The 44772-nt window shown below is 71.4% G+C and carries 39 protein-coding genes, 1 tRNA gene and 3 pseudogenes; 10 read left to right on the top strand and 33 right to left on the bottom strand.

Annotated features, from left to right (window positions below):
• Nucleotides 1–118: 118 nt before the first annotated feature.
• The 7 genes from ACFV2J_RS11130 to rsmI all read right to left on the bottom strand — a co-directional run bounded on the left by ACFV2J_RS11130 (nucleotide 119) and on the right by rsmI (nucleotide 8236).
• Nucleotides 119–1474: an acyltransferase family protein gene (locus ACFV2J_RS11130; protein WP_385438224.1), complete on the bottom strand. Its 1356-nt coding sequence runs from the start codon at nucleotides 1472–1474 to the stop codon at nucleotides 119–121.
• A 107-nt stretch (nucleotides 1475–1581) separates the two neighbouring features.
• Nucleotides 1582–2481, bottom strand: a complete 900-nt coding sequence (locus tag ACFV2J_RS11125; RefSeq protein WP_385082736.1) for a 4-(cytidine 5'-diphospho)-2-C-methyl-D-erythritol kinase — start codon at nucleotides 2479–2481, stop codon at nucleotides 1582–1584.
• The gene (gene rsmA / locus ACFV2J_RS11120) at nucleotides 2478–3377 is read right to left on the bottom strand and encodes a 16S rRNA (adenine(1518)-N(6)/adenine(1519)-N(6))-dimethyltransferase RsmA (RefSeq protein ID WP_385082734.1); all 900 of its coding nucleotides are present in this window, start codon (nucleotides 3375–3377) and stop codon (nucleotides 2478–2480) included. The genes ACFV2J_RS11125 and rsmA overlap by 4 nt, the downstream gene beginning before the upstream one ends.
• Nucleotides 3378–3975: 598 nt before the next feature.
• Nucleotides 3976–5514: a ubiquitin-like domain-containing protein gene (locus ACFV2J_RS11115; protein ID WP_385082742.1), complete on the bottom strand. Its 1539-nt coding sequence runs from the start codon at nucleotides 5512–5514 to the stop codon at nucleotides 3976–3978.
• A gap of 167 nt (nucleotides 5515–5681) precedes the next feature.
• Nucleotides 5682–6554, bottom strand: a complete 873-nt coding sequence (locus ACFV2J_RS11110) for a TatD family hydrolase (RefSeq protein WP_385082733.1) — start codon at nucleotides 6552–6554, stop codon at nucleotides 5682–5684.
• Between the two features lie 121 nt (nucleotides 6555–6675).
• A complete protein-coding gene (locus tag ACFV2J_RS11105; protein ID WP_385082730.1) occupies nucleotides 6676–7149 on the bottom strand; it encodes a hypothetical protein in 474 nt (157 codons plus the stop codon).
• A 229-nt stretch (nucleotides 7150–7378) separates the two neighbouring features.
• Nucleotides 7379–8236, bottom strand: a complete 858-nt coding sequence (rsmI, locus tag ACFV2J_RS11100; protein WP_385082729.1) for a 16S rRNA (cytidine(1402)-2'-O)-methyltransferase — start codon at nucleotides 8234–8236, stop codon at nucleotides 7379–7381.
• A gap of 95 nt (nucleotides 8237–8331) precedes the next feature.
• On the opposite strand from rsmI, the gene ACFV2J_RS11095 reads away from it, so the two are divergent.
• A complete protein-coding gene (locus ACFV2J_RS11095) occupies nucleotides 8332–10071 on the top strand; it encodes a dolichyl-phosphate-mannose--protein mannosyltransferase (RefSeq protein ID WP_385082727.1) in 1740 nt (579 codons plus the stop codon).
• A 200-nt stretch (nucleotides 10072–10271) separates the two neighbouring features.
• On the opposite strand, the pseudogene ACFV2J_RS11090 reads toward ACFV2J_RS11095, so the two are convergent.
• Both ACFV2J_RS11090 and ACFV2J_RS11085 read right to left on the bottom strand, forming a co-directional pair.
• A pseudogene (locus tag ACFV2J_RS11090) lies at nucleotides 10272–10523 on the bottom strand (HNH endonuclease); the annotation flags it as partial.
• A pseudogene (locus ACFV2J_RS11085) lies at nucleotides 10513–10623 on the bottom strand (YdcF family protein); the annotation flags it as partial. The pseudogenes ACFV2J_RS11090 and ACFV2J_RS11085, both read right to left, overlap by 11 nt.
• A 4-nt stretch (nucleotides 10624–10627) precedes the next feature.
• On the opposite strand from ACFV2J_RS11085, the pseudogene ACFV2J_RS11080 reads away from it, so the two are divergent.
• Nucleotides 10628–10777: pseudogene (locus ACFV2J_RS11080) on the top strand (site-specific integrase); the annotation flags it as partial.
• A 4-nt stretch (nucleotides 10778–10781) separates the two neighbouring features.
• On the opposite strand, the gene ACFV2J_RS11075 reads toward ACFV2J_RS11080, so the two are convergent.
• The 5 genes from ACFV2J_RS11075 to ACFV2J_RS11055 form a co-directional block, all read right to left on the bottom strand.
• Complete coding sequence (locus tag ACFV2J_RS11075; RefSeq protein WP_385082725.1) at nucleotides 10782–11504, bottom strand: hypothetical protein; 723 nt, start codon at nucleotides 11502–11504, stop codon at nucleotides 10782–10784.
• A gap of 973 nt (nucleotides 11505–12477) precedes the next feature.
• The gene (locus ACFV2J_RS11070; protein WP_385082741.1) at nucleotides 12478–12999 is read right to left on the bottom strand and encodes a hypothetical protein; all 522 of its coding nucleotides are present in this window, start codon (nucleotides 12997–12999) and stop codon (nucleotides 12478–12480) included.
• A gap of 202 nt (nucleotides 13000–13201) precedes the next feature.
• Nucleotides 13202–13621, bottom strand: coding sequence for an SRPBCC family protein (locus tag ACFV2J_RS11065; RefSeq protein ID WP_385082720.1), 420 nt, complete (start codon nucleotides 13619–13621; stop codon nucleotides 13202–13204).
• Between the two features lie 48 nt (nucleotides 13622–13669).
• Complete coding sequence (locus ACFV2J_RS11060; RefSeq protein ID WP_385082717.1) at nucleotides 13670–14683, bottom strand: aldo/keto reductase; 1014 nt, start codon at nucleotides 14681–14683, stop codon at nucleotides 13670–13672.
• A gap of 661 nt (nucleotides 14684–15344) precedes the next feature.
• Nucleotides 15345–15578, bottom strand: a complete 234-nt coding sequence (locus ACFV2J_RS11055; protein WP_385082716.1) for a hypothetical protein — start codon at nucleotides 15576–15578, stop codon at nucleotides 15345–15347.
• Nucleotides 15579–15954: 376 nt separating this feature from the next.
• Between ACFV2J_RS11055 and ACFV2J_RS11050 the strand changes: the two genes are divergently transcribed.
• From ACFV2J_RS11050 to ACFV2J_RS11040, 3 genes are all read left to right on the top strand, one after another.
• A complete protein-coding gene (locus ACFV2J_RS11050) occupies nucleotides 15955–17577 on the top strand; it encodes a penicillin-binding transpeptidase domain-containing protein (RefSeq protein WP_385082714.1) in 1623 nt (540 codons plus the stop codon).
• Between the two features lie 96 nt (nucleotides 17578–17673).
• Complete coding sequence (locus tag ACFV2J_RS11045; protein WP_385082712.1) at nucleotides 17674–19344, top strand: penicillin-binding transpeptidase domain-containing protein; 1671 nt, start codon at nucleotides 17674–17676, stop codon at nucleotides 19342–19344.
• A gap of 41 nt (nucleotides 19345–19385) precedes the next feature.
• On the top strand, nucleotides 19386–20231 hold the full coding sequence (locus ACFV2J_RS11040) for an EamA family transporter (RefSeq protein WP_385082710.1): 846 nt from the start codon (nucleotides 19386–19388) through the stop codon (nucleotides 20229–20231).
• 90 nt (nucleotides 20232–20321) lie between these two features.
• Here ACFV2J_RS11040 and ACFV2J_RS11035 read toward each other — a convergent pair whose 3' ends face one another.
• The 5 genes from ACFV2J_RS11035 to ACFV2J_RS11015 all read right to left on the bottom strand — a co-directional run bounded on the left by ACFV2J_RS11035 (nucleotide 20322) and on the right by ACFV2J_RS11015 (nucleotide 24756).
• The gene (locus ACFV2J_RS11035; RefSeq protein WP_385082709.1) at nucleotides 20322–21536 is read right to left on the bottom strand and encodes a serine hydrolase domain-containing protein; all 1215 of its coding nucleotides are present in this window, start codon (nucleotides 21534–21536) and stop codon (nucleotides 20322–20324) included.
• A gap of 62 nt (nucleotides 21537–21598) precedes the next feature.
• Entirely contained in the window at nucleotides 21599–22045 is a 447-nt protein-coding gene (locus ACFV2J_RS11030) for an organic hydroperoxide resistance protein (RefSeq protein WP_385082707.1), read from the bottom strand.
• 134 nt (nucleotides 22046–22179) lie between these two features.
• Nucleotides 22180–22956 (bottom strand): energy-coupling factor ABC transporter ATP-binding protein, encoded by a 777-nt coding sequence (locus tag ACFV2J_RS11025; protein WP_385082705.1) that lies wholly within the window; start codon nucleotides 22954–22956, stop codon nucleotides 22180–22182.
• Nucleotides 22944–23705: a cobalt ECF transporter T component CbiQ gene (gene cbiQ / locus ACFV2J_RS11020; protein WP_385082703.1), complete on the bottom strand. Its 762-nt coding sequence runs from the start codon at nucleotides 23703–23705 to the stop codon at nucleotides 22944–22946. The genes ACFV2J_RS11025 and cbiQ overlap by 13 nt, the downstream gene beginning before the upstream one ends.
• A 1-nt stretch (nucleotide 23706) precedes the next feature.
• Entirely contained in the window at nucleotides 23707–24756 is a 1050-nt protein-coding gene (locus ACFV2J_RS11015) for an energy-coupling factor ABC transporter permease (protein WP_385082702.1), read from the bottom strand.
• 294 nt (nucleotides 24757–25050) lie between these two features.
• Between ACFV2J_RS11015 and ACFV2J_RS11010 the strand changes: the two genes are divergently transcribed.
• The gene (locus ACFV2J_RS11010; protein WP_385082699.1) at nucleotides 25051–25407 is read left to right on the top strand and encodes an SsgA family sporulation/cell division regulator; all 357 of its coding nucleotides are present in this window, start codon (nucleotides 25051–25053) and stop codon (nucleotides 25405–25407) included.
• 10 nt (nucleotides 25408–25417) lie between these two features.
• Here ACFV2J_RS11010 and ACFV2J_RS11005 read toward each other — a convergent pair whose 3' ends face one another.
• Together ACFV2J_RS11005 and ACFV2J_RS11000 are read right to left on the bottom strand one after the other, a co-directional pair.
• Nucleotides 25418–27640 carry an MMPL family transporter gene (locus ACFV2J_RS11005; RefSeq protein ID WP_385082698.1) on the bottom strand — a complete coding sequence of 741 codons (2223 nt, stop codon included), beginning with the start codon at nucleotides 27638–27640 and terminating at the stop codon, nucleotides 25418–25420.
• A gap of 137 nt (nucleotides 27641–27777) precedes the next feature.
• Nucleotides 27778–28365, bottom strand: a complete 588-nt coding sequence (locus tag ACFV2J_RS11000; protein ID WP_385082695.1) for a TetR/AcrR family transcriptional regulator — start codon at nucleotides 28363–28365, stop codon at nucleotides 27778–27780.
• Between the two features lie 206 nt (nucleotides 28366–28571).
• Between ACFV2J_RS11000 and ACFV2J_RS10995 the strand changes: the two genes are divergently transcribed.
• Nucleotides 28572–32057 (top strand): S41 family peptidase, encoded by a 3486-nt coding sequence (locus ACFV2J_RS10995; RefSeq protein ID WP_385082694.1) that lies wholly within the window; start codon nucleotides 28572–28574, stop codon nucleotides 32055–32057.
• A 119-nt stretch (nucleotides 32058–32176) separates the two neighbouring features.
• On the opposite strand, the gene ACFV2J_RS10990 is transcribed toward ACFV2J_RS10995, so the two are convergent.
• The 4 genes from ACFV2J_RS10990 to ACFV2J_RS10975 all read right to left on the bottom strand — a co-directional run bounded on the left by ACFV2J_RS10990 (nucleotide 32177) and on the right by ACFV2J_RS10975 (nucleotide 35958).
• Nucleotides 32177–32521, bottom strand: a complete 345-nt coding sequence (locus ACFV2J_RS10990) for a hypothetical protein (protein WP_385082691.1) — start codon at nucleotides 32519–32521, stop codon at nucleotides 32177–32179.
• Between the two features lie 115 nt (nucleotides 32522–32636).
• Nucleotides 32637–33515, bottom strand: a complete 879-nt coding sequence (locus ACFV2J_RS10985) for an SDR family oxidoreductase (RefSeq protein ID WP_385082689.1) — start codon at nucleotides 33513–33515, stop codon at nucleotides 32637–32639.
• Nucleotides 33512–34435: an alpha/beta fold hydrolase gene (locus tag ACFV2J_RS10980; RefSeq protein ID WP_385082687.1), complete on the bottom strand. Its 924-nt coding sequence runs from the start codon at nucleotides 34433–34435 to the stop codon at nucleotides 33512–33514. Before ACFV2J_RS10980 ends, ACFV2J_RS10985 begins: the two co-directional genes overlap by 4 nt.
• Nucleotides 34432–35958 (bottom strand): flavin-containing monooxygenase, encoded by a 1527-nt coding sequence (locus tag ACFV2J_RS10975; protein WP_385082684.1) that lies wholly within the window; start codon nucleotides 35956–35958, stop codon nucleotides 34432–34434. Before ACFV2J_RS10975 ends, ACFV2J_RS10980 begins: the two co-directional genes overlap by 4 nt.
• Nucleotides 35959–36112: 154 nt before the next feature.
• Between ACFV2J_RS10975 and ACFV2J_RS10970 the strand changes: the two genes are divergently transcribed.
• Complete coding sequence (locus ACFV2J_RS10970) at nucleotides 36113–36742, top strand: MerR family transcriptional regulator (RefSeq protein WP_385082740.1); 630 nt, start codon at nucleotides 36113–36115, stop codon at nucleotides 36740–36742.
• A gap of 120 nt (nucleotides 36743–36862) precedes the next feature.
• On the opposite strand, the gene ACFV2J_RS10965 is transcribed toward ACFV2J_RS10970, so the two are convergent.
• A complete protein-coding gene (locus tag ACFV2J_RS10965; protein ID WP_385082683.1) occupies nucleotides 36863–37666 on the bottom strand; it encodes an exodeoxyribonuclease III in 804 nt (267 codons plus the stop codon).
• Nucleotides 37667–37724: 58 nt separating this feature from the next.
• Here ACFV2J_RS10965 and ACFV2J_RS10960 point away from each other — a divergent pair, with 58 nt between their 5' ends.
• Nucleotides 37725–38210 (top strand): GNAT family N-acetyltransferase, encoded by a 486-nt coding sequence (locus ACFV2J_RS10960; RefSeq protein WP_385082681.1) that lies wholly within the window; start codon nucleotides 37725–37727, stop codon nucleotides 38208–38210.
• A gap of 84 nt (nucleotides 38211–38294) precedes the next feature.
• Here ACFV2J_RS10960 and ACFV2J_RS10955 read toward each other — a convergent pair.
• The 7 genes from ACFV2J_RS10955 to galU all read right to left on the bottom strand — a co-directional run bounded on the left by ACFV2J_RS10955 (nucleotide 38295) and on the right by galU (nucleotide 43908).
• Nucleotides 38295–38368 (bottom strand) — tRNA-Ala (locus ACFV2J_RS10955).
• A gap of 129 nt (nucleotides 38369–38497) precedes the next feature.
• Nucleotides 38498–39748 (bottom strand): gephyrin-like molybdotransferase receptor GlpR, encoded by a 1251-nt coding sequence (gene glpR, locus ACFV2J_RS10950; protein WP_385438205.1) that lies wholly within the window; start codon nucleotides 39746–39748, stop codon nucleotides 38498–38500.
• 210 nt (nucleotides 39749–39958) lie between these two features.
• Nucleotides 39959–40567 carry a GNAT family protein gene (locus ACFV2J_RS10945; RefSeq protein WP_356274261.1) on the bottom strand — a complete coding sequence of 203 codons (609 nt, stop codon included), beginning with the start codon at nucleotides 40565–40567 and terminating at the stop codon, nucleotides 39959–39961.
• A 26-nt stretch (nucleotides 40568–40593) separates the two neighbouring features.
• Nucleotides 40594–41106 (bottom strand): molybdenum cofactor biosynthesis protein B, encoded by a 513-nt coding sequence (locus ACFV2J_RS10940; RefSeq protein ID WP_385095247.1) that lies wholly within the window; start codon nucleotides 41104–41106, stop codon nucleotides 40594–40596.
• On the bottom strand, nucleotides 41103–41582 hold the full coding sequence (gene moaC / locus ACFV2J_RS10935; protein WP_356805440.1) for a cyclic pyranopterin monophosphate synthase MoaC: 480 nt from the start codon (nucleotides 41580–41582) through the stop codon (nucleotides 41103–41105). The genes ACFV2J_RS10940 and moaC overlap by 4 nt, the downstream gene beginning before the upstream one ends.
• 95 nt (nucleotides 41583–41677) lie before the next feature.
• A complete protein-coding gene (glp, locus tag ACFV2J_RS10930; RefSeq protein ID WP_385095243.1) occupies nucleotides 41678–43000 on the bottom strand; it encodes a gephyrin-like molybdotransferase Glp in 1323 nt (440 codons plus the stop codon).
• Nucleotides 42997–43908 carry a UTP--glucose-1-phosphate uridylyltransferase GalU gene (gene galU, locus ACFV2J_RS10925; RefSeq protein ID WP_168528581.1) on the bottom strand — a complete coding sequence of 304 codons (912 nt, stop codon included), beginning with the start codon at nucleotides 43906–43908 and terminating at the stop codon, nucleotides 42997–42999. The genes glp and galU overlap by 4 nt, the downstream gene beginning before the upstream one ends.
• Before the next feature lie 132 nt (nucleotides 43909–44040).
• Between galU and ACFV2J_RS10920 the strand changes: the two genes are divergently transcribed.
• The gene (locus tag ACFV2J_RS10920; protein ID WP_385095239.1) at nucleotides 44041–44616 is read left to right on the top strand and encodes a 5-formyltetrahydrofolate cyclo-ligase; all 576 of its coding nucleotides are present in this window, start codon (nucleotides 44041–44043) and stop codon (nucleotides 44614–44616) included.
• Nucleotides 44617–44772: the final 156 nt, after the last annotated feature.

The following is a 44772-nucleotide window of genomic DNA, read 5'->3' as shown; positions in this document are numbered from 1 at the left end:
CATCCAGCCCGTCCGGCGTTTGAGGACGAGCCCTTCGGGCGATGGCGGGGGTCTGGGGGCGGAGCCCCCAGGAACGGGATGGGACGGGTAGGGGCGGCGGGGGCGAGGAAACCCCCGGTCAGGTACGGCCCGTGCGGCCCGTACGGCCCGTACGTTCCACCATCAGCCACCCCACCGACGTCATCGCGACAGCGACCGGCGCCGTCACCCGCACCGCCACCAACACCGCCGTACGCCCGTCCAGAAGCCCCCCGAACCCGACCAGCGACAACCCGAGGACGCCGAAGAGACACAGGGCCACCCCCGCGGCGGCCGCCCCCCGCGCACCCCCGGACACCCCCCGCACCCCCCGCACGGCAGTGCCCCGCTCGAATCCCCGGAACACGGCGACGAGCCCCGCGGTCACCACCCCGGCCACCGCCACCCGCACGGGCACCTGCGCCCACCACTCCCCCGTGGCCGGTTCCGGCAGCCGTACCCCCAGCCCCAGCAGCACCCCGTACACCCCGAGCATCGCGGTGAGGTGCCACAGGAAGGCGGTCATGGAGACACCGTTGGCCGCGACCACCACCCGCCACACCCGCGGCCGGCGCAGCCACCGCCCCGCGGCCCCGCGCAGCAGCTCCACCCCGCCGACCAGCCACAGCCCGTGGCACAGCAGCGCGAAGGTCGGCGGTGCCATGTTCGAGATCCGCTCGCCGGGCATGCCGACCATGGAGAGCGGATACGGCCCGCACGCCACCAGGAGCACCGCCCCGGCGAGCCCGGCGCCCGCGAGGAGGTACGGCCGCCGCAGTCTTCCGTCCGCGCGCAGGAATCCGAGCTGGTGGACCGCGAGCCAGACGAAGGCGAAGTTGAGGAACCCGACGTAGGGGACACCGAAGCCGAACCGCAGGACGTCCACGCAGCCGGCCGCCGCGACGAGCCCGCCGAACGCGCCCCACCCCCGTCGCTCGTGGAGCCGGAGCAGCGGCGGGGTGAAGGCCACCATCGCCAGATAGATCCCTATGAACCACAGCGGCTGGGCGACCAGGCGCAGGGACACGTCGAGGAGGCCGCCCCGCGCTCCGGCGAGCTGGAGCAGGAGCGCCGCCAGGCCCCACACCCCGATGAACACCATGGTCGGACGCAGCAGCCGCTGGAGCCGTGCCCGCAGGAAGACGGCGTAGAGCGCCCCCTCCGTGCCCTCCCGCTCCGCCGTGCGCCGCAGCGAGCGGTACGACAGGGCGTGCGAGAACCCGCCGACGAAGAAGAAGACGGGCATGACCTGGAGCACCCAGGTGAGCAGTTGCAGCCGGGGCTGCACGGCGAGCAGGTTCCCGACCTCGGCCCGCCCGTCGCCGCCCACGGAGACGGCGGCCATCAGCCAGTGCCCCAGCACCACCGTGCCGAGCGAGGCGACCCTCAGCAGGTCGATGTACTTGTCGCGGGTGGCCGGGGTGGCCGCGGCGACGTCACGAGCGCTTGATCCCATACGGGTACGGTCGCGCCGCGGGGCCGCCCGGCGTCAGCGCGCCCGTACTCAACTCGACTCTGAGTACGGGCGCCGGTCGTGCGCAGAGGCCGGGCGGGGCGGAGGGGTCACACGACGGTGGCGCCCGGTGCGGGGCCGTCGGTGACCCGTACCGTCCGGCAGGTCCCGGAAGCGCGCAGCGCCCCGGCCACCGTCCGCGCGGACTCGGCGTCGGCCGCGAGGAAGGCGGTGGTCGGGCCCGAGCCGGAGACGAGCGCGGCGAGGGCGCCTGCGGCGCGGCCCGCGGCGAGGGTGTCGGAGAGGGCCGGGAACAGGGAGAGCGCGGCGGGCTGGAGGTCGTTGGAGACCGTGGCCGCGAGGGCGGCGGCGTCGCCCTTCGCCAGAGCGTCGAACAGCTCCTGCGAGGCGACCGGTGCGGGGATCCGCACCCCTTCGTTCAGCCGGTCGAACTCCCGGAAGACCGCCGGGGTCGACAGCCCGCGCTCGGCGATCGCGAAGACCCAGTGGAAGGTCCCGCCGACCTCCAGCGTCCGCAGCCGTTCGCCGCGTCCGGTCCCGAGGGCCGCCCCGCCGACCAGGCTGAACGGCACGTCGCTGCCCAACTCGGCGCAGATGTCGAGGAGTTCCCGGCGCGAGGCGCCGGTTCCCCACAGGGTGTCGCAGGCGAGCAGCGCACCGGCGCCGTCGGCGCTGCCGCCCGCCATGCCGCCCGCGACGGGGATGTCCTTGGCGATGTGGAGGTGGACGGCGGGTTCGACGCCGTGGCGGCGGGCGAGTTCGAGGGCGGCGCGGGCCGCGAGGTTCGTACGGTCCAGGGGGACCTGGTCGGCGTCGGGACCCGAGCAGGTGACGCGGAGCTCGTCCGCGGGCGTCACCGTGACCTCGTCGTACAGGCCGACCGCGAGGAACACGTTGGCGAGGTCGTGGAAGCCGTCGGGGCGGGCGCCGCCGACGGCGAGCTGGACGTTGACCTTGGCAGGGACGCGTACCGTCACCGTCTGCGTCACGGCTGGACCGACTCCTTGTTCTCGGCGGTGTTCCCGGCGACGCGGTTCTCCGCGATGCGGGCGAACTCCTCGACGGTGAGGGACTCGCCGCGGGCCTGCGGGGAGACCCCGGCGGCGACGAGCGCGGCCTCGGCCGCGACGGGCGATCCCGCCCAGCCGGCCAGGGCGGCGCGCAGGGTCTTGCGGCGCTGGGCGAAGGCGGCGTCCACGACGGCGAAGACCTCGCGCTTGGAGGCGGTGGTCTCGACGGGTTCGGCGCGCCGGGTGAGGGAGACGAGGCCGCTGTCGACGTTCGGGGCGGGCCAGAAGACGTTGCGGCCGATCGAACCGGCCCGCTTCACGTCGGCGTACCAGTTGGCCTTGACGCTCGGTACGCCGTACACCTTCGAGCCGGGGTCGGCGGCGAGCCGGTCGGCGACCTCCGCCTGCACCATGACGAGCGTGCGCTCGATGGTGGGGAAGGTGTCGAGCATGTGCAGCAGCACGGGTACGGCGACGTTGTACGGGAGGTTGGCGACGAGCGCGGTGGGCGCGGGGCCCGGGAGCTCGGTCACCTGCATGGCGTCGGAGTGCACGAGCGCGAACCGCTCGGCGCGGGCGGGCATGCGGGCCGTGACGGTCGCCGGGAGCGCACCCGCGAGGACGTCGTCGATCTCGACGGCGACCACCCGGTCGGCAGCCTCCAGCAGCGCGAGGGTCAGCGAGCCGAGGCCGGGGCCGACCTCGACGACCACGTCGTCCTCCCGGACGCCGGCGGTGCGCACGATGCGGCGCACGGTGTTGGCGTCGATCACAAAGTTCTGGCCGCGCTGCTTGGTGGGCCGCACGCCGAGCGCGCCCGCGAGTTCGCGGACCTCGGCGGGGCCCAGGAGGGCGTCGGGGGTGGGGCTGTTCACGCAGCCAGGGTACGGGGCGTGGCAGGCTCCACCTGCCCTCTATCACGGGGTTCGGGTTCGGGTGCGGGCGTGTGGGGGCCGATCGCGCAGTTCCCCGCGCCCCTGAACGGCGCCTGCGGCACCCGGCATCCCCCGGCCCCGCGACGGGTTCGCGTTCGGGTGCGGGCGTGTGGGGGCCGATCGCGCAGTTCCCCGCGCCCCTGAAGGGCACCTGCGGCACCCGGCATCCCCCGGCCCCGCGACGGCTTCGCGTTCGGGTGCAGGTGCGTGGGGGCCGATCGCGCCGTTCCCCGCGCCCCTGAAGGGCACCTGCGGCACCCGGCATCCCCCAGCCCCGCGACGGGCCGCAGCCCCGCGACGGCTTCGCGTTCGGGTGCGGGTGCGTGGGGGCCGATCGCGCCGTTCCCCGCGCCCCTCAAGGGCGCCCGCGGCGCCCGGCATCCCCCAGGCCCCGCCTCCTGCAAGAACGCAGACCGCGCCCGGTTCGTTCTTTCAGCCCGTCCGGCGCTTGAGGACGAGGCCGTTCAGGCCGATCAGCCCGTCCGGCGCCTGAGGACGAGGCCGCTCAGGCCGAGGGGGGCCGGGCAACCACCGGAGGTCACCCGTGGAGGCGGCCGCCGCAGTGGGGCCACGGGGTCGCCCCCCGCCGCACGTACAGCTTCTTCGCCCGCATGGTCTGCTCCGTGGCGGGCGCGTCCTGGGGGCGGCCCGACCCCCCGAGGCTGTGCCAGGTGTGGGTGTCGAACTGGTAGAGACCCCCGTAGGTCCCGGAGGCGTCCACCGCGCCGGGCCGCCCCCCGGACTCGCACGCCGCGAGCCCGGACCAGTTCAGGTGGTCGGCCCCCTTCACGGAGTCCGGCCGCGGCTTGGTACCGACCCGCACCACCTGTGTCCGCGGTTCCCGTACCACCTCGGCCCCCATCCGCCGGGGCCGCTCCTTGACCCCGTTGACGGTGCGCAGCAGGTACAGGACCCGCCGGACCCCCGGCTCACCGGCCCGGTCGACGACCTCCGTGCCGCGGAGGAGTGAAGGATCGTTCGTCCGCGTCACCTCGAAGGGGATCGGCTCCTCACGGAGCTCCCGGGACCCGGTGATCCGCATCACGCTGACCGTCTGCCCGTCCCGGGGGAAGCTCCCGGACGGCACGGACGTCGTGTCCTGGTGGCGCAGCGTGATCCCGGCCTCCTCGACGGCCTCGGCCACGGTCGCCGCGTTCGTCCGGATCGTCCGCGCCCGCCCGTCCGCCATGATCGTCACCGTGCGCTCGGTGCGGACGTCGAACGCGAGGCCCTCCCGCCCGATGGGCCGCGAGCGCGAGGTCGACACGTACGCCCCCTCCGCCCGCACCCCGAGCTGCTCCAGCGCCCCGTCCACCGTGCCCGCCGTCGTCCACACCCTGCGGCGCTGCCCGTCGAGGGTGAGGTGCACGGGCCGCCCGAAGTGGACCGCGACCTCGTCACCGCTGGTCAACGGGGTGCCGGGGGCGGGCGCGACAACATCGTGGGGGCCCACCCGCACGCCCTCGTGGGCGAGCAGTTCGCTCACGTCGTCCGCGAACGTGTGCAGCGTGCGCGGCTTCCCGTCGACGGTCAGCTCGACGGCCTTGTCACTGGCCACGAAGGCGGAGGTGCCGCCGGCCAGGAAGGCGACGACCAGCGCCTGCGGGAGCAGCCGGCGCAGCGGTTCCGCGCGTTCGGCGGCCCCCCGGCGCCGTGGCGCGCGCCGGGCGGCTCGCCGTGCCTCCGCCCGTCCACCGGTCCGCGGCTCCGCCGCCGTCCCCTCGTCGCCCACGGCGTCCGCCGGCGCCTCCACCGGCCCCTGCACGTGCTCCTGGCGGGGCAGTCGGGGCTCCGTGGGGGCCTGGGACCGCAGGGTGGCCTGGGACACCTGGGTCGTCCGGTCGGCCGAGCTCTCGTACGCGGGCCGGTACGTGTCCCCGGAGTCGGGGCCGGAGCCGGGGCCAGGGCCGTCCGGCGGGCCGACGGGACCGCCCGGACGATCCTCCGGGTAGCCGTCGCCGTACGGCTCGGGTCTCTCGTACGGCTCGTAGGACTCGTACGGCTCATGGGACTCGTACGGCTCGTACGGTCCGTAGGTTTTGTACGGCTCGTACGGCTCGTACGGCGTTGCGGTCAGGCCAAACGTCTCGTACTGCGAGTTGCTCACGACGACACGCTCCAGGGTCCGGATCGGGCGACCAGAACCTAGCGGAGCGGTCGTCACTCTCCCAAGCAACGCGGCTACGCTGTGTCGCGACACTGCCCCCGGCCGAGCCCCCGGAAAACGCCTGCAAGCGTTATCGCTCAGTAATCGAAAGCGCGAGCGGTGTTCGCCGACAGCGCCGTGGCCAGCACGTCCTCGTCGATGCCGCGTACGGCCGCCATGGCACGGACCGTGACCGGAACGAGATACGGCGCGTTGGGCCGTCCGCGGTACGGCACGGGTGTCAGGAAGGGCGCGTCGGTCTCGACGAGGAGCAGTTCCAGGGGCGCCACGGCGATCGCGTCGCGCAGCGGCTGGGCGTTCTTGAAGGTCATGTTGCCGGCGAAGGACATGAAGTAGCCCGCGCGGGCGCAGATCCCGGCCATCTCGGCGTCGCCGGAGTAGCAGTGGAAGACGGTCCGCTCGGGAGCGCCCTCCTCCTTGAGGATGCGCAGCACGTCGGCGTGGGCGTCGCGGTCGTGGATGACCAGCGCCTTTCCGTGCCGCTTGGCGATCTCTATGTGGGCGCGGAAGGACCGTTCCTGGGCGGCTTCGCCCCCGGGGCCCGTACGGAAGTAGTCGAGTCCGGTCTCACCGACGCCCTTGACCTGCGGGAGCGCGGCGAGGCGGTCGATCTCGGCGAGGGCCTCGTCGAGGGCGTCCTCGCCCCCGGGGCGCCGCGCGCCCTGGCGGGACCAGCCGTCGGGGTCGCCGTGCACGATACGGGGCGCCTCGTTGGGGTGCAGCGCGACGGTCGCGTGGACGGCCTCGTACGCGGCGGCGGTCTCGGCCGCCCAGCGCGAGCCGTTCAGGTCGCAGCCGACCTGGACGACCGTCGTCACGCCGACCGACGCGGCCTTGGCGAGGCCTTCCTCGACCGTGCCGGACTGCATGTCGAGGTGGGTGTGCGAGTCGGCGACGGGCACCCGCAGCGGCTCGGGGAGCGGGGGCGCTTCGGTCTTGTCGGAGGGCATGCCCCGATCCTACGAAAGGGGCATGCCCGGTCTCACCCGGCAGGGGCCTGGCGTCGGCCCGCCCCGCGGTGAGCCCCGGCTCGCTCGTGTGCGATGTGCCCGGGCTCGGGTGCGGTGAGTGTCAGCTCGCCCTGCGGTGGTGGAAGGGGTGCAGCAGGTCGGAGAGGTGCCAGTGGTGCGGCTCCTGGGGCGCCGCCGTCCGGTCGAGGTCCTCGTCCGGGGCCTCTCCGCGCGCCTTCGCGGGCTGCTGGGACAGCGGACGCTCCGGGTGGTACGGACGGTGCATGGAGTTCTGGACGGAGGACACCTGACCGGCGCGCATGATGCGCACCACGTGGCCGTCGCAGTTCTGGCAGGAGGGGCGGCTCAGCGGCGACGGCACGACATGGCCGTCCGCCACGTACATCACGAACTCGCTGCCCTCGGCGTCGTGGTGGTGCTCTATCTCGTACGACTGCTCCCAGCCGTGCCCGCAGCGCATGCAGGCGAAGGAGTACGACTCGTTGACGACGGCGGTCGCCGCGCTGCGATGGCCCGTCTGCTGCCTGGTGACCGGGCCGTCGACACGGCCGGTCCGTCCTGCGATCTCACTCATGCCAGTGCTCCTCTTGTCCGCTGGACAAGCGCCTTCGCCGACAGGATTCCCCCTGAATCCCTCCGGCTTCCGAAGACTGGGGACCGGTGCGTCCCTTCACCCAGTGGACGCTTCTCCGGGCGCGAACGCATCCGGCCTGTCGAGTGTTGGAGCCGTTTTGGCCTTTCCTTGTCGGAAGGGTCTCGGAACACGGTCCGAGCTTTGCTTTTGGCGACCGCCCTTTGCCCTTCTATGGGGCGGTGTGTGCCGCGTTCTTTGCCGCGACGACCGCATCGAAGACATCGCGCTTGGGAATTCCTGCCTCCGCCGCGACCGCCGCGATGGCCTCCTTGCGGCGCTCGCCCGCCTCCTCGCGCACCCGCACCCTGCGCACGAGTTCTCCGGCGTCCAGCTCCTCCGCGCCCTTGGCGGGCGCGCCCTCGACGACGACGGTGATCTCCCCGCGCACGCCCTCGGCGGCCCAGGCGGCCAGTTCGCCCAGCTGCCCGCGCTTGATCTCCTCGTACGTCTTGGTCAGTTCGCGGCAGACGGCGGCGCGCCGGGTGTCCCCGAAGACCTCGGCCATCGCGGCGAGGGTGTCGTCCAGCCGGTGCGGCGCCTCGAAGTAGACCATCGTGCGGCGCTCGTCGGCGACCTCCCGCAGCCGCGACAGCCGCTCCCCCGCCTTGCGCGGCAGGAACCCCTCGAAGCAGAAGCGGTCGACCGGCAGCCCCGACAGCGCGAGCGCGGTGAGCACGGCGGACGGGCCGGGTACGGCGGTGACCCTGATGTCCTTCTCGACGGCCGCCGCGACCAGCCGGTAGCCGGGGTCGGAGACCGACGGCATGCCCGCGTCGGTCACCAGCAGCACCCGCGCCCCGCCCGTCAGCGCCTCGACGAGTTCCGGGGTCCGGGCCGCCTCGTTGCCCTCGAAGTACGACACGACCCGCCCGGTGGGCTGCACCCCGAGCGCCTGGGTGAGCCGGCGCAGCCTGCGGGTGTCCTCCGCGGCGACGACGTCCGCGCTCTCCAGCTCCTGGGCGAGCCGGGGCGGGGCGTCGGACGTGTCGCCGATCGGGGTGCCTGCCAAAACAAGGGTTCCTGTCACGGATCCATCCTCGCAGGGGCGATCCGCGGCAGCCTCATCCACCCATTAAGGCCCGTGCACGGGACTCGCACAGACCTGTTCCCTACGATGGCGCGGTGACCAGTACCGCGTCCTCCACGGACACCCGGCAGAGCCAGGCCGCCGAAGCGCAGCAGCCGTCGTGGCAGCAGCGGCTGCGCCGCTTCGGATACACGGCGCCGCCGAGAACCGATGTGCGCGACCGGCTCGTGCCGCCGTACGCCGGACCGAGCCCACGGATCTGGGCCGTGTTCGGCCTGCGCCACGAGGCCGCCGAACGCCTCACCCGCTGGTCGGGCTGGGGAGGACCGCTCCTGGTGACGCTGCTCGCCGGGCTGATGCGGTTCTGGCACCTGGGCAGCCCGAAGGCGGTGATATTCGACGAGACGTACTACGCCAAGGACGCGTGGGCGCTGATCCACCGCGGCTACGAGGTCAACTGGGACAAGAACGCCAACGACCTGGTCCTCCAGCACAACGGGCACGTCTCGATCCCCACCGACCCCGCCTATGTCGTCCATCCCCCGGTCGGCAAGTACGTCATCGGGATCGGCGAATGGATGTTCGGGTTCAACCCGTTCGGCTGGCGGTTCATGACGGCGGTGCTGGGCACGCTGTCGGTGCTGCTGCTGTGCCGGATCGGGCGCCGGATGTTCCGCTCGACCTTCCTGGGCTGTCTGGCGGGCACGCTGATGGCGGTGGACGGGCTGCACTTCGTGATGAGCCGCACCTCGCTCCTCGACGGCGTACTGATGTTCTTCGTCCTGGCGGCCTTCGGCTGTCTGGTCGTGGACCGGGACCGGGCGCGGGCCCGGCTGGCGGCCGCGCTGCCGGCCGGCGCGGACGGGGTCGTCCGCCCGGACGCGTACACCGCCGAGACGACCCGCCTCGGCCTGCGGCCCTGGCGCTGGACGGCGGGCCTGATGCTGGGGCTGGCGCTCGGCACCAAGTGGAGCGGCCTCTACGTCCTCGCCGCGTTCTGCCTGATGTCCGTGCTGTGGGACGTCGGCGCGCGCCGCACCGCGGGTGCCCAGCACCCGTACACCGCCACCCTGAAGCACGACACGGGCCTCGCGTTCCTCGCGACGGTCCCGGTGGCGATCGTGACGTACCTCGTCTCCTGGACCGGCTGGATCCTCTCCCCGGACAACGGCAAGGGCGGCTACTTCCGCAACTGGGCCGTGACCGACGGCAAGGGCGGCAACTGGACCTTCCTGCCCGACTGGCTGCGCAGCCTGTGGCACTACGAGCACGAGGTGTACAACTTCCACGTCCACCTCTCGTCGCCGCACACCTACCAGTCGAACCCGTGGAGCTGGCTCGTCCTGGGCCGCCCGGTCTCCTACTTCTACGAGTCCCCGCTGCCCGGCAAGGACGGCTGCCCGGCCGACGCGAGCGGCAAGTGCGCCCGCGAGGTACTGGCGCTGGGCACCCCGATCCTGTGGTGGGCCGCCTGCTTCGCGGTCGTCTACCTGCTGTGGCGCTGGGCGTTCCGCCGCGACTGGCGAGCGGGCGCGATCGCCTGCGGCATCGCGGCCGGCTACCTGCCCTGGTTCCAGTACCAGGAGCGCACGATCTTCTTCTTCTACGCGGTGATCTTCCTGCCGTTCCTGTGCCTGGCCCTCGCCATGATGATCGGCGCGATCCTCGGCCCCCCGGGCGCCACGGAACGCCGCCGCGTCGTCGGCGCGGCGAGCGCGGGCGTCCTGGTCCTGCTGATCGCCTGGAACTTCATCTACTTCTGGCCGCTCTACACGGGCACGTCGATCCCGATAGAGCAGTGGCGGTCACGGATGTGGCTGGACACGTGGGTCTAGCTGCACAGCCGTAGCAAAGGGGCGCGGCAGCCTGCCGCGCCCCGTTGGTCGTTCCTGGCTGTTGTCGGCCGTCGCTGGCTGCCCTCGGACGGCCCGAGGACGGCCCAGCTCTGGGCCCGGCAGATTTACAGCGGGCTGGCTCCGCTTTCTCTGACCAGCCACTCTGTCCGCCAAGCCAACTTTGGGGGACGTGTGGGGGATCAGCGCTCCGGAACTGAGGACTGATCTGTACCCGCATCGCGCTGCCGCACGATGGCTACAGAGTCACGACGGATCTCCGATCGGCGCTTCTCAATGGTGACCCTCAGTTCTTGGGGGGGGGGAGGCCTGGGAGCGCGGCGGTGAATCATGCGACGGCAGTTGGCGCAGATGAGGGCCAGATCACCGAGCTTCGTCCGGCCTTCGCCTGCCTCATGCAGGGGCACCAAATGGTGGCACTCGACGTACCCGGCGCGTGGGGCTGGTTGCCCCGGTGAACACGATGACCGGCGCCATGCCTTGGCAGAACAGCTCCGCGGTCACGTCAGCCACCCCTAGGTCGTGGCTGCCCAGACTGTCCGTACTGCTGGATGCCGGCGAGAACATCCGGGCCCTGAGCCAGTACCTCGGCCACAGCGATCCGGGATTCACGCTCCGGACCTACACGCATCTCATGCCGAGCAGTGAGGGACGTACCCGGAAAGCGATAGATGGGCTGTACCGGTAGCCGACTAAAGCGCCGGTGGGACTGGCTCCGCCGGCATATCTACCGCTTCGGAGTTGTACGCCTTGACGCTCACCGCTGGGCCGCCGGAGTACTTGGCTACGGCGCGGGCAGCGTCGCCGGTCACCTCGACGATCGCCATGCTGCGAGCAGGGATCCGGACCAGCGTTCCGATGGGGATCACGGAGACCGCTTGCTGCGTCTCCCCCTCGGCCGGCTGGTCGTAAACGAGGTAGGCGATACGCGCCGAAACAGCGAATTCTTCAGGGTTTGTCACGCGGACGGCGGCGAAGCGCGAGAATTTACTGACAACCCGCCCAGCCGCGTCCAGCGTCTCGGCACTCGGGGGCAGAGTGTCGGCCTGGGTCTTGGCGGTGGTCACCCGAGTAACGGTGACGCGAACGTCGAAGACCTGGTGCTCGCCAGACCCGGAGAAGCGCAGGATGTCGTAACCCGCCCCATAAGGAACTTCCAACCGGCCGCTGTCACTGCCGAAGACGGTTCGGACCCGTACACCTGGAAGCGGGTGACGGTGCCGGTCAAGGGCGGTGAACGCCAATACAGGAGAGACCGAGGACATGTAGGCGTTGCGGATGCTGAGGGTCTGATCGATCATGCCGTCGCCGGAGTGCCGGTGATACGTGAACGTCAGTCCATCCTCGGCAGCCGCGCCGTGGTCCTCCGTTGCGCCCTTCGCTGGACGACACCCGACGAGCAGCAGCATCGCCATAGCCGCCCATACGCCTGCCACAGCCCGTCTTCTGCTCACTTCGCCCCTCAGCACAGTGCGGCCGCGCTCCCCCACCCACAGAGCGCTGTCGGAGCCTAGTCCGGCCCGACGGTGGAGGTGATCATGAGTTGGCAAAGAGGCACGCTGGCCGCGGTTACGCGATCTAGGGCGTGAAACCGTGGTCCGCTCTCACGCCCCACCTGCTGTCACGGCCCACACACGGCCCAGAGCGCTGACTGTGCGCCCGTCCCCCATGAAGTGCCTGGTCAGGCGCCGCGCCATCCGCCATACAGGGACTTCATCTATTTCTGGCCGCTCTACACGGGCACGTCGATCCCGATAGAGCAGTGGCGGTCACGGATGTGGCTGGACACGTGGGTCTAGCCGGGCGGACGTAGCGAGGGGGCGTGGCAGACTGCCGCGCCCCCTCGGTCGTTGCCGACGCCCCACGTTGCCTTCGTGGACAATCGCCGCGCTACGCAGTTGGCCTCTCTCCGTTTCGACGCCCGGAGAGCGCACGCCTGAGCTGAACGACACCCGTCACGACGGTCGCGATCAGGGACCCTGTGACGATGACAGCCAGACAGGCGAGCGTCGGATTCACCCAGCCTGGAACGAGGTCGTACGAGGCGTTGCACATGTTGTGCAACGGGAACGGACCCGACGGCTGCGGCCCGAGCCCCTGCCGGTAGCTCGCGTCGAAGGGTTGCCCCTCCCCGAGAACACAGGTCTCCGCCACATCAAGGCCACCGGACAACGCTCCCCACAACCAGGTGGGGACGAGCACTATGCCCGCGACCGTCGAAGAGCCGAACCAGAAGCCCGGGTTCCACCGAAGACGAGCCTCACCAGAGACCTTGACCACCTTGCGTTCCCCTCCCCACAGATGCCGGACGCCCGGGTCCAGCTGCACAGGCATGACCGAGGGACGCGGAACACGACACCGTCAACGTGTGGCTGTGAACCTCGAACGTCACGCAGTGGGATCCACGTTCCATGCCTCGGGCAGGTCGCTGCCGCAGAAGACGCAGACAAAGTCGTCCCCCCGCACGATGTTGTGCTCCTGGCAGTCGGCGCACCGCCGGAACACCACTTCGTGGGTGAAGCCGGAAGGCCGCCGAAGCTGCACAGCGTCCAGAGCACGGGCGACCTCCGCCCAGGACCTGACGTCCGGGCAGAACCCGGTGGACTGGTTGCTGACCTCGCCCACAGTCCACCGGTCCGCCTCGCGCATGAAACTGATCTCGCCGGCACTCAGCACCAGGTCTCCGCCGGCACAGGCCACGTGTTCGCTTCGCCGCGGCGCCAGCCGAAGCACACCGTCCATACCGACCACGAAGGTGAACGGTTCGGCCAGCTCCGCTGCCGATTGCTCCACGATCCAGCTACCGAAGTCAGCCGCCGAGCCGATCCGACGCCCGGCGTCACCAGGCCGGACCGCAGCCTTCAGCTCGACCGGTCCGACATATCGATAACTCCGCCCCCGCGCACTCACGTCGGTCAACCTAGAGCACCTCCGGCACACGCCCTAGTCGCGTAGGGCGCGCGGCGATCCACCGCGCACGCTTGGTCCTTGCCGGCGCCCACCGACTTGGGACCCTGACGGACGGAGCGGGGAGCGACTCCTGCTCGCCGGAGGGTGCATCCGGGAGTGGATCCGGCCTTCGGCCGTGGCACGGTGCGGGGGGGGACAGCTCTCAGCCGCCGAGCGTCTTGGTCAAGGCGTCCAGGCCGTCTCGGTAGATGCCGGTGAAGAGGTCGACCACTTCCTCGTCCGTGGCCCCCACCGGGACGAAGCGGCCGGACCACTGGACCTCGGCTGCGTTCTCGTCGTCGCTGATCTCGTGGACCCGGAGGGTCGACAGATAGTCGACGACCGGGAAGGGCGCCTGCACGATGTGGTAGCTGTAGTACCGCTGTTCCTCGTCGAACGACATCAGCCGCTCCACGATGGCTTCCCCGTCGGGATTCTTCAGGTGCCGTACGCGACCGCCCTCCGTGAAGGTGCTTTCGGGGATGTACGGCAGCCAGTCGGGCAGTGACCCGAACCCGCCGATGACTTCCCACACGCGTGCGGGAGAGGCCGGGACGACCCGGCTCACTGATGTGGACGCCATGTCGCTTCTCCAGAACTCGTTGGACGCCTGTCGGACGGGCGACAGGGCTCATGCCCCGTCCGGCAGGGGCGCCAGGGGGCTGACCAGGCCGGAGTCGCGCAGATCGGCCCAGAACCCGGCCGGCACCTTCTCGTTGAGCGCGGCATGGTCCTCGACGGTGTGGGCGGGCTGGGTCGCGCCCGGGATCACCGCCTCGGCGACGGGGTGCGCGAGCGAGAAGTGGAGGGCGGCGGCCTTGATGCTCACGCCATGGCTGTCGGTGAGTTCCTTCAGCCGTCCGACCTTGGCCACGATCTCGGGCGGAGCGGTGACGTACTCGAAGTGGGTGCCGCCGGCGAGGATGCCGGAGCTGTAGGGCCCTCCCACGACCATGCCGACGCCCTGTTCCTCCGCCATGGGCAGCAGCCGTTGCAGCGCGTGCGCGTGGTCGAGCAGGGAGTACCGGCCGGCCAGCAGGAACCCGTCCGGCTGCGGCTCGTCCAGCGCGAGAGTGATTTCGATGGGTTCGGTGCGGTTGACGCCGAGTCCCCAGGCCTTGATGACACCCTCGTCCCGCAACCCGGTGAGAACACGGAACGCACCCGTGCGAGCCTCCTCGAATTTCTCCAGCCACAGGTCGCCGTGGAAGTCCTGGGCGATGTCGTGCACCCACACGATGTCCAGGCGGTCGGTCCGCAGGCGCTTCAAGCTGTCTTCTATGGAACGTCTCGTCGCGTCGGCCGTCCACACATGAACCATCTTGTTCGGGCGCCCATGAGCGAAGAGGTTGCCCTTCTCGCCGAGATCACGTGCGGCCGGGTCCTCCTCCTCGTCCAGGATGACCCGGCCGACCTTCGTGCTGAGGACGTATTCGTCGCGCGGACGGCCGGAGAGCGCATTCCCGAGACGGATCTCCGCCAATCCGGAGCCGTAGAAGGGCGCGGTGTCGAAGTAGCGCGTGCCTTGTTCCCATGCGGCGTCGACCGTGGCCGCGGCCTCTTCCTCGGGAACCGAACGGAACATGTTTCCGAGCGGTGCGCTACCGAACCCTATGTGCGCCGGGAGGATCTGATCGAGTTTCACAACATGTCCTTCCTGAACGAACCGCCGTCCATGGCATCCATGCCGTCCATGGCATCCATGGCATCCACACGCCCCAGCGCCGCACCGTTCGCGGTCGGAGCCCGCTCAGGAGCGACGCCCGTGGATCAGCCCGCTGTCACCCCGAGCCGATCAAGTGCAGGGGGAGCGAGGAACCTGAAGCTCCTCGCCCTCCGGTCCACACCATGTGTCGGGGCTCGCTCCTGCCGACTCGTCGGATCCGGAAAGGGCGGGGCAGCGGTGGTTGGTCGCGTGCCTCTGGCCGAGGCCGGTCATGGAGGCTCACCCGCGAAGCGACGCGACGACGACGCCGGCACCGTCACCGGCACCTTCCTGAGAATCTTCTCGGGGAGATCGTCTCTCCACGCATCGGCGAACCATGATGCGTGGCATCGCGCCTGGTCAGAGACCCCCACATCCCTCCTGTCAGCCTAGGCACGGATTCGTGGGAAGTGCACCTTGAGGGCTGCGACGCTCGGCGTCGATGCCGGCGGCGCGGAAGTCGCGGATCCGGCCCCGGATTCAACTTCCGGCCGCTCTGGATGTGGCCAGGCACGTGAGTCAGGTCGTACAGGCACGTCGAGAAGGGCGCGGCACTCCACCGCGCCCTTCGTTCAGTCCCAGGGCCGCCGCGCGGGCGGTGTCACGGGAACAGGGCGATCCCGACGAGGATCAGCAGGATGATGCCGGCGACGAGTGCGACGGTCGCCCACGTCCCCCGGTGGTGCAGCGGTGCCGCGGGGTGGCCGCCGCGCGGCCGGTCCTCCGGCAGCAGGGGGTCGGCCGGGCGGCCGTGCGCGTAGAACTGCTCGTCGGTCGGATAGACGTTGCGCGGGTCGTCGAACGCGCGCGGATCGATCTGGTGTGGACTGGTCATCACAACTCCCGGCACGGCGCCTCGGCGGGGCCTGGGCCGGCGGACGCCCGGGTCCGCGGCCGGGGGTGACGACTCACCGCTTCCCGGACGCGCGGCCCTTCAGGGAGACGCCACACAGGCTCTCGCCCCGCTTGCCGCGTACCTCTCGATCGTATACCCGGGCCGTTCATGGGGCCTGGGAGCGGACCCGGAGGGCCCAGGACCTCAGACGCCGCATGCGTGACCGATGTTCAAGGATGCGATCGAGGTCCGGTCTAACGATTCGGAAAATGTAGACCCCATGCGTCCCTCCGCCCGCATACAGTGCTACGCAGACCGACTTTTCTGAACGCGTTCAGAAGTTCGGGGGAGCGGTCCACGGGGAGGGGTTCGCGCGATGCGCAAGGGGGCAAAGGCCGCCATCATCGGCAGTGTGTTCGCGGTGATGGTGGGAGGCGCCGGATACGGCGCGTTCAACGTGGTGAGCGCGCTCGACGGGAAGGAGAGCGCGGGCGGGCCCGCGCCGGTGAAGAGCGGACCGCCCAGCGGCGCGGAGGTCAAGGAGACCTCGGCGAAGTTCCTCGCGGCCTGGGCGAAGGGCGACGCGGCCGGGGCGGCGACGTACACGAACTTCGCGAGCCAGGCCGAGACCCTGCTGGCCGGCTACCGCGCCGACGCGCACCTCACCGGCGTGCGGATCACACCGGGCACACCGTCCGGCGCTTCCGTGCCGTTCTCCGTGAAGGCCACGGTGTCGTTCGAGGGGAAGTCCAAGCCCCTCGCCTACGACTCGGAACTGACCGTCGTACGCGGCCAGACCACCGGCAAGGCGCTGGTCGACTGGAAGCCGTCGGTCGTCCACCCCGACCTGAAGGAGGGCGACACCCTGGTCACCGGCGAGTCGGCGAGCCCCCCGATCGAGGCCGTGGACCGGAACAACGTTGTCCTGGCCAAGGACAAGTACCCCTCGCTGGGCCCGATCCTCGACGCGCTGCGCGAGAAGTACGGCGACCGGGCGGGCGGTACGGCGGGCGTCGAGCTCTCGATCCATCACGCGGCCGAGGGCGTCGGCGACACCACCCTGGTGACCCTCGCCAAGGGGAAGCCGGGCAAGCTGCGCACGACGCTGAGCGCGAGCGCGCAGGCCGCCGCGGAGCGGGCGGTCGCGCGGTACGCCGAATCGTCCGTGGTCGCGGTCAAGCCCAGCACCGGCGAGGTGCTGGCGGTCGCCAACCACCGCGCGGACGGCTTCAACGCGGCCTTCCTCGGCAAACTCGCCCCGGGCTCCACCATGAAGATCATCAGCGCGGCCACGTTCATCGACAACGGCATCACCACGGCGACGGGCCCCGCGACCTGCCCGGACAGCGCGGTCTCGGAGAGCCAGACCTTCCACAACCTGCCGGGCATGGCACCCCAGTTGAACGCGACGCTCTCCGACAGCTTCTCGCGCTCCTGCAACACGGCGTTCGTGAAGTACGCGGACGAGGTGAAGGTCGACTCGCTCACCAACGAGGCCGAGCAGCGCTTCGGCCTCGGCCGGAACAACTGGAAGACCGGCATCGAGTCCTTCGACGGCTCCGTCCCGGCCTCCGGCGGCCCCGACACGGCCGCCAACCTGATCGGCCAGGGCCAGGTCCAGATGTGCCCGCTGAACATGGCCTCGGTGACCGCGACCGCGATGACCGGTGTCTTCCGGCAGCCGGTCATCGTCTCGCCCGGCCTCGACCACCGTGAGATCGCCACCGCCAAGGGGCTGCCGCCGGGCACGGTCGCTCAGCTGCGCACGATGATGAACCGCACCGCGGTCAGCGGTACCGCCGCCCAGGTGATGGCCGGACTCACCGGCAGGATCGGCGCCAAGACCGGCTCCGCCGAGGTCGACGCGCAGTCCCGGTCGAACAGCTGGTTCACGGGCTACCGCAACGACATCGCGGCCGCCGCGATGACCCAGCAGGGCGGGCACGGCGTGGACGCGGCCGGTCCGATCGTCGCAGCTGTGCTACGAACAGGCGCCTGAAGTCACCCTTCACAGGGCGGGACCCTAGGCTGGGAGCCCTCGTTGTGGAGGGTGAGGGCACCGGGGGCCAGGGGAAGCAGCGGAGGATCGGGAACCGTGGGGAAGAGAAGGCGCGTCGCCGAGCGACGGAAGACGAAGCCCGCCGTGGTCGGCGGGCTGATCGCCGTGGCCGTGGTCGGCGGGGCGTTCGGCGCCTACAGCCTGTACGGGGGCGGCGCGTCGGCCGAGGACCGGGCGTCGACGACCGCCGGCCGCAAGGCCGTGAAGACCGGTCCGCCCTCGGCGGCCGAGGTCACCGCCCTGTCCACACGGTTCCTCACCGCCTGGCAGAGCGGTGAGGTCGCGAAGGCGGCCGGCGCCACCACCGACGCCGGGGCCGCGACGACCATGCTGACCGGCTACACCAAGGACGCGCACATCACCGGCGTCACGGTCACGGCGGGCAGGCCGTCGGGAGCCTCCGTCCCGTTCTCCGTCAAGGCCACCGTCACCTACAAGGGCAAGAGCAAGCCGCTGGCGTACGAGTCGAAGCTGACCGTCGCCCGGCGGGCCGAGGACGGCGTCGCGCTGGTCGACTGGCAGCCGTCCGTCGTGCACCCGGACCTCCAGGACGGCGACCGTCTGGTCACCGGCGCGGCCGGCACCCCGCCCATCAAGGCGCTCGACCGCGCCGGCGGTGAACTGACCACGGCCAAGTACCCCTCGCTGGGCACGGTCCTGGACGGCCTGCGCGAGAAGTACGGCAAGACCGCCGGCGGCACGGCGGGCATCGAGCTGCGGGTGGTCCGCAAGGCCGCGACGAAGGGCACCCAGAAGTCGCCCGACAAGACACTGGTGACCCTCAGCGAGGGCACCCCGGGCACGGTGCACACGACGCTCAGTCCGGCCCTCCAGGCGGACGCCGAGCAGCAGGTCGCCAAGAAGACCCGGGCGTCGGTCGTCGTGATGCGTCCCTCGACCGGCGAGATCCTCGCGGTCGCCAACCAGAGCCACGGTTTCAACACCGCCCTCCAGGGTTCCCTGGCCCCCGGCTCCACCATGAAGGTCATCACCTCGTCGCTGCTGATCGACAAGAAGCTCGCCTCCGCGGACAAGCCGCACCCCTGCCCGAAGTACGTGACGTACGGCGGCTGGAAGTTCCAGAACGACGACAAGTTCGAGATCAAGGGCGGCACGTTCAAGGCGAGCTTCGCGCGGTCCTGCAACACGGCCTTCATCAGCCAGGCGAAGAAACTGGAGAACGCCGACCTGACACAGCAGGCCCAGCAGGTCTTCGGGCTGAGCATGAACAACTGGGCCATCGGCGTGCCCAGCTTCGACGGTTCCGTGCCGGTCCAGGCGAACGCCCAGATGGCGGCCTCGCTGATCGGCCAGGGCGGGGTCCGCATGAACCCGCTGAACATGGCGTCGGTCGCCTCGACGGTCAAGTCGGGGACGTTCCACCAGCCGTACCTGGTGTCGCCGGACGTGGACCACCGCAAGCTGGCCACCGCCTCCCGCACGCTCTCCGCGGGCACGCTCTCCCAGCTCCGCGAACTCATGCAGTACACGGCGGCGTACGGTACGGCCGCCCAGGCGATGTCCGGGCTCGGCCCCGACTACGGCGCGAAGACGGGCTCCGCCGAGGTCGACAACCAGAAGAAGCCGAACGGCTGGTTCACCGCGTGGAAGGGCGACCTCGCCGCGGCCGGCGTGGTCCAGCAGGGCGGCCACGGCGGCGACACCGCGGGCCCGATCGTGGCGGCGCTCCTCAAGGCGGGGAGCTAGGCCACGGGCGGCACCCCGGTGGACGTGCGCGAGCGGCGCCGGTGACCCCGCAGGTCACCGTGGCGGTACTGTTCGCCGCGTTCACGCACGCAGGCTGGAACGCCATCGCGCACCGCATCACCGACAAGCTGGCCGGCTTCGCCCTGATCGCGGGCGGCGGCCTGCTGATCGGTCTGGCGTTCATCCCGTTCGTGGCGGTTCCGGCCTCCGGCGCGTGGCCGTACCTCGTCCTCTCCGCCGTGATCCACATCGTGTACTACGCGCTGCTGATGAAGTCCTTCCGGCTGGGCGACTTCGGGCAGGCGTACCCGATCGCCCGCGGTACCGCCCCGCTGGTCGTCACCGTGCTTGCGGCCGTCTTCGCGCACGAGGTGCCCGACGGGTGGGCGGCGTCGGGTGTCGCGGTGTCCTGCGCGGGCCTGACCGGCGTCGCGCTGTGGGGGCTGCGCGGGCGCCGTCCCGACTGGGCGGCGATCGGGGCCGCGCTGGCCACCGGGCTGTCGATCGCCGCGTACACCGTCGTCGACGGTCTGGGCGTCCGCGCCTCCGGCTCCTCGCTCGGGTACATCGCCTGGCTGATGGCGCTCCAGGGCGCCGTGCTCCCGCTCTACGCGGCCCACCGTCTGCGGGGCGGGTTCGTCGACTCGCTCCGGCCCTTCGCCGCCCTCGGCCTGCTGGGCTCGGCACTGTCCGTCCTGGCGTACGGCCTCGTGCTCTGGGCCCAGACACGAGCGGCCCTGGCACCCATCGCGGCGCTCCGGGAGTCCTCGATCATCATCGGCGCGGCGATCGGCGCCGTCTTCTTCAAGGAACGGTTCGGCGCGCCCCGGATCGCGGCGGCCGGGCTGCTGGTGGTGGGTATCGGGCTGATGCTGCACGCCGGATAGACCCCTCGGGCCGGCCCGGCGGGCGGCCCGCGCGCCGCCCGTCCGCGCCCCGCCCCGCCCCCCTCCGCGGTGCGCGGTCCGCGCCCCCGCTCACTCCCCCAGTGCCGCCCGGACCGCCCGGACCAGCGCCTGCGCCCGCGGGTCGGCCGTCACGCTCTTGCGGAAGCCGTTCGTCACGTACCCGAAGGCGATCCCCGACTCGGGGTCGGCGAAGCCCAGGGACCCGCCGCGGCCGGGGTGTCCGAAGGAGCCGTCGCCCAGCAGCGGGGAGGCACTGCCGTGCAGCATGTACCCGAGGCCGAAGCGGGTCGGTACGACCAGGACCCGGTCGGGTCCCGCGGACTGTTCGGCGCGGGCGAGCGCCACGCTCTCCGGCGTGAACAGCCGTACGCCGTCCACCTCCCCGATCAGCGAGGCGTAGAAGCGGGCGAGGCCGTCCGCCGTCGCGACGCCGTTGGAGGCGGGCAGGACGGCGGCCCGGTAGGCGGGATCGTTCTCGTCCGGCTGCGGGGTGATCGCGCCGAAGGCGCGGCGGGTGAGCGACGAGGGGTCCGCGTACGCCTCGGCGACCGCCCGCTTCGGGCGCAGCCGCAGGCCGCCGTCGGCCGTCGGGGCCTCGATCGGGGCGACCCGGCCCACCCGGCCCGCCTGGGCGGCCGGCAGCCCGACCCACAGGTCGAGTCCCAGCGGCCCGGCGATCTCCTCGGCTATCCAGGTGCCGATCGAGCGCCCGGTGACCCGGCGCACCAGCTCGCCCGTCAGCCAGCCGTACGTCTGCGCGTGGTACCCGTGGTCGCTCCCCGGCTCCCAGGCCGGCGTCTGCGCGGCCACGGCGGCGGCCGTCACGTCCGGGTCCGCGGCCTCGGCCGGGGTGAGCGGCCGGTCGAGCACGGGCACCCCGGCCCGGTGCGCGAGCACGTGCCGGACCAGGGCGCGCTCCTTGCCGCGCGCCTTGAACTCGGGCCAGTAGTGGCCCACCGGGGCGTCGAGGTCCAGTTCCCCCCGCTGGGCGAGGAGCAGCAGGACGGCGGCGGCCACACCCTTCGTCGCGGAGCGCACGATCTGCGCGGTGCCGTGCTCCCAGGGCGCCGCGTCCGCCGGGAAACCGGTGCCCCCGGCGCCGTCCGCGCCCTCCACGGCGGTCGCGGCGGTGGCGTTCTTCGCGCCGCCCCACAGGTCGACGACCTTGCGCCCGTCCCGGTACACGGCGACGGCCGCGCCCCGGTCCCCGAGTGTCTCGAAGTTGCGCAGGAACGCCGCCCTGACCGGCTCGAAGCCCTCGGCCACTGTGCCGTCCACGTTCACGTCCGCACTCCGTCCACTCGCCTGCGACAGTGGCTGCAACGCTCGTGCGAAGGTCCGGATTCCTAGCCGAGCAGGATCGTGACCTCGATGTTGTCCCGGGTCGCGTTCGAGTACGGGCAGACCTCGTGGGCCGCGTCCACGAGCTTCGTCGCGAGGTCCCGCTCGACGACGGGGAGCGAGACGCTCAGGGCGACCGCGAGACCGTATCCGCGCTGTCTGTTCGGCCCGATGCCGACCTTCGCCGCGACCGTCGACCCGGACAGGTCGTAGCCCGCGCGGCGGCCCACCAGGATCAGCGCGTTGTGGAAGCAGACGCTGTACCCGGCGGCGAAGAGCTGCTCGGGATTGGTGCCGTTGCCGTCGCCCCCGAGTGCGGGCGGCATCGCGACCTTCAGCTCGATCTGTCCGTCCTGGCTGGTGACATAGCCGTCACGGCCGCCGTGCGCGGTCGCCTCGGCGACGTACATGATCTTCGTCGGACGGCTGTCGACAGCGGTGCCGTCGGTCATGACGGACCTCCCCCCAGGACGGAAAAAACAGGAGTGCACAAGTGCATCGTGCACAAGATACTGGCCGGTACGGATGCCTGGACCGGCAGGGGGAGGAGACCGCCGGTAACCCCGCGGACCCGGAACAGGGCAGGTCAGCGGGTGGCGGCCACGGAGCGCGGGTCGAACCCGAAGGGCAGTTCCAGCCGGTGGGTGCGCATCAGACCGTCGTCGGAGAGGAGTTCACCGGTCCCGCCGTCGGCGGCGATCACCCCGTCGCTCAGGATCAGTGCCCGGGGGCAGAGTTCGAGCGCGTACGGCAGGTCGTGCGTGACCATGAGGACGGTGACGTCCAGGGACCGCAGGATGTCGGCGAGTTCGCGGCGCGAGGCGGGGTCCAGGTTGGACGAGGGTTCGTCCAGGACCAGGATCTCCGGTTCCATCGCCAGGACGGTCGCCACCGCGACGCGGCGCCGCTGGCCGAACGAGAGATGGTGCGGGGGCCGGTCGGCGAAGGCGTCCATGCCGACCTGCTCCAGGGCCGTACGGACACGTTCCTCCAGGGCCGCCCCCTTCATCCCGGCGGCTGCCGGTCCGAAGGCGACGTCCTCGCGCACGGTCGGCATGAAGAGCTGGTCGTCCGGGTCCTGGAAGACGATGCCGACCTTGCGCCGGATCTCGGCCATGTGCCGCTTGCCCACCGGGAGTCCGGCCACCGTCACGGTCCCGGCGCCGCCGGTCAGGATGCCGTTGAGGTGCAGCACGAGGGTGGTCTTGCCGGCGCCGTTGGGGCCCAGCAGCGCGACGCGTTCGCCGCGGGCGACGGTGAAGTCCACGCCGAAGAGGGCCTGGTGGCCGTCGGGGTAGGCGAAGGCCAGTCCGGCCACTTCCAGCGAGGGGGGGAACGAGGGCGAAGCGGTCACAGGGTCCATCCCAACAGGCAGACGAGCAGGGCGGCGAGGGGCAGGGCGAGAGCGTAGGACCACTGCGCCCGCGACGCGGTCACCTCGTCGATGACCGGCATCGAACCGGCGTATCCCCGGCTCACCATGGCGAGGTGCACGCGCTCCCCGCGTTCGTAGGAGCGGATGAAGAGGGCGCCCGCAGACTTGGCGAGGACGCCCCAGTGCCGCACTCCGCTCGCCTCGAAGCCGCGTGACTCCCGGGCGATGCGCATCCGCCGCATCTCGTCCGTGATGACGTCGCCGTAGCGGATCATGAAGGACGCGATCTGCACGAGGAGGGGAGGCAGCCTCAACCGCTGGAGTCCGAGGAGCAGTTCGCGCAGTTCGGTGGTCGAGGCCAGCAGTACGGAGGCCGCCACGCCGAGCGTCCCCTTGGCGAGCACGTTCCAGGCGCCCCACAGGCCGTTGACGCTGAGGGACAGGCCCAGGACGCCCACCCGTTCGCCCTCGGCGACGAACGGCATCAGCACCGCGAAGGCGACGAACGGGACCTCGATCAGCAGCCGTTTGAGCAGGAAACCGGCCGGCACCCGGGCCCGCCACGCGACCGTCGCGAGCAGCACGGCGTACAGCGCGAACGCCCACATCGCCTCGCGCGGGGTCGAGACCACCACGACCACGAAGGCGAAGGCGGCCGCGAGTTTGGTGTGCGGGGGCAGGGCGTGCACCGGTGAATGCCCGTGCCGGTAGAGGCGATGGGCGTGGCCCGCGCCCACCTCAGACGCCTTCGGGCAGGGAGGCGGGGGACGCGTCGGCCGTACGGCGCCTGCGCAGCGTCCAGAAGACGCCGGTGCCCGCGACGATCGTGACGCCCACGCCGATCACGCCCGCGAGGCCGCCGGAGATGCGGGCGTCGGAGATGTCCTTGACGCCGTATCCGGCGAGCGGGGAGTCCTCGGTGTGGTGCTTCTTGGTGCGCTGGTCGATGCCCTGGTCCTTGGCGACCTTCTCCAGGCCGTCGGGGCTCGCGGAGGCGTAGAAGCTGACGAAGCCCGCGAGGACGAGGGAGGTGACGAGGCCGGTGATCCAGACCTTGCGGCGGGAGACCGGGGCGGCGGCGGGGAGGGCGGGGGCGGCCGCGTCGACCAGTTCGCCGCCCACCCGCAGTTTGAGCCGCTGCTGGAGGCCGCGCGCGCCGTACACGAGGTCCGGGCGTACGGCGATGACCGCGCCGACCGTGAGGGCGGTGATCGCGGCCTCGCCGATGCCGATGAGGACGTGGACACCGATCATCGCGGTGGCGACCTTGCCGATCGCGACGTCGGTGGTGCCGCCGAGCGCGTAGATGAGGGTGAAGGCGACCGCGGCGGCCGGGACGGACAGCAGCGCGGACACGAAGGCGGCCGCGGTGATCGAGCGCCGCCTCCGCGGGAGCACCTTCAGCAGGCCTCGGAAGACGGCGTACGAGACGACGGTGGTGACGATCGCCATGTCGGTGATGTTCACGCCGAGCGCGGTGAGGCCCCCGTCGGCGAAGAGGATGCCCTGCATCAGCAGGACCACGGAGACGCACAGGATCCCGGTGAAGGGGCCGACGAGTATCGCGGCCAGTGCGCCGCCGAGCAGATGGCCGCTGGTCCCGGCCGCGACCGGGAAGTTCAGCATCTGGACGGCGAAGATGAAGGCGGCGACCAGGCCGGCCAGCGGCGCGGTCCTCTCGTCGAGTTCGCGGCGGGCGCCTCGCAGGCTCACCGCGACGGCGCCGGCGGCGACCAGTCCGGTGGCGGCGGAGACCGGGGCGTTGATGAATCCGTCAGGCACATGCACCGTTCGATGATAGTGCCTTGTTGCGAATGGCTTGCAAGAGCGATGCACCCATGAATAGTCGGGAGGGTGACGTCGGCGGCGGGCCGGTGAGCGCACCCCGCCGCCCGCCCGTCACACGCTCCGGCGCAGGCCCCGGCACCTGTCCCGGCACGTGTCCTGGCCCACAGTGCGGTGTCGCGCGGGCCCCACCGGGGTACTCGGTGGTCCAAGAGCGGAATCCACGGAATGTGCGACATTGGAAAGGTGACCGATTCATAGATTCCGCACAGGTTACGCAGCGTAAGGAGTCGGTTCATGTCTGCCGTCGAACAGTACGCACGCGCCCATATCGTCACGGACACGGCCGACTCCCCCGAGGACGAAGGCAGAGCCGTTCCGGTGGCCTTCCACTACGATCCCGAGGCCGACTCCCGTCAGGTACGCATCACGCTGCCCGGCCCCCACGAGTGGGTCTTCCCCCGTGAACTGCTGGAACAGGGGCTCCGCGTCCCCGTCAGCAACGGCGACGTACGCGTCTGGCCCTGCGGCCGGGTGCAGGCGGTCATGGAGTTCCACTCGCCCAAAGGGGTGGCGGTCGTGCAGGTCGACTCGAAAGCCCTGATGCGCTTCCTCCGCCGTACCTACATGGCCGCCACCCCGGTGGCTCACTGACGTCGGACGGTCAGACCCGTACCAGCTCGCGGTCGTCGTCCTCGTCCTGGCTCTTCGGACCGGCGCCCAGCTTGCGCAGCCCCTCGCCCTCGACGTCCACGTTCGGCAGCGCCCGGTCCAGCCACCTCGGCAGCCACCAGGCCTTCTTGCCGAGCAGCGCCAGGACCGCCGGGACGATCGCCATACGGACGACGAACGCGTCGAAGAAGACGGCGATCGCGAGACCGAAGCCGATCATCTTGATCATCGACTCACTGGAACCGATGAAGCCGGAGAAGACGGCGATCATGATGACGGCCGCGGCCGTCACCACCCGCGCGCCGTGCTTGAAGCCGGTCACGATGGCCTGGCCCGGCTTCTCGCCGTGCACGTACGCCTCGCGCATCCGGGTCACGAGGAAGACCTCGTAGTCCATCGCGAGACCGAAGACGACACCCACCATGAAGATCGGCATCATCGACATGATCGGGCCGGTCTGCTCCACACCGATGAGGTTCGCCAGCCAGCCCCACTGGAAGACCGCGACCACCGCGCCGAGCGCCGCCATGACGCTCAGCAGGAAGCCGAGCGCCGCCTTCAGCGGGACCAGGATCGAGCGGAAGACCACGATCAGGAGCAGGAAGGCGAGACCGACCACCAGCGCCAGATACGGGACCAGCGCGTCGTTGAGCTTCTGCGAGAAGTCGATGTTCATCGCCGTGCTGCCGGTGACCAGCACGTCGGCGTCGGTGTCCGCCTTGATGCCGCCGCCCGCGTCACGGATGGCGTGCACCAGGTTCTCGGTCTTCACCGAGGACGGCTTCGAGTCCGCGATCACCGTGATCATCGCGGTGTCCCCGGGCTTGTTGTACGTCGCCGGAGTCACCGAGACGACGCCCTTGAGGTCCTTGACCGTGTCGGTGACCCGGGTGACCGCCCCCTTGGGGTCGTCGCTCCCCTTGGCGTCCACGACCAGCATCAGAGGGCCGTTGAAACCGGGACCGAAACCGTCGGACAGCAGGTCGTAGGCCCTGCGCTGGGTGGTCGAGGCCGGCTGCGAACCGTCGTCGGGCAGACCCAGTTCCAGCGAGGCGGCCGGCACCGCGGCGGCGCCCAGACCGACCACACCGAGCAGCAGGACGGCCAGCGGACGGCGGACGACGAAGCTCGCCCAGCGGGTGCCCATGTTGGGCCGGCCCGCGTTCTTCGCGGCCCGGCCGCCGCCGAGCAGCCTGCTCTTTTGGCCGGCCGGCTGGACCTTGCGGCCCGCGTAACCCAGCAGCGCCGGGATCATCGTGAGCGCGATCAGGACGGCGATGGCGACCGTGCCGGCGGCCGCGACGCCCATCTTCGTCAGCATCGGGATGTTCACGACCGACAGGCCGACGAGCGCGATCACGACCGTCAGACCGGCGAAGACCACCGCCGAGCCCGCCGTGCCGACGGCCCGCCCGGCCGCCTCCTCGCGCTCGCGGCCCTCGGCGAGTTCGGCGCGGTAACGGGAGACGATGAACAGCGCGTAGTCGATACCGACCGCGAGGCCGATCATCATCGCGAGCGTGGAGGTGGTGGTGCCCAGGTCGAGCGCGTTGGCGAGGGCGGTGATGGTCGAGACGCCGATGCCGACGCCGATCAGCGCGGTCAGCAGCGGCAGCCCGGCGGCGATCAGCGAACCGAAGGTGATGACGAGGACGACCGCGGCGATCGCGATGCCGATGACCTCGGTGGAACCCGTCTCCGGCGTGGCCTGGAGCGCGTCACCGCCGACCTCGACGGTCAGCCCGGCGTCCCGCGCCTGCTGCGCGGCCGCCTCCAGGGCGCTCTTCGAGGAGTCCTTCAGCTCCATGCCGGAGACCTTGTACTTCACCGACGTGTAGGCGATCGAACCGTTCTTGCTGACGGCCTTGGCCTTGAACGGGTCGGTGACGGAGGTGACCTCCGAACCGTCCTCCAGCGCCTTGACGGTCTTCTCGACGGTCGCCCTGTTGGCCTTGTCCGCCATCTTCTCGCCGGTGGGCGCCTTGAAGACGACGCGCGCGGTCGCTCCGTCGGCGCTCATGCCGGGGAAGCGCTGCTCCAGCAGGTCGAAGGCCTTCTGCGCCTCGGTGCCGGGTATCGAGAAGGAGCTGGCGCCGGCGGCCGGGGCGTTGGCCGCGCCGACTCCCGCGAGCGTCAACAGCGCCACCCAGATCAGGGCGACGAAATGCCGTCGCCGGAAGGCGAGTCGGCCGAGTTTGTAGAGGAACGTGGCCACGAGGGCGTACTCCCGGTCAGGTCGTGGGATGGCAGGGGCTGGTGAGGTCACCCGGTGGGGGCAGGGGAGATCAGCCCGACGACGTGAGCGGTCGCGTCAGGAACGGATACGGGGGTTCGTCCCGGGGTTGTGCGGGATCAGGCGCCGAGTGCGGGGAGGATCACGGCATCCACGTACGAGGTGAGGAAGGCACGGGTCGGTGGCCGTTGGTCGATGACGCCGCGCACCGCGAAGGCACCGATCAGCATGTGCAGCACGTACTCCTGCGCGGGGTTGTCCGGACGGATCTCACCCCGGGCGACGGCACGCTCCAGTACGCGGCGCAGCTCAACGGTCTCCGGTTCGATGATCAGTTCCCGGAAGGCCTTCAGAAGATCGGGGTTCCCGTGCAGTGCCATGGCCATACCCCGCATCAGCGCGGAGTTCTGCTCCATCCGGCAGTCGTCCTCACGCATCACCAACGCGTGGAAGTCGCCTGAAAGGGATCCCGTGTCGACGTCGCCGGCGCTCGGCTTCTCGTGCCTCAGCGCCTTCACCACCAGTTCGGCCTTGCCGCCCCACTGGCGGTAGAGGGTGGCCTTGCTGGACTTGGTGCGGGCGGCGACGGCGTCCATGGTCAGGGCGTCGTAGCCGACCTCCCTGAGCAGGTCGAGCACGGCCCGGTACAGCTCGGCCTCGCGCTCGGGCGTGATCCGACTGCGACGCACCGTTGCGGCTCCAGTCATCCCACTCACCCTCTCCCGCTCAGAACGACTCGGTTCCGTCGTCATCGTTGTACGGCATCTTCTTCGTCTTCGTACGTGATTCAAGATACCCCGGGCGCGAGCGAAACGAAACCGTTTCGTACGTGTGTTGGGTCACGCGCCCCTCCGCGCCCGGCGCGTCCCCCGCACAAGTTGCCGGGGCCCTCCGAGGGGAAAAGCATGGGGAGGTGAGCGACGAGCACGAGAAGGCGACCGCGGACCAGGACACCACCGACCCCGCATCCGGATACCTGCGCTGCCCGCACCTGAGCGGCGACCGGCTGTGCTTCGTGACCGAGGACGATCTGTGGGTGGCACCGCTGGACGGGCCGGGGCGGGCCTGGCGGCTCACCGTGGACCGCACCAAGGTCGGACACCCCCGGTTCTCCCCCGACGGAAGAGACATCGCGTACACGAGCTGGCGCAGCCTGGTGCCGGAGATCCACCTGACACCGGTGGACGGCGGCCCGGGCCGGCGCCTCACCTACTGGGGCAGCGCGGACACCCGGGTCTGCGGCTGGTCCCCCGACGGCGACATCCTCGCCGTCGCCTCGCACGGGCAGCCGTTCTCCTATTTCACCTGGGCCCACAGCGTCCCGACCGACGGCGACCCCGGCGGCAACCTGCCCTGGGGACCGGTGGCGGACATCGCGGTCGCCGACATCGACGGCGAACGAAGGACCCTGCTGCTCACCGGCACCCCACCGCACGACCCCGCCGCCTGGAAGCGCTACCGGGGCGGCGCCATGGGCCGGCTGTGGCTGCACGGGCAGCGGCTGCTCGCCGGCATCGACGGCCACCTCGACTCCCCCATGTTCGTCGGCGGCCGGATCGCGTTCCTCTCCGACCACGAGGGCATCGGCAACCTGTACTCGTGCGCGTACGACGGATCCGACCTGCGCCGGCACACCGACCACGACGCGTTCTACGCCCGCAACGCCTCCAGCGACGGAAGCCGGGTCGTGTACCAGTGCGCCGGTGACCTGTGGATCGTCGACGACCTGTCCCCCGACTCGCTCCCGCGCCGTCTCGACGTCCGCCTCGGCGGGCAGCGCGCGGGGCGGCGCCCCTACCAGGTGCCCGCGGCCCAGCACGTGGACGCCATCTCCGTGGACGAGACGGGGCGGGCCGGCGCCGTCGTCGTACGCGGCAGCCTGTACTGGCTCACCCACCGCGACGGGCCCGCCCGCACCATCGCCGACACCCCGGGGGTACGGGTCCGGCTGCCCGAGATGCTCGGCTCGGGCGGCCAGGTCGCCTATGTGACCGACGCGGACGGCGAGGACGCCGTCGAGATCGCCTATCTGCCGCGGGCCTCCGGCGCCCGCGAGCCGCGCCGGCTGGCTACCGGCGAGCTGGGCTGCGTACTGGAACTGGTGTCGGATCCCCAGGGGGAACGGCTCGCGATCGCCTCGAACGACGGACGGCTGCTGCTCCTCGACGCGACGGAGGACGCGGGAGAAACAGAGGAGACGAAAGAGACGGGAGAGACGAGAGAGACGGGAGGGACGGAGGAGACGAAGGAGGCCGAAGCCGCGGAGGAGTCCACCGAGGCGGCGGAGATCACGGTGGAGACGAAAGAGCCCACCGAGGCGGCAGAGGCCGAGGGCGCGGAGGAGACCGAGGAGCCCCGCGGGACCGGCGGCCGGGCGAAGAGCGCGGGAGGCGAGGTCACCGAGCTGATCCAGTCCCTCAACGGACCGGTCCGGGATCTCGCCTTCTCCCCGGACGGGGCCTGGCTGACCTGGTCGCACCCCGGCGTCGGCCGGTCCCTGCGCCAGATCAAGATGGCGCGGATAAAGGACCGGCTGGTCGTCGACGTCACCAACGGGCGCTTCGAGGACGAGAACCCGGTCTTCACCAGGGACGGCCGCTATCTGGCCTTCCTGTCCTGGCGCGGCTTCGACCCGGTCTACGACGTCCACACCGGCGACCTCTCCTTCCCACTGGGCTGCCGCCCGTATCTCGTCCCCCTGTCCTCCGCCACCCCTTCCCCCTTCGCCCTGAACCCCGACGGGCGGCCGGTCGCCGGCGGCCTGGACCCCGTCGAGGACGAGGGCGCCGACGGCGCGGTCAGCGTCGAACTGGAGGGTCTGGAGAGCCGGGTCACCCCCTTCCCGGTCACCGCCTCCAAGTACTCGGCGCTCTACCCGGTCGCGGGCGGCGGGCTGGTCTGGCTGCGCTGGCCGATCTCGGGCGCGCTCGGCGAGACCTTCGCCAACCCCGACGACACCTCGGGGCGTCCGACCCTGGAGCACTTCAACATCAGCAGGGCGAAGAAGTCCGAACTCGTCGGCCACCTGGACTGGTTCGCGGTGAGCGGCGACGGCTCCCGGCTGGTCGTGGTCGACGAGGGCGAGCTGCGCGCCGTCCCCTCCACCGAGCCCGGCGACAGCGACTCGACGGTCTGGATCGACCTGCGCCGCATCCTCCACGAGGTGGACCCGCCCGCCGAGTGGCGCCAGGCGTACGACGAGGCGGGCCGCATCATCCGCGCCTACTTCTGGGAACCCCACATGTGCGGCATCGACTGGGACGCGGTGCTCGCCCAGTACCGCCCCCTGGTCGAACGGGTCGCGTCCCCGGACGAGTTCGCGGACCTGCTGCGTGAGGTCCTCGGTGAACTGGGGACCTCGCACGCCTACGTCGCCGCCGCCCGCCGCAACGAGGGACCCGGGCACTACCAGCGCTGGCAGGGCCTGCTGGGCGCCAACTTCGTGCGGCGCGACGGGTGCTGGACCCTGAAACGGATCCTGCCCGGCGACTCCTCCGACTCCAAGGCCCGCTCCCCGCTGGCGGGCACCGGCATCCGCGAGGGCGCGGTGCTCACCCACATCGACGGCCGCCCGGTGAACCCGGTGACGGGCCCGTACCCGCTGCTCGCGGGCGCGGGCGGTACGACGGTGGAGCTGACGTTCGTGCCGCCGGGGGGCGAAGGGCCCTCACGCCGGGTGGCGGTGGTGCCGCTGATCGACGAGCGGCCGCTGCGCTACCAGGACTGGGTGGCCAAACGCCGCGAGGTGGTCCGGGAGTTGAGCGGTGGCCGCTGCGGGTACCTCCACATCCCGGACATGGGAGGCTCGGGCTGGGCACAGTTCAACCGTGACCTGCGGCTGGAGGTCTCGCGCCCGGCGCTCCTCGTCGACGTACGCGGCAACGCGGGCGGACACATCAGCGAACTCGTCGTCGAGAAGCTGACGCGCAGGATCCTGGGCTGGGACCTGACGCGCAACGCCCAGCCGGTGTCGTACGCCTCGAGCGCCCCGCGCGGCCCGGTGGTCGCCCTCGCCGACGAGGCGACCTCCTCCGACGGCGACATGATCACGGCCGTCTTCAAACTGCTCAAGCTCGGTCCGGTGGTCGGCCAGCGCACCTGGGGCGGAGTCGTCGGCATGACCGGCCGGCACCAGCTCGGCGACGGCACGGTGATCACGGTCCCGATGAACGCGGCCTGGTTCGACGCGTACGGCTGGTCCGTCGAGAACCGGGGTGTCACCCCGGACCTGGAGGTCCTGCGTACGCCGCTGGACTGGGCGGAGGGCCGTCACGCGGAGATGGACACCGCGATCCAACTGGCCCTGGATCTGCTGAACACCCACCCGGTGGCCTCCCCGCCCGATCTCTCGGACGTACCGGACCGCACCCGCCCGAAGCTGCCACCGCGCACCCGCTGACCGGCGCCGGGCCGTCGCGCGGCACGCGGCCACGCCGTCCGGCCGCCGAGCGGCCCGCAGGCGAGTGGGGCACCCCGAAGTCGGGGCGCCCCACTCAGACTTCAAGCAGACCTCCGACGTCAGGCGTCGTAGTCCTGGTCGAAGCGGTCCTGCGCCTCACGGCGCACGCGCTCGTTCTCCGGCATGGAGCGGTCACGCTCCTGCGCGGAGCCCTGCGCCGAACGCTGGGCCGAACCCTGCGCGGAGCCCTGCGCGGAGCCCTGCGCGGAACGCTGGCCCCCCGCCTGCGGCGAGCGCTGGGCCGAGCCCTCCTGCGGGGCGCGGTGGCCCGTCCCCTGAGGAGAGTGCTGACCGGGCTGCTGCGGAGAACGCCGTCCCGGCTCGCTGATCTCCTGGTCCATCCTCTTCTTGCCCTGCTGCTTCATGTTCTCCGCCTTGTTCTGCATCTGGTCCTTCTTGCCCATGCTGTTTCACTCCCATGTGTGGGTGAGGGGATCGGGCTCGACCAGACTTACACGGGGACACTACGCACGCATTTCGATCAGTAACTCACAGTGAGAGAGGCGGAATAACCCGTGGTCAGACGCCCTCTCCTCGTCTGTCGTCGGCTGCCCCTCCGGCCCCCACGAGCCCCTTGCCGACACTCCCGAGCCGTGGCTCGAACCGCCGCATCTCCCGCTGCCCCACCGCCGCGATGACTCCGGGCAGGTAGCCGCGGACACCCTGCATCCCCCGCAGCCACCACTGCGCGTACACATGGCTCGACCGCCGCTCGATCCCGGCGACGACGCGGTCGACGGCCGGTCCCAGGGGATAGGTCTTGTTGGACGGCCAGGGCAGCCGCTGCCGCAGCTCGCGCATCACGTCGTCCTGGTCGGCCCCGCGCACCATGTCGGTGTCGGTCCAGGACAGGTACCCGACCCCGACGCGCACGCCCTTGTGACCGACCTCGGCACGCAGGCTGTGCGCGTACGCCTCCACACCCGACTTGGAGGCGCAGTACGCGGTCATCATGGGCGCCGGCGTGATCGCCGCGAGCGACGCGATCTGCAGCAAGTACCCCCGGCTCTCCATGAGTACGGGCAGGAACGCGCGGGCGGTGACGGCCGAACCGATGAGGTTGACCTCGATGACCCGGCGCCAGGCGAGGGGATCGGAGTCCACGAAGGGACCGCCGTTGGCGACACCGGCGTTGGCGACGACGATGTCCACCTTCCCGAACCGTTCCTTCACCTCGCCCGCGACCCGGGCCATCGCCTCGTGGTCGGTGACGTCGGCGTACCAGTGGTCGCTCTCGCCCAGCAGCCGCTCCGATACCTGCTTGAGCGCGTCCGGCTCCAGACCTACGAGCGCGACCTTGGCGCCCCGCGCGGACAGCTTCCGGGCGAGAAGTTCACCGACGCCCCGCGCGGCCCCCGTGACGACCGCGACCTGCCCCTCCAGGCTCACCCTGCTCATGCGCCCTCCTTGATCTGTGCGTAGTCGGTGGCGAGTTCGCGTATCCGTGCGGTCACCACGTCCGGAGCCTCCACGGGTGTCATGTGCCCGAGCCCGGTCAGTTCGGTGAGCCCGACGCAGTTCGGCAGTGTCGCGACCAGGGCGCGCGCGTGCACCAGGGGCGTCAGCCGGTCCGCCGTCCCGGCCACCACCGCCGTCGGCACCGTCAACTCCCGTACGCCGTGGTCGAGGTCGAGCGCGTCGAGCACCTGCGACCAGGCGTGCCGCACCGCGCGCGGACAGGCGTGCACGATCCGCGCACAGGCCTCCACCATGCCCGGCGACGAACCGGGGCCCATGGTCGCGTACTTGAGGATCCTGCGGGCGACCGGCGTGACGGGCCCGAGCGGTGCCCGCGACCCCAGGACCCGTTTGGTGACCCCGGTGCGCAGCCGCCCGGCGGGCAACGGCAGCACGCGCGCCTCGGCCACCAGCCGTGAACTTCCCGTGCTGCACAGCAGGGCCGCCACCGCGTGCTCCCGGAACCGCGGCCTCGCCGAGGCGGCCATCAGCGTCATCCCGCCCATGGAGTGCCCCACCAGTACGGCCTTCTCACCCGGCCGCAGGGTGGTCGCGAGCACGGCCTCCAGGTCGTCGGCGAGGGCGTCCGTACCGCACGCGTCGCTCGCGGGGCTGCGCCCGTGCCCGCGCTGGTCGTAGGCGATCACCCGGTGGTCGGCGGCGAGGTCCCGTATCTGCGCCGCCCAGAACGCGGTCGAGCAGGTCCACCCGTGCGCGAGGACGACGGTGGGCACGGCCGCGTCCGCGGGTCCGTGCACCTCGACGTGCAGCCGGGCTCCGTCGGCGGAGACCGCGGTCAGCTCGCGTGCGGCGGCGGGCGGGGCGTAGGGGCCGCTCGCCACGTGCGTCAGTCGGCTCACGCGCCCGCCTCCACCTTCGCCGGGCTGTCCGGCTGCCCGCCAGGGTGCGCTCCCGGTGGCCGCAGCACCTCGTACTCCCCCAGGTCCAACCGGCGGGTCGCCGTACGGAATTCGGTCGTGGTGCCCGGCCAGACGGTCGTGTTGCGGCCCTGCGCGTCGAGGTACCAGCTGGTGCAGCCGCCGGTGTTCCACACCGTGCGCTTCATGCGCTCCTGGACCTTGCGGTTCCAGTCCGCCACCGCGCCGGGCCGCGCGTCCAGGGCGACACGTCCGCCGAGCACGCCCAACTGCCGTACGTAGTCGGCCATGTAGTTCAGCTGGGACTCGATCATCAGGATCATGCTGGAGTTCCCGAGGCCCGTGTTGGGGCCGATGATCGTCATCCAGTTGGGGAACCCGGCCGCGGAGGCGCCGCGCAGGGCGCTCATCCCGCCCTTCCACGCCTCGGCGAGTGTCCTGCCCTCCGCGCCCACCACCCGGTCGGCGATCGGCATGTCCGTGACGTGGAAGCCCGTACCGAAGATGATCGCGTCGACCTCGGCCGTGCTGCCGTCGGCCGCGACGAGGGTGGACCCCTCGATCCGGTCGAGCCCGGAGGCCACCACGTCCACGTTGGGGCGGGTGAGCGCGGGATAGTACGAGTTGGAGAGCAGGATGCGCTTGCAGCCGATCCGGTAGTCCGGCGTCAGCTTCGCGCGCAGTGCCGGGTCCTTGACGGCCCGCGCCATGTTGCGCTTGGCCAGCCGCTCGACCAGGCCCAGTTCGTCGGGCCGCTTGGTGAACGCCTGGACCTGTAGCTCCCGGATGCCCCAGAGGAGTCCACGACGGGCCTGGGCGGTGAACGGGAGTACGCGGTGCAGCCCGCGTTCGAGGCCGCTGATGGCCCGGTCGACGCGGGGCATCACCCAGGGCGGGGTGCGCTGGAAAAGGGTGAGGCGCGCGACCTCGGGCTGGACGGCGGGCACGATCTGGATGGCCGAGGCACCGGTCCCGATCATCGCCACCCGCTTGCCGCGCAGGTCGTAGTCATGGTCCCAGCGGGCCGAGTGGAAGACCTTGCCGGGGAAGGAGTCGATGCCCGGGATGTCCGGGACCTTGGGGTCGGAGAGCGGTCCGGTGGCGGACACCACGAGGTCGGCGCTGAGGGACCCGCTGCTGGTCTCGATGTCCCACCGCAGCTTCTCGCCGTCCCACGTCATCCGCTTCACCTCGGAGTCGAAGCGGAGGTGGGGGCGCAGCCCGAAGACGTCGGTGACGTGCTCCAGATAGGCCCGGATGTGCTCCTGGCCGGAGAAGGTGCGGGGCCAGTCGGGGTTCGGCGCGAACGAGAACGAGTACAGATGGGACGGTACGTCGCAGGCGCACCCGGGGTAGCTGTTGTCCCGCCAGGTGCCGCCCACGCCGCCGGCCCGTTCCAGGACGACGAAGTCGGTGACCCCTTCACGGCGCAGCCGCACCGCCGCCCCCAGACCTCCGAACCCGGACCCGACCACCGCCACGCGTACATGTTCGTGCTCGGTCATCCCGACGCCTCCCTAGCCGCCCGACCCTGCCAGTGAACACTGGCGCAATGGGGAGCGTAGAACAGCTCCGTACTGATGGGTAGGGGTCGCGGCCGGGAAAGTTACCGGGGGTACGACGTAAGGTGCGCCTGTGGCGGAGAAGCGTGAGTACCGGATGGAGGAGCTGGCCGAGGAAGCCGGCATCACGGTGCGCACCCTGCGCTTCTACCGGGAACGCAAGCTGATACCGCCGCCCCGCCGCGAGGGCCGGATCGCCTGGTACGACGACACGCACCTGGCCCGGCTGCGCACGATCTCGGCGCTGCTGGAGCGCGGGCACACGCTCAGCGGCATCGCGGAACTGGCCGAGGCCTTCGACCACGGACGCGACGTCGGCGAACTCCTCGGGCTCGGCGAGCCCACCGAGGAGACCCCCGTCCGCCTCTCCCCCGAGGAACTGGCCGACGTCTTCGCGGGCCAGGCCACCCCGGAGAACCTCGCCGCCGCTCTCGACCTCGGCTACCTCGGCACCGACGGCGGCGAGATCGTCCACATCAGCCGCCGCCTGCTCGACGTCTCGGCGGCCCTGGTCCGCGAGGGCATCCCGCTCGCCGACGTCCTCACCGCGGCCCGTGGCGTCCGCGACCACGCCGAAGCGCTCGCCACCCTCTTCACCACCCTCGTCCTCACCGAGAACCGCACCACGGACGACCTGACCCGTCTGCGGCCCCTGGCGAAGAGCGTGGTGGAGGCGGAACTGTCGATGGCCCTGGACCGCCGGCTCAGCCGCCGCCCGAGGCCCTGACCGCCCGGGGCCCTGACCACCCGCGGCCCTGACCACCCGCGGCGCCGATCGCCGGCCCGGTTCCGCCCGGCCGGCGCGCCGTCCGAACCGCACGCCACCAGCGGGCCGGACCGCATCAGGTCACTTCTCGAAGACCACCGTGACGGGAGCGTGGTCCGACCACCGCTCCCCGTGCGTGGCGGCCCGCTCCACGAACCCCCTGACCGCGCGCCGCGCGAGTCCCGGAGTCGAGACGACCAGGTCGATCCTCCAGCCCGAGTCGTTGTCGAAGGCCCGCCCCCGGTACGACCACCACGTGTACGGGCCCTCCGCGTCCGGGTGCAGGGCGCGTACGACGTCGACGTATCCGCCGTCGGCCCCGTCCAGGACCCGGCCCAGCCACTCCCGCTCCTCGGGCAGGAAGCCGGAGTTCTTCCTGTTCGCCCGCCAGTTCTTGAGGTCGGCCTCCTGGTGGGCGATGTTCCAGTCGCCGCAGACCACGACCTCGCGCCCGTCGGCGGCCGCCCGCTCGCGCAGGTCCTTCAGGTGGGCCAGGAACTCGCCCATGAACCGCGTCTTCTCGTCCTGCCGCTCGGTGCCGACCTCCCCGGAGGGCAGGTAGAGGCTGGCGACGGTGACACCCGGGAGGTCCACCTCGACGTACCGGCCACCGGCGTCGAACTCCTCGGAGCCGAATCCGATCCGGACCCGGTCGGGTTCGCGGCGGGTGTACAGGGAGACGCCCGCGCGGCCCTTGGCGGCGGCCGGAGCGTGCACGACGTGCCACCCCTCGGGCGCCCGCACCTCCTCGGGCAGCTGCCCGGGCTCGGCCCGCACCTCCTGGAGACACAGGACGTCCGCCGAGGTCTCCGCGAGCCACTCCACGAAACCCTTCTTCGCGGCGGCCCGGAGCCCGTTCACATTCACACTGGTGACAGTCAGCACCCGGGCACGATACTTAACCGGATCCACTCCCCGCATGCATACATGTACCATATTCGGTATGCATATTCGTCCGGTCCCCTTCGACCACCCCGACGCCCTCAAACTCAACGACCAGGTGCAGGCCGAGTACGCCGAGCGCTACGGGGACGAGGGCGATGTCACACCGCTGGACGCGTCGATGTTCAGACCGCCGCTCGGCCTGTACCTCCTCGCGTACGACGAGCGGGACCGTCCGGTCGCGACGGGCGGCTGGCGCACCCAGGACGAGAACGACGAGGGATACACGGACGGCGACGCCGAGCTGAAGCGCATGTACGTCGTCCCGGAGGCCCGCGGTCTCGGCCTCGCCCGCCGCATCCTGGCCGCCCTGGAGGACGACGCCCGCGCGGCCGGCCGCACCCGGATGGTCCTGGAGACCGGCGCCAAGCAGCCCGAGGCCGTCGCCCTCTACACCTCCAGCGGCTACACGCCCTGCGTGAAGTTCGGCTACTACCGATTCCACGACTTGAGCATGTGCTTCGCCAAACCACTGTCCCCGTCCTGAGCCGGGCACACCGACTTCCACGCGGGAACTACCCGAGCATGCAGAAACCCCGCCGGACGAATCCGGCGGGGTTCTGAATTGCGGTGGACCTGTGGGGATTTGAACCCCAGACCCCCTCGATGCGAACGAGGTGCGCTACCAGACTGCGCCACAGGCCCTTGCAACGAGTGAAACTCTAGCATCCTCATCCGGGTGCTTGGAAATCCGTTCCTGGCTGGTCAGCCGGGGCTCCCGAACAGACGGTCACACGGCCCGCGCGCACAGGGCCGTGCGGCCCGCGCGCGGGGTCACTCGTTGGCCGCGCGCGGCCGTTCGCCGTCCTCGTACTGGTCGAACAGCGGGGTGCGTCCGCGCTCGCGGGCCCGCCGCGCGGACGCGGCACGCCGGGCGTCGCTGCGGCCGTCGCCGTCGCCGTCGGCCTCGGTCTCTTCGGCGGCCTCGGCCGGGCCGCCCTCCTCCGCGGGCTCCGCCTCCGGCTCGGCCGGTTCGACCGCACTGGAGCGCGCGGAGCTCCACGTGTCCGGCGCGCCCAGGTCCACGCTGGAGGTGGCTCGCGGCGCGACGGGCGCGGTCACGTACGTCGGCAGCGGAACCGGCACCGGGTCCCAGCTGTCACCCCGGCCGGGGCCCCGCTGGCGCTCGCGCTGCTGGTCGACCCACTCGGCGTGGTCGGTCTGCTCGACGAGGGCGCGGCGGTCGGCCGCGAGCGCGGAAAGACCGGGGTCGGTCTCCGGCTCGGGGCCCTCGTCCTGCTCCTCGGTACCCGCTTCGAGGCCGGCCCGGCGGCGCGGCTGCCGCTCGCGCAGCTGCTGCGCCGCGACCTCGGCCCGGCGGCGGTCCATGACGTAGGTGAAGCGCCGCCGCTCCTTGGCCCGCAGATGGACGATGTACGCGCTCAGCATCACGGCGGGCACGCCGGGCGCCCAGAGGAACGCGAGTCCTCCGACGGCCGCCACGATCGCGCCGCAGGTGAAGGCGAGGAAGAGCATGACGGTCGTACGCCGTCGGCGCGCGAGCACCTTCGAGCGCCGGGCGCGTGCTGCGGCCTCCGCCGCGGAGACCCGCCGCTCGGCGGGAGTCCGCGAGGCCGCGGACGCGCCCGATGCCGACGCCGCAGACACGGGTTCGGTGTGCGCCGACTGCTGCGGCGCCGGTCTGGCGGTCGCCGCGGAGCCCTGCGGGGCACCGTGCCGGACGGCCGGCTGCGGTGTCTGCTGGGGCTCCGGTTCGGCGGGCTGCGGGAGTTGGGCCTTGGTGTGTTCCCGGGCCGGAGGCATGGCGAAGGCCCGGACGTCCACCGAATCGGTGACGCCGCCCGGGTCGGCGCTGGGCTCCCCCTCTTCGGTGGAGCGCGCCCGCAGGTCCTTGGCGTACCGGCGCTCCATCCCCGCCCGTCCGGACAGCAGCCGGATGGCGGTGCTGAAGCGTTCCGTCGGACGGGCTTCGTTCAGCTCGTCCTGCCTACGGAGCCACATCGGCACCAAGTAGGCGGCCCAGGCCCCGACGATGACTGCGTAGATGAGGCCGCTGCTGCTCACGCCTCACACGGTAGAGGGGTTTGCGTGAGGCCATCTGCCAATTGAGCCGGTGTGTCGCACGATCTGGCTGATATTTCGAGCTTTTTTTGTGACCGATGCGATCAGCAGGCCGCCGGGACCCGTGAATTTAATGCCGTGGGGCGACCCCGAGAGGCACCGAGATGGTCCCGAGGTGATCGCCGACCGATCAATTTCGAACACGCATTTCATTTACTGGGTACTCGGTCTGCTCCGGTTCTGTGAGCGTGCCCGCTGCCAGCGACCGAGAAGCCCCTCGGGCACCTCTTCCGCGGTGAGCGCGAAGACGAGATGGTCGCGCCAGGCCCCGTCGATGTGGAGATAACGCGGCCGGAGCCCTTCCTCACGGAATCCGAGTTTCTCCACGACGCGACGGCTGGGGCCGTTCTCCGGGCGAATGCAGACCTCGATACGGTGCAGCCCGACCGTGCGGAAGCAGTGGTCGGTCACCAGCGCCACGGCCGTCGGCATCACGCCGCGCCCGGCCACCGACTGGTCCACCCAGTAGCCGACGTGCCCCGAGCACATCGAGCCCCAGGTGATCCCGGCGACGGTCAGCTGGCCCACCAGACGGCCCTGGTACTCGATCACGAAGGGCAGCATCCGGCCCGCGTTCGCCTCGGCGCGCAGATGGCGGACCATCTGCCGGTAGGTCGGCCGGTGCGCTATCGGCCCGCTGGGGGTGGGGGGCGGAATGGTCGCCTCCCACGGCCGCAGCCAGTCGCGGTTGCGCCGGTTGACCTCGCGCCACGCCCGCTGGTCGCGCACCTTTATCGGCCGGAGGACGACATCGCCGTCCACCAGCTCGACGGGCCAGGACGGGCTGTTCAGCTCGCACCCCCACTGCCGCTGGGTCTGGTGTGGTCGCCACCGCGGATCTGCTCCACAGCGTGGACCAAGAGGGGCTCCAGGACGGCCAGACCGTCCTTCACCCCGCCGGTGGAACCCGGCAGGTTGACGATGAGTGTCCGTCCCGCGACTCCGGCGAGCCCCCGGGACAGCGCCGCCGTGGCGACCTTCTCCCTTCCGAACGCCCTGATGGCCTCGGGAATGCCCGGCACCTCGTGATCGATCACGCGCCGGGTCGCCTCGGGCGTCCGGTCGGTGGGCGAGATCCCCGTGCCACCGGTGGTCACGATGACGTCGTACCCGGCCTCGACACCGGCGCGCAGCGCCGCCTCCACGGGGTCCCCGTCCGGCACCACCCGGGGGCCGTCGACCGTGAAGCCGTACGACGTGAGCCCCTCGGCGATCAGGGGTCCGCCCCGGTCCGCGTAGACACCCGCGGCGGCCCGGTTGGAGGCCGTGACCACGAGGGCGCGGTACGACGGTGCCGTCATGCCCGGCTCCAGTCGCCCGACTTCCCGCCGGTCTTCTCCTCTACCCGCACGTCCGTGATGACTGCCCCCTTGTCGACCGCCTTGACCATGTCGATCACGGTCAGGGCCGCCACGCTGACCGCGGTGAGGGCCTCCATCTCGACGCCCGTGCGGTCGGTGGTCCTCACGGTGGCGAGGATCTCGACGGCGTCGTCCGCGACCGACAGGTCGACCTTGACGCCCGACACCGACAGCGGGTGGCACAGCGGGATGAGATCGGGGGTGCGCTTGGCGCCCATGATGCCCGCGATGCGCGCGGTGGCGAGGGCGTCGCCCTTGGGGACTCCCCCGCCGCGCAGCAGCTCGACCACACGGGGGGAGACCAGGACACGGCCGCTGGCGCGGGCGGTGCGCGCGGTCACGTCCTTCCCGGAGACGTCGACCATGCGGGCGGCGCCCGCCTCGTCGATGTGGGTCAGTCGGTCCTGCGTACTCATGTGCGGCAGCGCTCCCGGTCGGGCCTGTTGTGCGCGACACGGTACCGCCAACTCGGGGCGGGCAGCCGGGCAGGACCCTCCCGGGCTCCGGCCGGTCAGCCGAGCAGGACCACTTCGACCTCGGTGCCGGGCTCGACCGAGGTGGCCTCCTCGGGCACCACGATCAGCGCGTCGGCGTGCGCGAGGGCCGCGACCAGGTGGGATCCGGCGCCGCCGACCGGCGTCACCCTGCCGTCCTCGTACGTCCCCCGCAGGAACTGCCGGCGTCCCGGGGGCGAGGTCAGCGCCTTCTCCGTCTCCAGGGTCGCTCTGGCGGTGGGGCGGTGGACGTCGTCCACACCCATGAGCGTGCGGATCGCGGGACGGACGAACAGTTCGAAGGAGACGTACGACGACACGGGGTTGCCCGGCAGGGCGAGCAGCGGGGTGTGGTCGGGCCCGATGGAACCGAAGCCCTGGGGTTTGCCGGGCTGCATGGCGAGCTTGCGGAAGTCGACGCCGCCGCCCGCCTCGTCCTCGTCGCCCACCGAGGACAGGGCCTCCTTGACGACGTCGTACGCGCCGACGCTCACGCCACCGGTGGTGACCACCAGGTCGGCGCGGATGAGCTGGTCCTCGATGGTGGAACGGAGCGTCTCTGCGTCGTCGGCGACCGCGCCCACGCGGTAGGCGATGGCCCCGGCGTCCCGCGCGGCGGCGCACAGGGCGAAGCTGTTCGAGTCGTAGATCTGGCCGGTGTCCAACGGCTCGCCCGGCTGGACCAGTTCACTGCCGGTGGACAGGACGACCACACGGGGGCGGGGACGGACGCGGACGGTGCCACGGCCGATCGCGGCCAGCAGACCGAGCTGCGGGGGGCCGAGGACCGTGCCCGCCGCGAGGGCGAGGTCGCCCGCGCGCACGTCGCTGCCCTTCGCGCGCACGTGGGCGCGTGCCTCGGCGGGGCGGTGCACCCGCACCTGGCCGGAGGCGCCCTCGGGGGCGGCGCTGTGGGCGCGCATCCCGGAGACCGGGCCCTCACCGAGTCCTCCGTCGGTCCACTCCACCGGGACGACGGCCTCGGCACCGGGCGGCAGCGGGGCGCCGGTCATGATGCGGGCGGCCTGCCCCGGACCCACGTGCGGCGGCTCGGTCCCGCCCGCCGCGACGTCACCGACGACGGTGAGCACCGCCGGATACTCCTCGCCGGCGCCCGAGACATCCGCGACCCGCACCGCGTACCCGTCCATCGAGCTGTTGTCGAACGGCGGCAGGGAGACCGGCACCGTGACGTCCTCGACCAGGACGCAGCCCTGGGCGTCGAGGAGTTGAAGCTCGATGGGTTCGAGGGGGCGGACGGTCGCGAGGATGTCCTCCAAGTGGTCGTCCACCGACCAGAGGCGGTCCTGGCCGGTGGTGCGGGCGGCGGCGCTGCTCAAGATCCCTGCATCTCCTCGGCTACGTAACTGCGAAGCCAGGTCCGGAAGTCCGGGCCCAGGTCTTCACGTTCGCACGCGAGTCTGACAATGGCACGCAGGTAGTCGCCGCGGTCCCCGGTGTCATAGCGGCGGCCCTTGAAGACGACGCCGTGCACCGGACCGCCGACCTTCTCGTCGGCCGCGAGCTGCTGGAGGGCGTCGGTGAGCTGGATCTCGCCGCCGCGGCCCGGCTCGGTCTTGCGCAGTATGTCGAAGATGTGGGGGTCGAGGACGTAGCGTCCGATGATCGCGTAGTTGCTGGGCGCGTCCGCCGGGTCCGGCTTCTCGACCAGGCCGGTCACCTTGACCAGGTCGCTCTCACCGGTCGTCTCCACGGCGGCGGAGCCGTAGAGGTGGATCTGCTCGGGCTCGACCTCCATGAGCGCGATGACGCTGCCGCCGTGCTGCTCCTGGACCTCGACCATGCGGGCGAGCAGGGGATCGCGGGGGTCGATCAGGTCGTCGCCGAGGAGCACCGCGAAGGGCTCGTGGCCGACGTGCGGGGCCGCGCACAGGACCGCGTGGCCGAGACCCTTGGGGTCGCCCTGGCGCACGTAGTGCATGGTCGCCAGATCGCTGGACTCCTGTACCTTGGCGAGCCGGCCGGCGTCGCCCTTCTTCTGGAGGGCCGACTCCAGCTCGTAGTTGCGGTCGAAGTGGTCCTCGAGGGGGCGCTTGTTGCGTCCCGTGATCATCAGGACGTCGTCGAGGCCCGCCGACGCGGCCTCTTCGACCACGTACTGGATCGCCGGCTTGTCGACGACCGGCAGCATCTCCTTGGGAGTGGCCTTCGTGGCCGGCAGGAACCGGGTGCCGAGGCCTGCTGCGGGGATGACAGCCTTGCTGATCCTGGGGTGCGACTCAGTCATGCCCGTAACCATATCCGGTGGCTATGAGCAGAATCTGTGGCTCCGGTTACTTGGCTCTCATATGAGCACATAAAGAACCAAGGGGAGCGATCTGTGAACCACGCCGGACGTGAGGCCGAGCCTGACAAGCGAATGTTGCGTCAAGGATTCCTCGCGGTGAGAAGCAGGTTGACAGCCGATGACCTGCGGGAGACCGCCGAGATCCTGGCCGTGCGCGCACTGGAGCTGCCGGAGTTGGCCCACGCGCGCACGGTGGCGGCGTACGTCTCCGTGGGGAGCGAGCCGGGCACCCTCGCGCTCCTGGACGCGCTGCACGCCCGCGGCGTACGCGTCCTGCTGCCGGTCCTCATGGCCGACAACGACCTGGACTGGGGTGCGTACACGGGAGAGGGCTCCCTCACCCGCGTTCAACACGGCGGGCGGATGGCCCTCTTGGAGCCCGCGGGTGAGCGCCTCGGCCCGGAGTCCGTCCAGGAGGCCGACGCCGTACTGCTGCCCGGCCTGGCGGTGGACCGGCGCGGGCTGCGGCTGGGGCGCGGCGGCGGCTCGTACGACCGCGTGCTGGCCCGTCTGGAGCGCGCGGGGACGGATCCGGCCCTGGTGGTGCTCCTGTACGACACCGAGGTCGTCGAGGACGTCCCGCGGGAGCCGCACGACCGTCCGGTGCACGCGGTGGTGACGCCCTCGGGGGTCCGGCGCTTCCGGTGACGTTCCGCGTGGGGGCCGGACCGGACCCGTGACGGCCCGGCGGGGCCCGGGCGGCTCCGCGTCCCGGCGGGAGACGGAAGGGGGGGGGGGGCGCGCGCGGGCCGCGCGGCGGGCGACGCGTCCCTGTCAGAGCCGCGCCCGCAAGCACAACCCCAC

It is taken from the genome of Streptomyces sp. NPDC059668, assembly GCF_042734135.1.
Lineage (GTDB): Bacteria > Actinomycetota > Actinomycetes > Streptomycetales > Streptomycetaceae > Streptomyces.
The sequence above is the reverse complement of the archived record's forward strand: the minus strand, read 5'-3'. Positions and strand labels throughout refer to the sequence as shown.

What these genes read in the sequence shown, in the direction of transcription:
- ACFV2J_RS11130 (WP_385438224.1), bottom strand. Translation starts at nt 1,474, where the DNA reads ATGGGATCAAGCGCTCGTGACGTCGCCGCGGCCACCCCGGCCACCCGC.
- ACFV2J_RS11110 (WP_385082733.1), bottom strand. Translation starts at nt 6,554, where the DNA reads ATGCCCTCCGACAAGACCGAAGCGCCCCCGCTCCCCGAGCCGCTGCGG.
- ACFV2J_RS11105 (WP_385082730.1), bottom strand. Translation starts at nt 7,149, where the DNA reads ATGAGTGAGATCGCAGGACGGACCGGCCGTGTCGACGGCCCGGTCACC.
- ACFV2J_RS11075 (WP_385082725.1), bottom strand. Translation starts at nt 11,504, where the DNA reads ATGGCGATGCTGCTGCTCGTCGGGTGTCGTCCAGCGAAGGGCGCAACG.
- ACFV2J_RS11065 (WP_385082720.1), bottom strand. Translation starts at nt 13,621, where the DNA reads ATGGCGTCCACATCAGTGAGCCGGGTCGTCCCGGCCTCTCCCGCACGC.
- ACFV2J_RS11055 (WP_385082716.1), bottom strand. Translation starts at nt 15,578, where the DNA reads ATGACCAGTCCACACCAGATCGATCCGCGCGCGTTCGACGACCCGCGC.
- ACFV2J_RS11050 (WP_385082714.1), top strand. Translation starts at nt 15,955, where the DNA reads ATGCGCAAGGGGGCAAAGGCCGCCATCATCGGCAGTGTGTTCGCGGTG.
- ACFV2J_RS11030 (WP_385082707.1), bottom strand. Translation starts at nt 22,045, where the DNA reads ATGACCGACGGCACCGCTGTCGACAGCCGTCCGACGAAGATCATGTAC.
- ACFV2J_RS11025 (WP_385082705.1), bottom strand. Translation starts at nt 22,956, where the DNA reads ATGGACCCTGTGACCGCTTCGCCCTCGTTCCCCCCCTCGCTGGAAGTG.
- ACFV2J_RS11010 (WP_385082699.1), top strand. Translation starts at nt 25,051, where the DNA reads ATGTCTGCCGTCGAACAGTACGCACGCGCCCATATCGTCACGGACACG.
- ACFV2J_RS11000 (WP_385082695.1), bottom strand. Translation starts at nt 28,365, where the DNA reads ATGACTGGAGCCGCAACGGTGCGTCGCAGTCGGATCACGCCCGAGCGC.
- ACFV2J_RS10990 (WP_385082691.1), bottom strand. Translation starts at nt 32,521, where the DNA reads ATGGGCAAGAAGGACCAGATGCAGAACAAGGCGGAGAACATGAAGCAG.
- ACFV2J_RS10985 (WP_385082689.1), bottom strand. Translation starts at nt 33,515, where the DNA reads ATGAGCAGGGTGAGCCTGGAGGGGCAGGTCGCGGTCGTCACGGGGGCC.
- ACFV2J_RS10975 (WP_385082684.1), bottom strand. Translation starts at nt 35,958, where the DNA reads ATGACCGAGCACGAACATGTACGCGTGGCGGTGGTCGGGTCCGGGTTC.
- ACFV2J_RS10970 (WP_385082740.1), top strand. Translation starts at nt 36,113, where the DNA reads ATGGAGGAGCTGGCCGAGGAAGCCGGCATCACGGTGCGCACCCTGCGC.
- ACFV2J_RS10960 (WP_385082681.1), top strand. Translation starts at nt 37,725, where the DNA reads ATGCATATTCGTCCGGTCCCCTTCGACCACCCCGACGCCCTCAAACTC.
- ACFV2J_RS10940 (WP_385095247.1), bottom strand. Translation starts at nt 41,106, where the DNA reads ATGACGGCACCGTCGTACCGCGCCCTCGTGGTCACGGCCTCCAACCGG.
- moaC (WP_356805440.1), bottom strand. Translation starts at nt 41,582, where the DNA reads ATGAGTACGCAGGACCGACTGACCCACATCGACGAGGCGGGCGCCGCC.
- galU (WP_168528581.1), bottom strand. Translation starts at nt 43,908, where the DNA reads ATGACTGAGTCGCACCCCAGGATCAGCAAGGCTGTCATCCCCGCAGCA.
- ACFV2J_RS10920 (WP_385095239.1), top strand. Translation starts at nt 44,041, where the DNA reads ATGTTGCGTCAAGGATTCCTCGCGGTGAGAAGCAGGTTGACAGCCGAT.